This is a genomic window from Microcoleus sp. N9_A1, from assembly GCF_036701795.1.
Taxonomy (GTDB): domain Bacteria; phylum Cyanobacteriota; class Cyanobacteriia; order Cyanobacteriales; family Microcoleaceae; genus Microcoleus.
The window spans coordinates 1-57,671 of record NZ_JAUBRI010000033.1; the positions used below are offsets into that span (position 1 = coordinate 1).

At 45.6% G+C, this 57,671-nt stretch carries 45 protein-coding genes and 1 pseudogene (1 of these 46 running past the window's edge); 19 read left to right on the plus strand and 27 right to left on the minus strand.

Going from position 1 to position 57,671, the window contains the following annotated elements:
* A pseudogene (locus QUA58_RS16515) lies at positions 1-205 on the minus strand (IS630 transposase-related protein); the annotation flags it as partial.
* A gap of 151 nt (positions 206-356) precedes the next feature.
* Between QUA58_RS16515 and QUA58_RS16520 the strand changes: the two are divergent.
* Entirely contained in the window at positions 357-1,988 is a 1,632-nt protein-coding gene (locus tag QUA58_RS16520) for a sodium:proton antiporter (RefSeq protein WP_333394899.1), read from the plus strand.
* Here QUA58_RS16520 and QUA58_RS16525 read toward each other — a convergent pair.
* The 3 genes from QUA58_RS16525 to QUA58_RS16535 form a co-directional block, all read right to left on the minus strand.
* Positions 1,945-2,661, minus strand: a complete 717-nt coding sequence (locus QUA58_RS16525; RefSeq protein ID WP_333394901.1) for a TrkA family potassium uptake protein — start codon at positions 2,659-2,661, stop codon at positions 1,945-1,947. The two genes, QUA58_RS16520 and QUA58_RS16525, sit on opposite strands and share 44 nt — an antisense overlap.
* 207 nt (positions 2,662-2,868) lie before the next feature.
* Positions 2,869-3,150, minus strand: coding sequence for an Asp-tRNA(Asn)/Glu-tRNA(Gln) amidotransferase subunit GatC (gene gatC / locus QUA58_RS16530; protein ID WP_006635952.1), 282 nt, complete (start codon positions 3,148-3,150; stop codon positions 2,869-2,871).
* Between the two features lie 242 nt (positions 3,151-3,392).
* Positions 3,393-3,914, minus strand: a complete 522-nt coding sequence (locus QUA58_RS16535) for a photosystem I assembly protein Ycf3 (protein WP_333252500.1) — start codon at positions 3,912-3,914, stop codon at positions 3,393-3,395.
* Positions 3,915-4,302: 388 nt separating this feature from the next.
* On the opposite strand from QUA58_RS16535, the gene QUA58_RS16540 reads away from it, so the two are divergent.
* Positions 4,303-5,640, plus strand: a complete 1,338-nt coding sequence (locus QUA58_RS16540; protein WP_333394903.1) for a hypothetical protein — start codon at positions 4,303-4,305, stop codon at positions 5,638-5,640.
* A gap of 197 nt (positions 5,641-5,837) precedes the next feature.
* On the opposite strand, the gene QUA58_RS16545 is transcribed toward QUA58_RS16540, so the two are convergent.
* A complete protein-coding gene (locus QUA58_RS16545) occupies positions 5,838-6,062 on the minus strand; it encodes a hypothetical protein (RefSeq protein WP_015174403.1) in 225 nt (74 codons plus the stop codon).
* A gap of 212 nt (positions 6,063-6,274) precedes the next feature.
* Complete coding sequence (locus tag QUA58_RS16550) at positions 6,275-7,450, minus strand: SpoIID/LytB domain-containing protein (RefSeq protein ID WP_333394904.1); 1,176 nt, start codon at positions 7,448-7,450, stop codon at positions 6,275-6,277.
* Between the two features lie 270 nt (positions 7,451-7,720).
* Between QUA58_RS16550 and QUA58_RS16555 the strand changes: the two genes are divergently transcribed.
* The 5 genes from QUA58_RS16555 to secA all read left to right on the plus strand — a co-directional run bounded on the left by QUA58_RS16555 (position 7,721) and on the right by secA (position 13,543).
* Positions 7,721-8,653, plus strand: a complete 933-nt coding sequence (locus tag QUA58_RS16555) for a ribonuclease Z (protein WP_333394906.1) — start codon at positions 7,721-7,723, stop codon at positions 8,651-8,653.
* A gap of 162 nt (positions 8,654-8,815) precedes the next feature.
* The gene (locus QUA58_RS16560) at positions 8,816-9,034 is read left to right on the plus strand and encodes a hypothetical protein (protein ID WP_333394907.1); all 219 of its coding nucleotides are present in this window, start codon (positions 8,816-8,818) and stop codon (positions 9,032-9,034) included.
* A gap of 37 nt (positions 9,035-9,071) precedes the next feature.
* Positions 9,072-9,452, plus strand: a complete 381-nt coding sequence (locus QUA58_RS16565; RefSeq protein ID WP_333394908.1) for an aspartyl protease family protein — start codon at positions 9,072-9,074, stop codon at positions 9,450-9,452.
* 246 nt (positions 9,453-9,698) lie between these two features.
* Positions 9,699-10,472, plus strand: coding sequence for a competence protein CoiA family protein (locus tag QUA58_RS16570; RefSeq protein ID WP_333394909.1), 774 nt, complete (start codon positions 9,699-9,701; stop codon positions 10,470-10,472).
* Between the two features lie 254 nt (positions 10,473-10,726).
* Positions 10,727-13,543 carry a preprotein translocase subunit SecA gene (gene secA, locus QUA58_RS16575; protein WP_333394910.1) on the plus strand — a complete coding sequence of 939 codons (2,817 nt, stop codon included), beginning with the start codon at positions 10,727-10,729 and terminating at the stop codon, positions 13,541-13,543.
* 97 nt (positions 13,544-13,640) lie between these two features.
* On the opposite strand, the gene QUA58_RS16580 is transcribed toward secA, so the two are convergent.
* The 4 genes from QUA58_RS16580 to QUA58_RS16595 all read right to left on the minus strand — a co-directional run bounded on the left by QUA58_RS16580 (position 13,641) and on the right by QUA58_RS16595 (position 18,158).
* Complete coding sequence (locus QUA58_RS16580) at positions 13,641-13,934, minus strand: DUF3288 family protein (RefSeq protein WP_333394911.1); 294 nt, start codon at positions 13,932-13,934, stop codon at positions 13,641-13,643.
* 102 nt (positions 13,935-14,036) lie between these two features.
* Positions 14,037-14,972, minus strand: coding sequence for a hypothetical protein (locus QUA58_RS16585; RefSeq protein ID WP_333394912.1), 936 nt, complete (start codon positions 14,970-14,972; stop codon positions 14,037-14,039).
* Positions 14,973-15,027: 55 nt separating this feature from the next.
* Positions 15,028-15,597: a tetratricopeptide repeat protein gene (locus tag QUA58_RS16590; RefSeq protein ID WP_333394913.1), complete on the minus strand. Its 570-nt coding sequence runs from the start codon at positions 15,595-15,597 to the stop codon at positions 15,028-15,030.
* Positions 15,598-16,079: 482 nt separating this feature from the next.
* Positions 16,080-18,158, minus strand: a complete 2,079-nt coding sequence (locus QUA58_RS16595; protein WP_333394915.1) for a serine/threonine-protein kinase — start codon at positions 18,156-18,158, stop codon at positions 16,080-16,082.
* Between the two features lie 506 nt (positions 18,159-18,664).
* Between QUA58_RS16595 and msrP the strand changes: the two genes are divergently transcribed.
* From msrP to QUA58_RS16625, 6 genes are all read left to right on the plus strand, one after another.
* Positions 18,665-19,648: a protein-methionine-sulfoxide reductase catalytic subunit MsrP gene (gene msrP, locus QUA58_RS16600; RefSeq protein ID WP_333252516.1), complete on the plus strand. Its 984-nt coding sequence runs from the start codon at positions 18,665-18,667 to the stop codon at positions 19,646-19,648.
* 267 nt (positions 19,649-19,915) lie between these two features.
* Entirely contained in the window at positions 19,916-20,575 is a 660-nt protein-coding gene (locus tag QUA58_RS16605) for a Uma2 family endonuclease (RefSeq protein WP_333394917.1), read from the plus strand.
* Positions 20,576-20,627: 52 nt separating this feature from the next.
* Positions 20,628-21,467: a hypothetical protein gene (locus QUA58_RS16610; RefSeq protein ID WP_333394919.1), complete on the plus strand. Its 840-nt coding sequence runs from the start codon at positions 20,628-20,630 to the stop codon at positions 21,465-21,467.
* A gap of 2 nt (positions 21,468-21,469) precedes the next feature.
* Positions 21,470-22,723, plus strand: coding sequence for a BREX system ATP-binding domain-containing protein (locus tag QUA58_RS16615; protein ID WP_006634664.1), 1,254 nt, complete (start codon positions 21,470-21,472; stop codon positions 22,721-22,723).
* A 3-nt stretch (positions 22,724-22,726) separates the two neighbouring features.
* The gene (locus tag QUA58_RS16620; RefSeq protein WP_333394922.1) at positions 22,727-23,926 is read left to right on the plus strand and encodes a BREX system ATP-binding domain-containing protein; all 1,200 of its coding nucleotides are present in this window, start codon (positions 22,727-22,729) and stop codon (positions 23,924-23,926) included.
* Complete coding sequence (locus tag QUA58_RS16625; protein ID WP_333394924.1) at positions 23,923-26,037, plus strand: DEAD/DEAH box helicase; 2,115 nt, start codon at positions 23,923-23,925, stop codon at positions 26,035-26,037. The genes QUA58_RS16620 and QUA58_RS16625 overlap by 4 nt, the downstream gene beginning before the upstream one ends.
* A gap of 67 nt (positions 26,038-26,104) precedes the next feature.
* Here QUA58_RS16625 and miaA read toward each other — a convergent pair whose 3' ends face one another.
* Positions 26,105-27,028 (minus strand): tRNA (adenosine(37)-N6)-dimethylallyltransferase MiaA, encoded by a 924-nt coding sequence (miaA, locus tag QUA58_RS16630; RefSeq protein WP_333394926.1) that lies wholly within the window; start codon positions 27,026-27,028, stop codon positions 26,105-26,107.
* A gap of 263 nt (positions 27,029-27,291) precedes the next feature.
* On the opposite strand from miaA, the gene gyrB reads away from it, so the two are divergent.
* On the plus strand, positions 27,292-29,232 hold the full coding sequence (gene gyrB, locus QUA58_RS16635) for a DNA topoisomerase (ATP-hydrolyzing) subunit B (protein ID WP_333394928.1): 1,941 nt from the start codon (positions 27,292-27,294) through the stop codon (positions 29,230-29,232).
* 777 nt (positions 29,233-30,009) lie between these two features.
* A complete protein-coding gene (locus tag QUA58_RS16640) occupies positions 30,010-30,726 on the plus strand; it encodes a heme oxygenase (biliverdin-producing) (protein ID WP_333059514.1) in 717 nt (238 codons plus the stop codon).
* A 428-nt stretch (positions 30,727-31,154) separates the two neighbouring features.
* Here the strand turns inward: QUA58_RS16640 and QUA58_RS16645 are convergent, their stop codons facing one another.
* Positions 31,155-31,808, minus strand: a complete 654-nt coding sequence (locus QUA58_RS16645; RefSeq protein ID WP_333394930.1) for an S-layer homology domain-containing protein — start codon at positions 31,806-31,808, stop codon at positions 31,155-31,157.
* A 132-nt stretch (positions 31,809-31,940) separates the two neighbouring features.
* Positions 31,941-35,513 (minus strand): transcription-repair coupling factor, encoded by a 3,573-nt coding sequence (gene mfd / locus QUA58_RS16650; RefSeq protein ID WP_333394932.1) that lies wholly within the window; start codon positions 35,511-35,513, stop codon positions 31,941-31,943.
* Between the two features lie 344 nt (positions 35,514-35,857).
* Here mfd and QUA58_RS16655 point away from each other — a divergent pair, with 344 nt between their 5' ends.
* Positions 35,858-37,189, plus strand: coding sequence for a hemolysin family protein (locus QUA58_RS16655; RefSeq protein WP_333252525.1), 1,332 nt, complete (start codon positions 35,858-35,860; stop codon positions 37,187-37,189).
* 191 nt (positions 37,190-37,380) lie between these two features.
* Here QUA58_RS16655 and QUA58_RS16660 read toward each other — a convergent pair whose 3' ends face one another.
* The 7 genes from QUA58_RS16660 to QUA58_RS16690 form a co-directional block, all read right to left on the minus strand.
* Positions 37,381-38,715, minus strand: a complete 1,335-nt coding sequence (locus tag QUA58_RS16660) for a hypothetical protein (RefSeq protein ID WP_333394934.1) — start codon at positions 38,713-38,715, stop codon at positions 37,381-37,383.
* Positions 38,716-38,721: 6 nt separating this feature from the next.
* Entirely contained in the window at positions 38,722-40,047 is a 1,326-nt protein-coding gene (locus tag QUA58_RS16665) for a hypothetical protein (protein WP_333394936.1), read from the minus strand.
* A 13-nt stretch (positions 40,048-40,060) separates the two neighbouring features.
* Entirely contained in the window at positions 40,061-41,293 is a 1,233-nt protein-coding gene (locus QUA58_RS16670; RefSeq protein ID WP_333394938.1) for an SGNH/GDSL hydrolase family protein, read from the minus strand.
* Between the two features lie 4 nt (positions 41,294-41,297).
* Positions 41,298-41,462 (minus strand): DUF5989 family protein, encoded by a 165-nt coding sequence (locus tag QUA58_RS16675; protein ID WP_333252530.1) that lies wholly within the window; start codon positions 41,460-41,462, stop codon positions 41,298-41,300.
* Positions 41,463-41,870 (minus strand): SxtJ family membrane protein, encoded by a 408-nt coding sequence (locus QUA58_RS16680; RefSeq protein WP_333252531.1) that lies wholly within the window; start codon positions 41,868-41,870, stop codon positions 41,463-41,465.
* Positions 41,871-42,007: 137 nt separating this feature from the next.
* On the minus strand, positions 42,008-43,981 hold the full coding sequence (locus tag QUA58_RS16685) for a carbamoyltransferase (RefSeq protein WP_333252532.1): 1,974 nt from the start codon (positions 43,979-43,981) through the stop codon (positions 42,008-42,010).
* A gap of 172 nt (positions 43,982-44,153) precedes the next feature.
* The gene (locus tag QUA58_RS16690) at positions 44,154-44,639 is read right to left on the minus strand and encodes a hypothetical protein (protein ID WP_333252533.1); all 486 of its coding nucleotides are present in this window, start codon (positions 44,637-44,639) and stop codon (positions 44,154-44,156) included.
* Positions 44,640-45,000: 361 nt separating this feature from the next.
* On the opposite strand from QUA58_RS16690, the gene QUA58_RS16695 reads away from it, so the two are divergent.
* The gene (locus QUA58_RS16695) at positions 45,001-45,594 is read left to right on the plus strand and encodes a transposase (RefSeq protein ID WP_333252537.1); all 594 of its coding nucleotides are present in this window, start codon (positions 45,001-45,003) and stop codon (positions 45,592-45,594) included.
* Positions 45,595-46,043: 449 nt separating this feature from the next.
* Here QUA58_RS16695 and QUA58_RS16700 read toward each other — a convergent pair whose 3' ends face one another.
* The 6 genes from QUA58_RS16700 to QUA58_RS16725 form a co-directional block, all read right to left on the minus strand.
* A complete protein-coding gene (locus QUA58_RS16700; RefSeq protein ID WP_333252541.1) occupies positions 46,044-46,964 on the minus strand; it encodes an NAD(+) kinase in 921 nt (306 codons plus the stop codon).
* 305 nt (positions 46,965-47,269) lie between these two features.
* Positions 47,270-48,868, minus strand: coding sequence for a hypothetical protein (locus tag QUA58_RS16705; protein WP_333252542.1), 1,599 nt, complete (start codon positions 48,866-48,868; stop codon positions 47,270-47,272).
* 75 nt (positions 48,869-48,943) lie between these two features.
* Positions 48,944-52,831, minus strand: coding sequence for a cobaltochelatase subunit CobN (cobN, locus tag QUA58_RS16710; protein ID WP_333394940.1), 3,888 nt, complete (start codon positions 52,829-52,831; stop codon positions 48,944-48,946).
* Positions 52,832-53,022: 191 nt separating this feature from the next.
* A complete protein-coding gene (locus QUA58_RS16715; protein WP_333252545.1) occupies positions 53,023-53,883 on the minus strand; it encodes an EamA family transporter in 861 nt (286 codons plus the stop codon).
* Complete coding sequence (locus QUA58_RS16720; RefSeq protein ID WP_333252546.1) at positions 53,880-54,617, minus strand: ABC transporter ATP-binding protein; 738 nt, start codon at positions 54,615-54,617, stop codon at positions 53,880-53,882. The genes QUA58_RS16715 and QUA58_RS16720 overlap by 4 nt, the downstream gene beginning before the upstream one ends.
* A 161-nt stretch (positions 54,618-54,778) precedes the next feature.
* Positions 54,779-55,591 (minus strand): ABC transporter ATP-binding protein, encoded by an 813-nt coding sequence (locus tag QUA58_RS16725; RefSeq protein ID WP_333252547.1) that lies wholly within the window; start codon positions 55,589-55,591, stop codon positions 54,779-54,781.
* A gap of 211 nt (positions 55,592-55,802) precedes the next feature.
* Between QUA58_RS16725 and QUA58_RS16730 the strand changes: the two genes are divergently transcribed.
* Positions 55,803-56,669, plus strand: a complete 867-nt coding sequence (locus QUA58_RS16730; RefSeq protein ID WP_333252548.1) for a HEAT repeat domain-containing protein — start codon at positions 55,803-55,805, stop codon at positions 56,667-56,669.
* A gap of 151 nt (positions 56,670-56,820) precedes the next feature.
* The gene (locus QUA58_RS31565; RefSeq protein WP_445243676.1) at positions 56,821-56,937 is read left to right on the plus strand and encodes a hypothetical protein; all 117 of its coding nucleotides are present in this window, start codon (positions 56,821-56,823) and stop codon (positions 56,935-56,937) included.
* A gap of 411 nt (positions 56,938-57,348) precedes the next feature.
* Here the strand turns inward: QUA58_RS31565 and QUA58_RS16735 are convergent, their stop codons facing one another.
* Positions 57,349-57,671 carry the 3' portion of a hypothetical protein gene (locus tag QUA58_RS16735; protein ID WP_333252549.1) on the minus strand. It continues 601 nt past the right edge of the window, so only the last 323 of its 924 coding nucleotides appear in the window; the start codon falls outside the window, past its right edge; its stop codon occupies positions 57,349-57,351.

Below are 57,671 nucleotides of genomic sequence, written 5' to 3' on the forward strand. Positions count from 1 at the left end.
ATTTTTTTCAACATCTTTTTTGAGTGCTTCCCAATCTAGCTTTCGTTGACGGTGGTTGACCTGAGTTGGTCGAAGGTATTCCCTACCGGTTGCATCTATAAATTGTTGCTCTTCCTACCTTAAATATGGCGGCAGCTTTCGTTGTACTCCCTCCATTTTCCACATAATCGACTACTTTTTGTCTTAGGTCTAGACTGTAAGCCATTTTTCTAATTAACTCTTTTTATCGATTTTATCATGATCTTACCTCGGTCTCACATTTATTTGAAATGACTATACCTCTACACTAGAGTGAACCGTCTCCTGTAGACTAAAACGGTAGTTAATCTGTTAATTTCTTTGAGGAAAACGAGTTTATGGGAGGAGTATCGGTGATAGAGTCGATTGTAGCGCAACAAACTCCCTTGGGCAGCGAGCCTGCTACAAATAGCCAAACGGCAGGAGTCATTCCTGAATTGGTCATCATCTTGATCATTCTGCTGCTGATTGCAACTGTTGTTGCACTCGTAACCCAATGGTTGCGAATTCCCTATGTGACGGGCTTAGTGTTAGCAGGTCTGCCCATTACAGAGCTGTTGTCGCGTCGAATTGGTTTAGACCCCTCTTTAGTATTAAATCTTTTCCTACCAATTCTGATTTTTGAAGCAGCTATCAATACTGATATCAGCCGTCTCCGCAGCACCTTTAAGCCGATCGCCCTGCTGGCTGGTCCCGGCTCGATCTTTTCCTCAGCAATTATCGCTGTTCTAGTTAAATTTGGGCTAGGGCTAGACTGGATTCCGGCATTGCTGATCGCAGTGATTCTGGCAAATACGGATACCGTATCAACGATCGCGGTCTTTAAAGAGATCCGTGTACCTTCCCGGCTATCCACCATCGTGGAAGGAGAAACCCTGTTCAATGATGCGGCTGCCCTGGTTTCATTCAATTTGATTCTAGTCGTTTATGCTACAGGCTCTTTTACCGTCGTGGGAGGACTTAAGGAACTGCTCGTGGTTGCCTTGGGTGGGGGAGTCGTGGGTATCATCTTAGGTTACTTGAGTCTGCCGATATTTGTTCGATTACATGACCCGTTGAGCAGTCTCTTGCTGACCGTGGCGCTGGCGTTAGGAACATTCCAAATCGGGCAATTTTTGGGGGTATCCGGTGCGGTGGCTGTGGTTATCGCCGGACTCATTTTTGGCAATCTGGGGCTTTCTCGCAGTACGTCAGCCTCGGATCGAATTACGCTACTGAGCTTCTGGGAGTACGCTGGTTTTGGGGTCAATACATTTATTTTTCTGCTGATCGGCATTGAGATTAACCCCCTAGCGCTGTGGAGAATTTTGCCATCCATCCTGTTCGTCATTTTGGCATATCAACTGGGACGGATTCTCTCGGTGTATCTGTTGTTAGCGGGGCTGCGGTGGTTCGATCGTCCGATTCCCCTGCGCTGGCAGCACGTTCTGTTTGTGGGAAACATCAAAGGCTCACTCTCGATGGCACTGGCGCTGAGTATTCCTCTGGCATTGACAGGACGAGATAACATCATTGCGCTGGTATTCGGTGCAGTTTTATTCTCCTTGGTCGGACAGGGATTAAGTTTACCCTGGCTGGTAAAACGACTAAAAATTAGCCGTGTTTCTGATGTAATGCAGGAAGCTGGGCAGTTACAGATTCAGTTGATCGCTTCCAAAGCGGCTCAAGATGAGCTAGATAGTTTGCTGAAAGCAGGCGTGTTGCCGAAGGCAGTTTACGAGGAGTTATGGGCATCGTATCAAGCACGAGTAGCACACTCTGAGCGAGTGCTGCGCGATCTCTACAATCAACATAGAGCAGGGCAACTAGAGGGCGATCGCAGCGGGCTAGATACGATTCGACGGCGATTGCTTCTAGCAGAAAAAGGAGCAGTTAGCGATGCCCTCCGCAAGCGAATTGTCCCAGAGGATCTGGTTCATCCTTACATCAAAGATTTGGATGAGAAACTTCTAGCGTTGGCAGATGACTAGCGCGAATGCCGAGGTAATCAATCATCTGGTGAACTAGCTCTGGACGGGTGACGACCAAGATGGTAGAGCCTGCTTCAAGAACAGTATTGCCGTTCGGAATCTCCAGATTGGCGCAGGCATGGCATTGATAACCAATAATCAGCGAACCTTTTGGAAAACGGGGGTCTAGAGCAATTTGAGCAACGGTGCGGCCTGCCACATTGCAATCGCCTGGAACTGGCAGCTTTAATACCTCGACTTGCCCGTGTTCAAAGTGCATCATCGACTCGATTTGGGGATATTCAATCGCATTCGCCATTGATGCAACTGCCAAATCAATAGTGTTGATGATGTGACTGGCTCCGGCTAGTCGATAGGCTTCCAGGAATTCGCGATCGCGCATTCGCACCACAATATGGGAAATGCCATAGCTCCTCGATAGGGTAATCAGCGCTAAATTCAGTGCATCATCCCTGAGTGCTGCAACGACTGCGTTTGCTTGTTTAATTCCCGCTTCCAGAAGAACCGTTGTGCTCACCGCACTGCCTTCAAATGCCATCACTCCGATTTTTTCTCGAGCAAAGCGACAGGCCAGCGGGTCGGCATCGATGATTGCAACCGTATGACCGAGTTTTAATAACTGCTGGGCTAAACCCAGCCCCATCATTCCTGCTCCACCAATTAATATGTACATGACTATTTGTCACCCCAAGAATGAACGTTACAGATTTATCCCTATGAGTGAGATGGTTTTGGGTTTCTATCAGTTTAATCGGCTTGTGGGGTGGCTTTCGCCGGCTTACTTATTATCTGTTCCACACTTAGTTTAATCTGCTTTTGGGGTGGGCATAGGAGCCAACCCCTGAAAAGATTTCCCTCAGTTAGCTACGCAGTGCGAACCCTACATAATCTTAGGCACTTTAAAAAACTCCCCATCGCGATCGGGAGCTCCCTCCAAAATACTTTCTCCCTTAGCAAAAGGTTGCAAATCGTCCGATCGCATTACATTACTAACATCGATCGCCCGCGTTGTCGGCTGCACCTTACTCGTATCTAGTTCACTCAACTGCTCGAAATAATCCAAAATACCGTTAAGTTGACCAGTAAACTGCTCTTCTTCTTCCGGCGTTAATTCCAATCTCGCTAAATTCGCTACTTTCCGAACTTCTTCTCTGTCAATCATAAAAATCGGGAATTGGGAATTGGGAATTGGGCATGGAGAATAGGGCATGGGGAATTGGTTATTAGTTATTGGTTATTAGAGAAACGACTAAGCTGTCGCGCATTTAAATTGCATGGTCGAGGCGGGCGGGACGCCCACCCCACAAGAGTTTAATTGTTTTTTGACATCCAATTTAAATGCAGAACAGCTTAACTACTAACTATTAACTACTAACTCTGCCCGATGCCCCATTCCCATCATAGTTAGAAATACACATCAATCTGCGATCGGCCAGTCGTCTTCAGCCAATTTTGCACCTCAATGTAATTATTGGGCGCCAAGCGAATAGCCTCCTTCCAATAATCCGCAGCTTTATCAAAAAGCCCTTCCGCCCCTTCAACATTGCCAGCTTCCTTTTCCTTTTCCCCTTGATAGTGGTAAATTACAGCAATATTATTCAGCGCTTGTGGCATTCTCGGATTGAGATCCAGGGCCTCGCTGTAATATTCCAAAGCTTTATCGTGTTCGCCGTTGCTAGTATGGATCAGCCCCATATTGTACAAGACATAACTGCGATCGTAAGGATCTTCCTCCAACTTCAGCGCTTCAGTATAATTGTCCAGCGCTTCCGCATATTCGCCATCAGCTTGAGCCGACATACCATCCCGGTAATAAGCAAAAGCTTCCTTCGCCTGCTTTTTCGCCGGCATAATCTTCAGGATGATATCAGCCATTACCGTGAAACTTTTGTCAATAAAGTTATCGTTGCGTTGAGTTCTTGGCATATGCGATTCTTTGGTTAGTGGCTAATCAGAAAAATTAGCCTGTAAAGTTTTCCTATTAAGAGTTTTGCAACTGTTTGGGTTGAGAGTGGTGCCGAGGACACTAAAAAGGCTTGTGAGACACAACTGCAAACCTCAAAATACGGCTTTGCGTACCACGCCCGCGCAAGCCCTATCTATTTTAAATAACTCTTGCCGGACTTGCAAAAAAAACCACATTTCTTTAACCTATTTGCCGCATCCTACGGGCGATCGGTCAAAAGACTAGCAATATTTGGCTCCAAAGTCAAGCGCAGCATCAAAAAAAATCAAAAACCAGGGTCTCAAAACGCGATCGAATTTTCGCACTATATAATAAAAATAACCAGGTAATTTTCACAGAGAGAAACCTATGGCTCCGAATCCCACCATTATGCAAGCCGTCGAACAACTTGGCTACCGCGTTACGGTTGGAGACGTGGCGGCCAAAGCTGGATTAGATGTCAATTTTGCCCAGCGAGAACTCTTAACCCTCGCCTCCGAAGCAGGCGGCAACCTGCAAGTAGCAGAATCCGGCGACATTGCCTACCTATTTCCCAAGAACTTTCGAGATATTTTGCGAAACAAATTCTTGCGCTTGCAATTGCAGGAATGGTGGCAAAAAATCTGGAAAATTCTATTTTACCTGATTCGAGTATCTTTTGGCATAGTGCTGGTAGCTTCCATCCTCTTAATTTTTGTTGCTATCACTATTTTAGTCTCCAGTTTACTCTCCAGCAGCGACAGCAATAACGGGGGAGGAGGAGGAGGAGGAGACGGTGGCGGAAGCGGCGGCGGCAACAGAGGCGGGGGCTTTTTCTTTTTTCCCAACTTCTGGAACGACTTAATCTGGATATTTTACTGGAATCACGACGAACCTTACTACCAGCAGCAATCGCGCTTAAGCGGCCAAAAGCCCCAGATGAGTTTTCTGGAAGCAGTTTTCTCCTTTCTATTTGGAGACGGCAATCCCAATAACAATCTAGAAGAGCGCAAATGGAGCGATATTGCCGCCGCAATTCGCAACAACCGAGGTGCCGTCGCCGCCGAACAAATTGCCCCATATCTAGACAATCTCGGACAAGGATACGCCCGAGAATACGAACAATATATGTTACCAGCCCTCGCCCGTTTTGACGGCCGCCCCGAAGTCAGTCCCGAAGGGGAAATAGTGTACCACTTCCCGCAATTGCAAACCACAGCCACCGAGAGAAATTCTGAACCAGTAGCAGCTTATTTGCGAGAAATGCTGTGGCGTTTCAGCAACGCCAGTTCAGGACAAATCATGCTCGCAGCAGGGTTAGGAGCCGTCAATCTTGTCGGTGCGTTAGTTTTGGGGAATCTATTAACTAATAATTTGCTCGCCGGTGGATTTATCGGTTTCGTCAGCGCTGTTTATCCCATGCTCCTGATTTACGGCGTCGGATTTCTCGCAATTCCTTTAATTCGCTACTTCTGGATTCAGTGGAAAAATAGCCGGATAGAATCCCGCAATCAAGAGCGTCAGCAGCGAGCAATGTTATTAAACGAACCCGATGCCAACTTGCTCAAAAAACTGGCCTACGCCCAGGAATTTGCAGCAGAAAACGTTCTGACAGGAGAAGACTTAGCTTATACAACAGAAACCGAATTAACCCAACAAGAACTAGAACAGTCAGCCAAAATAGATGCCGAATGGCAGCGCAGGATCGATCGCTCGGACAACTTGTAATACTAATGAAAAAAACTGTTTTTTGTTGTTAAGTTAGGTTACACTAAAATCTTGCATCCTTTTCAAGAATAGGCAGTATGCCTGTTCCACAATAAAATATCTTTGTTGTGTGTGGAACGGGCTTCTAGCCCGTTGCTAAGAATTGTGGAAAATATCAATTTTTATTGATGTCAGAAGTTTTTATACTCCGAGTTTTATTAAATAAGCTTAGGGCGTTTAAAAATCAAACAATTTTGGTCATACTTCGAGTCGTGATCCAGAGCCACAAGTTCCCATCCCTCCTCGCCCAAATGATTGACAAATAGATGCAGCGAGCCTTGTTTCCAATCTCGCTGTTCTTCACCGTTTACATATAAACTAATCAGCTTGTTTCCAAAAGGATACATATTCGCATCCACAAATAAATACTCCCACTTTTGCATAGCAATCCTTAATGTAGTTAGTTGGCAATTGGCAGTTGGCAGTTGGCAGTAGTTAGTAGTTATTGGTTATTTGTTGTTGGCTCTAATAACCAATGCTTTTCGGCGAAGATGCTTTTCGCCCCACTTCCCAATTCCCAATTCCCAATGCTTTTCGACCCAATTCCCAATTCCCAATTCCCAATTCCCAATTCCCAATTCCCAATTCCCAGCAGTTACTGGACTGCAATTCTAGCCAAAGTAGCACCTCGGTAATAGTGCAACAAAATCTGCTGGTAGCCGTATCCTTGTTTGGCCAAATTGTATGCCCCCCACTGACTCATTCCTACAGCATGGCCGAAACCTTTGCCAGCAACCTGAAAACCGGTAGGAGCTTGGCCACTGTTCCTTGGGTTCCCACCGCCCCCATACTGAGGAATCACGGTAAACCGCGTACTCCTCAAATTTAAAACCCGGCGTAAATCTGCGCCAGTCATGACCCTAGAACCGCCATCTCCAACTACTTTCATCCTCAAAACGCTGCCGTAAGCGGTAGTGCGTTCTGGCTTCATCGAGATCACATTGCCCACGCCAGAAATCTTACTGCTGATTTGAGCCCGAGAAAAACTTTCTTTCCATTGGTAAACCGGCGCCCCTTGGTCAAAGTCAGGAACAGCACGCAGGTAAGGCAAGGGTTCCGTCCAAACATCCTCGACATTTTCAGTATGCCCCCCAGACGCAGAGTGGAAAACGGCTAAAATAATCTGACCGTTGTAAGCCAGAACTTGGCCGGCGGTTGCATCGACTGCGGAATAAGTCCCAGAAGATTCTGTTTGCAGTCCTTTGTAAACCTGCGAAGACTGAGTGTTGTCCACATCGTAAAGCTCGGTTTCGCTTTTCAGGCGCTGGTGGATAGCGTAGGAACGGGCGGCGACTGCTTGCGCTTTTAAAGCCTCTTGAGGCCAATTGCCACTCATTTCGGCGCCGAGAACGCTGTAGAGATACTGTTCGATATCGACGTAGTTGATGGCAGTCAAGCCTCCTTTTTGGGGAACTAGAAGCGTGCGTCCCCGATACCACCGATCGCCAATCCAAACATAACCGTTCCCCGTCGGCTCGATCCAAACTTGGTTGGCCGCCCAGCGACCAATTGCCACTGTTCCCGATCGAAATTGAGCCGACTGAGAACTGTTTGCGGCCAGTTCGCCCAAATTGCGCCCGCTACCGTCGCGGATTGCAGCCTTTGTAGAACTGCCGACTTTTATCTGACTTGTCCCGTCTTGTACCGCAACTCGCAAGATCAGCGCGGCCTGTGCTGGGGCTACCATTACCAGCCAAAACAACAGCCCCATCCAAAAGTAGCGTTTTTTTAATGTCGAAAGAACGGAACCAAAAAATACTCCTGACTGCATTTGAAAATTTTCCTCCTGTGCTGTATGAGTTTAAGAATTTTTAAGGGAAGGCAAGGCAAGGGAAAAAGGAAGGGGAACGGAAGAAACAAAACGTTAGAATTGGGTTGATCACTCTGTGCGATTGTCAAAAATGATTTTAAGCGAATAGATGTTCGCAGGAACAGCGATTTATCCCGGTTCCTGCCTGCGACTATTTCATATATGTCGGATTTGTCGCACTCTGGATATATGTAACATATTTTTTAAGATTTAATTGAGGTGATTTGAGTCTTGCAGATTACATTTCTCGGAACTAGCTCCGGTGTCCCCACGCGATCGCGCAACGTTTCCAGCATCGCCCTCCGCTTGCCCCAGCGAGCCGAACTCTGGCTGTTTGACTGCGGCGAAGGAACTCAGCACCAGTTTCTCCGCAGCGACCTCAAAGTCAGCCAACTGAGCCGCATTTTCATCACTCACCTGCACGGCGACCATATTTTCGGCTTAATGGGTTTGCTGGCTAGCTGCGGTTTGGCGGGGAATGTCAAGCGCATCGATCTTTACGGGCCTCCGGGACTTGAAGAATATTTGCAAGCTGGCGTTCGCTATTCTCAAACTCATTTTTCTTACCCGGTTAAGGTACACAAAAGTCACGAGGGAGTCATCTATGAAGATGACGAATATATTGTTAGCTGCGGCCTTTTGAAGCACCGAGTTACTGCTTTTGGTTATCGAGTAACTGAGAAAGACCGTGCGGGACATTTTGATGTAGAAAAAGCGAAAGCTGTGGGTATTCCTTCCGGGCCGCTTTACGGTCAATTAAAACAAGGAAAGACGGTAAAGTTATCGGACGGGCGACTGTTTAAAGGTACGGATTTTTGCGGCCCGGATCAAATCGGTCGCAAGTTTGTGTATTGTACGGACACGGTTTTTTGTGACGGGGCGGTGGAATTGGCGAAGGATGCTGACTTGTTGGTGCATGAAGCTACTTTTGCTCATCAAGATGCTCAAATGGCTTTTGATAGATTGCATTCAACTTCGACAATGGCGGCTCAAGTGGCTTCGATCGCTGGGGCGAAACAGCTAATTATGACGCATTTTAGCCCGCGTTACGCTCCGGGAAATGCGATCGTCCTGGATGATTTGCTCAAGGAAGCGCAGGCTATTTTTCCGAATACGAAAATGGCCTATGACTTTTTGACTTACGAAGTTCCCAGGCCTGTTTAAAACTAGGGTTAATCTGACCAGAGATGTGACAGCATTTTCAATAAGGGCGATCGGGGCGGGCTAGGAGGGCCCGTTCAAAACTTACGCATTGGCTGTGCTGTTTTGGAGTGGTTGAAATCTCAAGGTCATGATAAAATGTAAAAACTAATTCTATGGCGTTTTATGTCAAATCTTGAATTATTAGCCCAACTTCGGCAATTGCCTCGTGCTGAAAAGTTTCAAATGATGCTGTTTTTAATAGCAGAATTGGCGAAAGAAGAAGGAATTGTAATGGGTAATGAATCTGCGGAAATTTTATATTCAGTGCATACTTCTAATAGTGCAGCAGAGCAATTGACGCAGTTCCTAGAAATTGAGCAGAAACAAACTCAAAATGTTTAATAGTAGGCGATATCCTTTTCAACCTAAACGAGATGGAATGGGTGTTTTAGCTGATGTTCCGTATCTGCCTTTAACACTAACTTATCAAAATCGTTCTGTTGAGGTTATGGGTTTACTGGATACAGGAGCTAGTGTAAATGTTTTGCCCTATAATGTTGGGGTGCAATTAGGGGTAATTTGGGAAGAGCAAAGATTTTCTGTTACTTTAGCGGGGAATTTAGCGAGTGCTGAAACAAAAGGCTTATTAGTCTGGGCAAAAGTAGGGGACTTTGAGCCAGTTCAGTTAGCTTTTGCCTGGACGAGGGTGAATAATATTCCGATTCTTTTAGGGCGTACTAATTTTTTTACTGAGTTTGATGTTTGTTTTTATGGGTCACAATTAGCGTTTGAAGTGTGTCCTAAATTGAGGGATACATGAAAGTAAAAACAGTCCAAAATTAGTGCAAATAACTTGTCTCTGTGCTTTAGTTATTGTGTTTAAGATGAAGGATATGTCGGAAAATCATAGATACTGTAAAATATATATAATTTTATTCAGTAGAACTTGACAAGATACAAAATATGCCGTAGTTTGGGCTTAGATCAGGTATTTATCCGGCATTTGCGGGTTAACGCTTAGTTATTCCGGTGCGCGTATCTGGTAGAAACTTGCAATACTTCTGAGATGATTACTTCGATTCGATCTAGCGACGGGCAAAAAGTTGTGGCGCGAGATTCGCAAAAGCAGGATGGTTCCTTCTTCTGTCCCAAATGCCAGAGTGAAACTATTCTCCGCAAAGGTCTGGTCAAGGTGCATCATTTTGCTCACAAGCCTCCGGTGGTTTGTCAGTATGGGCAAGGTGAATCTGAGTTGCATCGGGTATGCAAGCAGACTATTTTCGACGGCTTGAATCAAGATAAAAGCGTGATTGCTTGCGAATTGGAAAAAGATTTAGGCAAGGTTGTTCCTGACATTTACTTTGAGAGCTACACGGTCAAGGTTGCTATCGAGGTTCAGGTTAGCAGCTTGACCATGAGCAAAATAATTGATCGGACGAAAGAATATAATCGCTTAGGCATCTATGTTCTTTGGCTGCCCGTTTTCGGCGACGCTCTCGAAGCTGAAAGGTATGCACCCAAGCAGTGGGAAAAATGGTTACATGCTGCGTATTATGGTCGGGTTTACTACTGGCTTCATGGTCTGAACGTAGCGGCTGTTCACTTGGGCGAGTATCAACTCTGGGTGGAGGAATCAGACTGGTATAGTTCAGATGGTGACGAAATGTCCGCAGGTGGTTACTTCAAAAGGTCAAAAAGGTATCGCACGCCTAATCATGGTCTTACTCTAAATATCTTGCAAGATTTTCAAGCAGTGAGCCGACAAGGTTGGGAAGGGGGAGATATTTCTGTCCCTAACTGCAAAATCTTGACTGATAAGCACGCTGCTTGGTGGAAATGATGATCCGGCAACTCCATAACACAGGCACATTGTCGCCTAAATGCTTCGCCCCTAGGAAAATCTAGGCTTAATCAGGAGGGGGCAAGAAGAATCGATTATTCAATCTAAAATCCAAAATCGGTCGATCGCCCCCAGCGACGGCCCAGGATAGCCAATGGTTGCTACAATCGGGGAGGGTATATGTTGTGGCTAACACTACAGCCCGTAACCCTGAAAGCTAATAGCTAAATTATTAAAAATCTGCCTCTCCTGCCATGTTTAAAAATCTGCTAGGCGATCCCAACGCGCGCAAACTGAGAAAATTTCAGCCTTGGGTAGCTGATATCAATATTTTGGAAGAAGACTTCCGCGCACTCTCAGACGACGGCCTCAGAGGGAAAACGGCCGAGTTTCAAGAACGTCTGGCAAAAGCTAAATCTCTCAACGAGGAGAAAGAGATCCTAGACGAAATCTTGCCGGAAGCTTTTGCAGTGGTGCGGGAAGCGGGACAGCGGGTTTTGGGACTGCGCCACTTTGATGTCCAACTCCTCGGCGGCATCATCCTCCACAAAGGCCAAATTGCGGAAATGAAAACCGGTGAAGGCAAAACTCTCGTGGCGACGCTGCCGGCTTACCTCAACGCCCTCAACGGTAAAGGCGTACACATCATCACCGTCAACGATTATCTCGCAAGGCGGGACGCGGAATGGATGGGGCAGGTGCACCGCTTCCTGGGATTGACTGTGGGACTGATTCAGCAGGGCATGGATCAGGTGGAACGAAAGAAAAATTATAACTGCGACATTACCTACGCCACGAACAGCGAAGTCGGCTTTGACTATTTGCGGGACAACATGGCTACTGTGATGGAAGATGTAGTGCAGCGTCCTTTTAATTTTTGCGTGATTGACGAAGTTGACTCGGTGCTGATTGATGAAGCACGGACGCCTTTAATTATTTCCGGCCAGGTGGAACGCCCCAGTGAAAAGTATATGCGGGCGGCTGAGGTAGCTGCTGCTCTGAGAAAGGAAAATGAAGAACATTACGAGGTTGACGAAAAGGCTCGGAATGTGCTATTGACCGATGAAGGGTTTGGTGAAGCTGAGAATTTGTTGGGTGTTACGGATTTGTACGACCCGGCTGACCCTTGGGCGCATTACATTTTTAATGCGATTAAGGCGAAGGAATTGTTTATTAAGGATATTAACTACATCGTCACTCCCGATCGCGAAGTGGTGATTGTGGATGAGTTTACCGGCCGCGTGATGCCGGGACGGCGCTGGAGTGACGGTTTGCACCAGGCGATAGAAGCCAAGGAACGGGCGGAAATTCAGCCGGAAACTCAGACGCTGGCGACGATTACTTATCAGAATTTCTTTTTGCTTTATCCGAAGCTGTCGGGGATGACAGGGACGGCGAAGACTGAGGAAACGGAGTTTGAGAAGATTTACAATCTGGAAGTGACGCTGATTCCCACTAACCGGATTACCAGCCGTACTGACCTTTCGGATATGGTTTACAAGGCGGAGGCTGGGAAGTGGAATGCGATCGCCCAAGAATGCGCGGAAATGCACGAGATGGGTCGGCCGGTGCTGGTGGGTACTACAAGCGTGGAAAAGTCGGAGTTGCTGTCGCGCCTGCTGCAGGAACGGAAAATTCCTCACAATTTGCTGAATGCTAAACCGGAAAATGTGGAGCGGGAATCAGAAATTATTGCTCAAGCCGGACGCAAAGGCGCTGTGACGATCGCCACAAACATGGCGGGACGCGGTACAGACATCATTTTGGGCGGTAATTCTGAGTACATGGGGCGGCTCAAATTGCGAGAATATTTGATGCCCCGGATCGTGCAACCCGAGGATGACGAAGGGTTTTCGGTGGTGCAAGTGCCTGGTATTAGTGGCCGCCCCGCACCTCAAGGTTTTGGTCAAACTGCGAAAAAGGTCAAGTCTTGGAAAGCTTCGGCGCAGATTTTCCCGACGGAGCTATCGAAAAATGCCAAACAAATGCTCGTGGAGGCGGTGGAATTGGCGGTGAAGGAGTACGGCGAGCGATCGCTCTCGGAATTGAAAGCCGATGACATTGTGGCTGTAGCCTCGGAAAAAGCCCCTACCAAAGACATCGTAATTCAAAAATTGCGGGAAGCTTACAATTTAACTCGCAGCGAGTACGATGCTTTTACCAGCAGCGAACATGATGAAGTTGTGCAGTTGGGAGGCCTCCACGTCATCGGTACCGAACGCCACGAGTCGCGCCGGATTGACAATCAGTTGCGGGGCCGGGCGGGACGGCAAGGAGATCCCGGTTCTACGCGGTTTTTCTTGAGTTTGGAAGACAATTTGCTCAGGATTTTCGGCGGTGAACGGGTGGCCGGTATGATGAAGATGTTCGGTGTTGAGGAAGATATGCCGATCGAATCTGGAATGTTGACTCGTTCCCTCGAAGGCGCTCAGAAAAAAGTCGAAACCTACTACTACGATATCCGCAAGCAGGTATTTGAATACGACGAAGTGATGAACAATCAGCGTCGAGCAATCTATGCGGAACGCCGCCGAGTATTGGAAGGTTTGGACTCCAAGGAACAGGTAATTAAATATGCCGAACAAACGATGGATGATATCGTGGGAGCATACATCAATCCCGATTTGCCTTCGGAAGAATGGGAAGTCGAAAAACTTGTGAGCAAGGTAAAGGAATTTGTTTATTTGCTGGCTGACATGACACCGGATCAGCTAGAAGATTTGTCGGTTGAGGAAATTAAAACTTTCTTGCACGAACAAGTACGCAACGCTTACGACATGAAAGAAGCGGAAGTTAATGCAATCCGAGCGGAATTGATGCGCGATGCTGAGCGGTTCTTTATTTTGCAGCAAATTGATACTTTGTGGCGGGAACACTTGCAACAAATGGATGCTTTGCGTGAGTCTGTAGGGCTGCGCGGTTACGGGCAGAAAGATCCGCTGATCGAGTACAAGACTGAAGGTTATGAGCTGTTTTTGGACATGATGACGGATATCCGCCGCAATGTGGTTTATTCGCTGTTCCAGTTCCAGCCCCAGCCGGCTATGCAAGTTTCGCCAGAGATGGTTTGAAAATAGTTAATGGTTGACAGTTGACAGTTAACGGTTGACTGTTGACTGTTGACTGTTGCTGGTTCCCAGGCTCTTCCTGGAAGTTGCAGATTTGAGATTAAAGCCAATCTTCTTGATCGCTTTTTTGTTTCCTGTAAACTTCACCTTTGGCGTGAATTTTACGGGTTTTTTCGTAAAGAGTTTCTTCGGTATGATTCCATTTTTGCAGAACTTTTTTTAAGTCGGATTGAATATCTCTAGCGCCGGGAAAGCCTCGGTAGCGAATTATTAATCTTGCTAATTCCGATAAATTGTAGTCGGTTGCTTCTCCTGCTAATAAAGTATCGACACTGGCTCGATCGCGCTTGTATTGCGGATGCTGCTGATCTTGAGTTTTTACTACTGAATCCATACTATTTATGTTTCCCAATCATCTGAAAAGGTTTCTACAAGCAACCGCCACCCAAAAGCGCGGACATAAATAACCTAATGAATAGACTCTTAAATCCGCGCCTCATAAACGGTTTGATTCGGGTATCATAACTGTCAACTGTTCAGTCATTCCCAGAAATTTTTGTGCTTGTTCAGTAATACCAAATAGTCGATCGCCGTGACAAAAGATTTCCCAAGCGCGAATTCCCATAAAACCAATACCTGCAACCGCCAAGGGCATCGCTGCGGCACCTAAAAGCGCGGCAATGGGGGGAAATATCATGCACAGTGTTAACAGAATACCAGTAATAACACCACCAGCAATGCCAGCTTTAGCGGTGGCAGTGGCGACTTGTTCGACTAACTCTGACTGCGTAATTTTGCCTTCCACGCACAGTAGCGAGTTTTCTAATATCGAAAATACTAACTCAATTACTGCGGCGGCGATCGCCCCTTTCATTGCAGCCCCAACGATTTCGGCAACTGCTGCTTTAAACGCTGCATCCGCTAAAACTTGCTTAGCGACTGCTAATTCTGCAGCAGTCATATCTACACCACCGCGAGCACGATTCACCCAAAAATGTTCAAAAATCCCGTTAGCAGCTTCGCTTCCGCCTCCATTGACGTGCGCTTGGATGTGACTCCAATCTTTATCTTGACAGAAGTTGCGAATTGCTTCTGGGCCTTGGGCACGAATTTGGGCGGGTATGGATTCAAATACTTTTGCTGCTTCTTGAACATCTCGGATGCCGTCACGTACCCCAGCCCTAGCAAATTTGGATTGCAGATTTCTTGGCAGGTTTTCAAAACGGATGTTATGTGCTATTTTAAAAGCTTCTTGAGTGGCGATCGCCCCGGCACTAACAATTGAACTTGGCGCTGATTGTACCCACGCCGTTAATACAGTTGCACTTTCATCAAATTTTGCATCAATTTGGTTGCCTAAGTTTTGGATATCGGCAAGAGTTTCTTGTACTTTAGCCGTTAGGAGTTCGAGCGGATTCTGGTTAATTTCCATGTTGATCCAGCTTGTATCGTTAATGATTTAATTATTCTGACTATAACATTCCTCTTCAGTAAGTGCTATTTTTTACTAAATTGCTTCTACCTTCTAACTCCGGCTGTAAATTTAGAGCTTTTTTTTGATAAAATAAACCTTCATTGATTCGACCTTGCTCTTCCAAACTTTTGCCTAAATTCCAATAAGCGACGGCTAAATCTGGTTGAAGAGCAATAGATTTTTGGTAGTAAGTTATAGCCTCATCGAGCTGGCCTTGTTTGTAAAACATACTGCCCAAGTTAACATAGGCTTCGACAAAATTAGGATCAAATTCGATCGCCTTGGAGTAGGCGCGAATCGCCGCGTCTATTTTGCCTTGGGCTTGCAGGATATTGCCTAGAGTTTTGTAGGCTGCGGCGAAATTCGGTTGGTGGCGAAGTGCTTGGTAACAGGAGGCGATCGCCTCTACATATTTCTGTTGCGTATAATAAATTTCTGCGATCTTGTTGAGTGCGATCGCATTATCTGCTGGAATGGCTAGTAATTTTTGATATTGAGCGATCGCCTCCTCAAGTTTTCCTGATTTCTGAAGGCTATCGCCCGTTGACAAATACTGCTCTGCTAACTCGGAATTTGCGGTCATAGATTTTACTTTAACAGCCGAAACTACTTTACCACAAGTGTTAGTTAACAACCGCGATTTCTAGGGATATTCTAACTATTTGATATTTTAAATTTGTTTTTGTAGCAACATAGGACTTACGCAATTATTCCAAGTATGGGGGCAACCACGGGGGGTTTGCCCCTATAAAACACTATATATTGAGGCTGTGCGTAAGTCCTGCAACAGTTCGGACAGTTTTTGATTACCAACAGCAGAATAGGGGTTTCAGAGAACTCCGCTCAAAGCAAGATAAAATCCAGCAAAGTCCTGGACGCACTCTTGACGATCTGAAACCCGGTTGCTGACTATATTTCTCGTTCCTGTTAGCAAAACTCCTAGGAACCGGGTTTCTAACACCCATGCGTCAGCATTGAAACTGTCGGAAGTGTTGATAGATCAATTAACTAAATGTTCGATCGCCCTAGCTGTTCAAAAATTAATTGAACGGGCGATCAAAAAAATCAAGGAGACAGCCGCCACACCTTAATCGTGTCGTCAAAACTGCCACTGATCAGAGTTTTGTCTTGAGGATTAAAAGCCAATTCCACCCAAGTAGAATGACCCTTCAGCGTGCCCACCGTGTCGGCGGGACTCATGCGCCACTGCTCACCGGGACTCATGCGCCACAGCTTGATAGTGCCGCTCAAATCGGCGCTGGCCAGCTTGTCTCCGTCGGGACTGAAAGCCAAGGACTTAACCTTGTCGGAATGGCCGATCAAAGTCCGCAGCAGAGAACCGTTGGACTGCCGGGACTGATTATTTGGGCTGATATCCCACAACTTCACCGTCTTGTCCCAACTGCCGCTGGCGAGAGTTTGACCGTCCGGGCTGATGGCCAGAGACCAAACCCCCTCGGAATGACCCCAAAGAGTTTCTTTCAATTCCCCAGTCTGCCAGTTCCACAGGTTGATCTTACCGTCGCTGCTGCCGATCGCCAAAGTTTGTCGATCGGGACTGAAAGCCACCGACTGCACCTCATCAAAAACCCGCTTAAGAGTTTCCAACTCGGCCCCGCCTTGGACTTCCCACATCTTCAAAGTTTTGTCCTTACCGACACTGGCCAGCTTGTCTCCGTCGGGACTGAAAACCACCGAGAACACGCCGTCTTGGTGTCCGTCCAAAGTCCGAATTAACCTGCCCGAATAGAAATTCCACAATTTAATCGTACCGTCAACGCCACCACTGGCGATCGTCCTGCCGTCGGGACTGACAGCTACCGACCACACCGGCCCCAAGTGTCCTGCTAAAACCTTGAGCAGCTTGCCATGACGCTTGTGCAGCAGGTGAATTGTGCCGTCGTTGTTCCCGCTGACAATCACGCGACCGTTGGGAGCGACTGCTACCGCCCAAACCGGGTTTTTGTCTTGATCCGCCAGAGTGCGTACTGCGGGCCCTGACTGCGATTCCTGACGGCTGAAATGGTGCATCGGGGGCGGATTGAACCGAATTTCGGGAATGGTAGAAACAGGCTCACCAGAAGTGAAAGCCTGCGGTGCAGGAGATGGCAAGCGAGAACCCAGCACTACGGACAGCAGGGCAACCGTACTTGCTCCCCAGATGGCCAAAGTCCACTTGGGTTTGCTGAGAATCACGTCTACCGGTGCCGGGCCGTATTTCATGTCTGTGAGAATTGCTTCGGTTGAGCGATAGCGTTTTGATGGTTCTCGCTGCACCATTTTATCCAGGATGCGGCCGAGTCGCGCCGAAACTGGTACTTTCAAATAATCTCTCCAAGTCCAACTGTCGGTTTTGATGTCAAACAAATCAAAGGGCGACATTCCCGTTAACAAGTGAATGCAAGTGACGCCCAAACTGTAGATGTCGCTGCTTTTAATCGCTTGGCCTTTAATTTGTTCCGGGGCCGCGTATTCGGCAGAACCTGTCACCGTTTCTGTTTTCAGCGGCCCGCTGTTTGCCGGAATTGTCGCGCCGAAATCGACTAAAACTAGCCCCGATGCACTTTCCTGAGACACTCCATGTAAATCATCTTTCCCTGCCAAAGCTGGGGATGCTTGGGGAGTTTTGCGGTGAATAATATTGGACGGTTTGATATCTCGGTGAATCAGTTGATTTTCGTGAACAAATTGCAGGACTGGCAACAATTCGCTCAGCAGATACCAAATTTGAATTTCTTTAACAACACCTTTTTCTGAAAGCCGATCGGCCAAATTGCGGCCTTCGATGTATTCTTGCACTAAATACTGGCCGCCTTCGACTTCAAAAGATGCCAGCAGTTTTGGTATTTGCGGATGTTTCCCCAACTTGTCGAGAACTGAGGCCGAGCCGCGAAATGTCCGGTTTTGCTGGGTGCGACCGTCGGCGACTGCTGCTGAGCCGCAGAATTGTTGAATGACGCAGCGGGGTTGGGAAGGTTGGTCTTCATCGACTGCTAAGAAGGTGCGGCAAGTGAGACTTTGACCGAGGGTGTGAAAGACTCGGTAGCGGCCTTTTAGCAGCAAGTTCGACTCGCAACTTTTGCATACTGTCGCGCGATCAAGATTTTGGGGATTCTGGCAATTGGGATTTGTGCAGTAACTCATTTGTCTTTCCGCTGGAGACCCCCGTCCGACATTATTGCTAGTGGGGGAGGAAAGCGGGGCGGTGCGTGCCGCTTCCTGTGGACAAATTAAATAATTGGAATCTTTGCTTGATCATAATTGTTTCCCAGATTTTCGCCACAATTGCTTGGGTCGATCGCGCGTAAATTATTGCTGACTTTCCTGCGAGCGAGGTTTAATAGGTCGATCATACGGGCGGGCAGGATGCCCACCCCACAATCAAATCATTCTTTGTGGAACAGGCATCTTGCCTGTTCTTGAGAATGGTGCAATATCTCAGTTGTTACCGAATTAAGCTATACTGTCATTGCGAATACTTTCAGTGCGATCGCAGCAAAGCAAAGCAATCGCGACGCCTTGCCAAATATCCGCGATTCTTTGTTCTATGGAGTCAATTTCAAACCTTTTTTCTCAAATCTCAAATCGACTAACAGATTAAAACTTAGGCAACTTCAGCCAAACTAACTACTAACTTTTAACTATTACTTATGCCCTTAATTCGCGTACCCAAGTCTTGGGAAATTCTCAACCCACAAATTACCCCAGAAACAGCCTTTCTCAACCGCCGCCGCTTCATGACAAATTTAATTGGCGCCGGCGTGACAGCTTCGCTGCTGCCGCTGACAGGTTGTCAAAGCAGTAATAGCTCAAAAACGGCTCTGGACAAAGGCTCAACCCAAGCATACGCGGGATTGAGCCGGAATTCCGCCTTTGCCAAAGTCGATCGAGCGATTACCGACGAAGCCTTAGCTACAAAATACAACAATTTTTACGAATACGGCGGCACCAAATCTATTTGGCAAGCTGCTCAAGCTTTGCCAACAGAAAACTGGAAAGTAGAAGTAGGGGGTTTAGTAAAAAATCCCCGCACTTATGATATTGACGACCTCTACAAAAAATTTCCTATCGAAGAACGAGTTTATCGATTTCGCTGTGTAGAAGCGTGGGCGATGGTAGTTCCTTGGGTCGGATTTCCCATGAAATTACTGATGGCTGATGTCGAACCGCAATCGAAAGCTAAATTCGTTCGCTTCACCTCATTTTACGACCCCAAAATAACTCCCGGCCCCGGTTTGATGTCCCAATTCTATCCTTGGCCTTACACCGAAGGTATGCGAATTGAAGAAATGGCCAACGATTTAGCATTTTTTGCCACAGGCTTGTACGGCCGAAGGCTACCAAAACAAAATGGTGCGCCGCTGCGGCAAGTGATTCCTTGGAAATACGGTTTTAAGGGCGCAAAGTCGATCGTCAAAATTGAATTTGTCGAAAAACAGCCCGCCACTTTTTGGAATACAATCGGCCCCAACGAATACGCTTTTGAAGCAAATGTCGAACCAGATAAGCCACACCCCAGATGGTCGCAGGCCAGCGAACGGATAGTCGGCCCCGGTAACAGTTGGTCGTGGGAAACTCGCCCAACTTTGCCTTATAACGGTTACGGCGAATATGTAGCTAGTTTGTACAGTTAATTAACTACGCGAGATGTAATTTGAGGAACAGGCTTTTCGGCTTGTTCCTCAAATTATTAATTTCTCTCTTTTCTCTTTCTCTGCGCCCTCTGCGTTCTCTGCGGTTAATTAAAAAAAATCTTTTTTCTTCGCTTCCGGAAAATGAAATACAGGACACGGGAGTGCCGTGTCCGTACCCGATACCTGCACTATGTTTGTAAATTTTACCTTAAATTTGCAGTCTATCGACTACAATAAAAATTGATGAAGCTACCAAGGAATTGTTAAATGGTAACAACAACATCAACTCCCGTCGAGCAGCAAACTACCCCAGAAAACCGAGTTGTTTTAAAAGGTGTCAGTTGGTCAACTTTTAAAGCATTGCTGGCAGATGTTGGGGACGATAGAGCTTGGAGAATTGCTTACGATGGAGGAGTATTAGAAATCAGGATGCCACTGGAAGAACACGAAGAACCCAAACGACTGATAGAAAGCTTTGTGGAAGCCATTGTAGATGAGCTGGAAATTGAACTTAGGAGTCTGGGTTCGCTGACTCTTGAACGAGAAGATTTAACTTGTGCTGTCGAACCTGATTCCTGTTTCTACATTCAAAATGAATCTTTAGTTAGAGGCAGAAATATCAATTTGCCAAATGACCCGCCGCCGGATTTAGCAATAGAGTCAGATTACACAAATTATTCTGTGAATAAGTTTACAATTTATGCTGCTATTGGCGTGCCCGAACTGTGGAGGTATCGCCGGGAATCTCTGCAAGTTTATCAACTTGTAGAAGGGAAATATGAAATGTGCGATCGCAGTTTAGCTTTTCCCTTTTTACCTGTTGCAGAAATTCCCGGTTTCATCGAACAAAGCAGAACAGTCGGCCAGCGTGCGGCGGTGCGTTTGTTTCGGAAAAGAATTAGAGAGATTTTGCCGAGTCAAAGTTAGCCTCAAGTTATATAATACAGCATATTGCACGTCTATTTTGTAAAATTTACCTATGGTTGAAATAAATCCTTTCCCTGAAAAAATTTTAGACCAAGCCAGAGAACAAGCAGCCTCCACCACCCAGAAAGAAAAAGACATCAAAGCGCAGGCTGAGGAAGTAGAACGCCTTTGCAAGCTCTGGGACAACCTTAACAGGTTCCTCCACAAACAGTGGCCGCTGCACTGCCTGGATTTATTGGATAAGCATAAGCACCTTATAGAGAAGATGAGGGTTGATCAGTCCTCGGAAGTTTCCCTAATGGATGATATTTATCGGGTAGCCAAAGAGCGGGCTGAAGAGCTTAAGCCACATCGGTTTCCAGCCTATTTAGAAAAAGCTTGTCAGGCGACTAGCTTACAGTTAGATCAAGACAGTCGTCATCCCCGCTACAAGTTTGAGAAAGGATTCTTTCAGCTTGATATAGATGACCATAAAAAAATAGCAAGCTTGTCTAACTATGAATCATCAAAGATGGTTGAATTCCCTGCTGACATAGGAGCTATAGTTGAGGTTGTACAACGAGAACACAAGAGGATTTTTGAGCGAACTTTTGATGGCAAAAAGTTTATTAAAAAGCTCCTATCCCAATATTTGGCAATACTAAAGAAAGATAAACTATCAGATGGCTCAACCATTCCTATTCGCAATATCACGCAACGTCTGGGAAAGAACGAAAGTGGATTTCGTACAGATGAATTCCTCATCGACCTTTCACGGCTGGTTGAGCAAGGGCCAATAGAGATTGATGGCTGCCGTCTGGAATTACAACAGACGAAAGAAACTAATCAAGGAATGCTTCTTCACATAGAGCAAAAACGCTATATCGGTTTCATGTTCTTTAAAAAGGTGTAATTATGGCTCAGCGCATTGCTACTCAGGTTGTTGAGTCACTTCGCAAAGGTACTCCACCCCAGCGTGGTGTTGATTTATATTCCGTAGGAAATGAAAAATTAATCGCAGGGATTAAAAAATTTCATTTAAGCGGTATAGAAGAAAAGGGAATCATCCGTTTTATCAGCGGTTCGTGGGGAGCCGGAAAAACCCATTTCTTTAGGTTGCTTCGGGAAGTCGCATTTCAAAATAACTGCCTAGTCTCTAATGTACAGTTGGATAAAGCAGCAGCTTTAAATAAGTTTGAGAGCGTTTTTTATTCTATTTTGCGGAATATTTCAACGAGATCTTACTTAACTGAAAACGAAGCAGCACCCTTTGGGCAAGTTTTAAAAGAATCTTTAGCTTATTTATCTACAGGCAATTGTAAAGTTAGTAACGAAGTTTCCTACGAGGATTACGTTAAAGCTAGAGAAGCTCTGATTCTCGATAGGAGCATTGATATTGATTTTAAAAAGATGATTCAAAAATACTGGGAAACTTTTCTGCCTGAATCCCCCGATCTAGCTCTTCAAGAACAAAATAGAGCTGAAATTCTCCAATGGTTCAGTGGAGAAGGTAGCGTAGCCATGTACCGGAAGCGATTTGAAGTTAACAAAATTGTTAATAAAGACAATGCGAAACTAATGCTACAATCCCTTGCTGGATTTGTGAGACTTTCCGGCTACAAAGGATTACTCATCCTGTTTGATGAGGCTGAACAGGCTTACTCTATTATGCGTAAATCCTCTCTACGAGATGCTCACAACAATTTGTTATCTCTGATCAATAATATTGAAGCCCTGAAGGGTCTGTTTCTCATCTATGCAACCACACCTGACTTTTTCACAGACCCCAAACACGGAATCATAACCTATGGAGCTTTAGAAGGACGAATCGGCAAGCCAGAGCAACAACGTCAACCGAGAGCATTAGATACTATCTGGAATTTTGATCAGGTAGTAACAGAGCTATCAGACTATCAGAGCGCGGCTAAGAAAATCCTGAGTATTTATGCAACTGCTTATCCAGAAGCGACACGAGAATTACCTTCTGAAGTAAAAGTTGAATTTTTTGTAAAAGAACTTTATGAAATTCATCCTGCCCTCAGTGGTGTTCGCTTTTGGCGCGTCCTAGTAACAGCTTTGATTACACATTTTGATGACCATCTTGAAGGAGAAACCAGGTCAGCGGAAACTATATACGACGACGTAATGGATCATCTTAGGGAGGAATAATCGGTGAATGTAGAAGTGCAGCGAGTCATTGAATCTCTTCGTCTTGGAATTCCCCCTGATGGTCAAGTACGCTACTTCACAGTAGGTAGACTGTCAGAGATTACGGAGCTGACCGCTAGGCTTCAACAAGGAAAAACGGATGCGCTATTGCTAAAAGCTAACTACGGTTCTGGCAAAAGTCACTTGTTGCGATTTATCCGTGAAACCGCTTTAAAAGCAAATTTTGCTGTTAGTTCCGTAACCCTGGATGCTAAATCTGCTGTCCGTTTCAATCGCATGGATCAGATGTTGGGTGCAGTCTGGCGTGGTTTAGAAATTCCAAACAACTCTGAAGATAGAGGTGTCCGCCCTTTCTTCGACTGGGTTTGCGAACAAGCACGTGAGAGTAAAGGAACAGCAGGTAAGCAATGGCAAAAAATAACGAATAACGGCCAATGGGATTTTTCTCAATCCCTTGAATCTCCAGCTATTTTTATTGCCTTGCGCGGTTGGATGAGCGGAAGAGTTAATAAAGATTTAGTAGAGGATTTGCTGTTTCAAAAAAGTAATTATAAGACACAGGATCTTTATCAGGAGTTGATACATAAAAGCCGGATGTGCTACCGAAAAGAACTAGAATTAACTAGAACAATTAAGTGGCAAAACTATACAACAAAGGCACTTTTGTTTGACTTTAAATCTCAAGGTTACGCTCAGTCTTGGGCTGCAATTAGAGATATTCATACCCTGGCCTGTGCTTCGGGAATGAGGGGGATCATCATACTTTTCGATGAATTTGAGGATGTTTTATCTAATATTACAAATATAGCCCATCAAGAAATGGCATTTCAAAATCTCTTCCAGTTTTTTGCAGGTCAGCAATTTCAGGGCCTGAGTTTTTTTGCTGTGACACCAGAATTTGTCAGCAAGTGCAGGAATCGTCTGATTAGTAAGGGTCGGTGGGATTATGACTATGCTCAATTGGATGCGCTTTCTACCTTTGAAATGAGTCCCCTAGAGCTCAGTCAGCTACAAGAGTTAACCATAAAAATTAAGGACTTTCATGGAATTGCTTATGGATGGGATACTAATTCATCGGCTATTGAACTAGGTCTGACGGCAATTGTCAAAAAAACTGGCATTATTGCAGTTCAAGACCGTACTCGTCAAACGATTAAGGAAGTTGTGAAGTTTTTAGACCGACAGCTTGAGGAAATAGAATGAGTAGCATTGAATTGTTGGAGCGCCGTGTTTCTTCAGCATTTTATGGAAGTTTTACAGCTTTGCGTCCGGTACAAGAAGCTGCTATTGAACCGCTAGTAAAGGGTCAAAATATTGTCCTATCTTCTGGTACAGGTTCTGGGAAAACTGAGGCTGTTTTGGCTCCCTTGCTAAGTCGTTATTGGCGAAAAGCTGTCACAACTGAAGCCTTGACTCTGATTTATATTGCGCCTACTAAGGCACTGGTTAATGATTTAGAAAAGCGGCTGTATCCGCCATTGGCTCAATTGGGACTTCGTGTTGGCATACGTCATGGCGATCGCGATGATTTAGTATCTGGGCAAACACCCCATGTTCTAGTAACAACGCCAGAATCGCTGGAAGTGCTACTTTTCCGCAAAGATGCAACTTTACAAACAGTTTGCGCTGTAGTTATTGACGAGGTGCATCTTCTCTACAACACGCAGAGAGGATTGCAACTATCTATCCTATTTCAAAGACTCCAAAAAAGCTTAGGACAAGAGTTGCAATGGGCTGCCTTATCTGCAACAGTGGGGAGACTTTCAGACGTGCGTGATTTCTTGTTTGGATCAGCAGCTAGTGCTGAATTCCTTCAATTTCCTGCTCATCGTTCTATTGATGCCCATGTCCGGCATATTGCTGATGAAGCCAGCTTTCTGAAGCTCATTCGCAAGTTGACAGAAGGGAGGCAGACTAAACTATTGATTTTTACTAATTCTCGCCGAGAATGTGAACGGTTAGCAGGAATTTTGCAGCATGAAAAAAGCTTAAATCCCCTCATTTTTACTCATTACTCATCTCTCTCGCCAGAAGTTAGAGCGGAAACTGAGCAAAAATTTACTGCTGCAATAACTGCGATCTGTATTGCTACCAGTACATTAGAACTTGGTATTGACATCGGTGATATTGATGCTGTAATTCTTTGGGGATTACCCAGCGGGGTTGAATCATTCCTACAGCGAATTGGTCGCAGTAATCGACGCGCCAATAAAACAAATGTTATCTGCCTAGTACCGGATAATTCTGATAATGTAATCTTTGACTCGTTGCGTTTTATTGCTCTTGTCGATGCAGCAAAAAAAGGTGAGTTACCTATTCGCTCTCCCTATGAATTATTTGGAGCGATTGGGCAACAGTGTCTCAGCGTCATTGCATCGGAGGGTGGTCGCTTCACTCGAATTGCAGAATTGTGCAAGCTATTCGATCACCAAGACTATCTAGATCGCTCATCTATCGAAACAATACTTGGTGAATTAGCTAATAATAGTTATCTTCAGCGTCATGGTTTCAAAAATCAATATGGTGCTGATGCAAACCTGCACAAACTTGTCGATTATCGAATGATATACGGTAACTTTGGCCGGAGTTCCCAAACCATAGAATTACGTTACACATCTAAAGTTTTAGGTGAAGTTCCTGCTGAGAACTTACTCAGAGTTAGACCAGGAATTCTGGTACGTTTTGCCGGCAAAATTTGGCGGGTACGCAAGGCTTCGATGGCAGGTATCCTTGTTGAACCATCATCTGAAAAAGGTAGTGCCATTGATTTTACCTATGGGGGTAGAGGAATTAGCACAGATGCTTTTGTTTGCGATCGTGTCTGGCAAATCATCCACAAGGAGGAATTGCCGAGTGAGGTTTTAACCCGGAGCCTACACGAAAGTTTAGAAAAAGCAAGAGATAACCTGCGGAGGATTTGTCGGATTGACCAAATTCCCTATATTCGTTCATCTAAAGGTATCCGCTATTTTACATTTGGAGGCTACTTGGTAAATAAGGCTGTAGCTCTGATTAATAAGCAACTAGATTACAAAGCTGATGATGTTTCGCTGCTGGTAATATCACCCATTAACTGGGCATCAATTCCCACAGAAGCACAAGCCTACGAATCAGTTTTTCATCGGCTGTTAGAGACATCTTCTGAACGCTCTATTTACCAAACATTGCTACCTGCTGAGCTTCAATTGCGCGAATTCCTGCAAGATTGGTTAAGAAATGAGACATTCTGCAGAGTATTGGTGAGATTGGCTCATTCTGATCCGGTGCTCGCCTCTCCTCAAATAGAAGTTTTATTTCCTGCTACTTATCGCTGAAAGGTTCAATATGATCTCACAGCTTTCTTAGATCATGGTCGTCCTTACTACGAACTTATTAACATGATTATTTGCGAGCCCCAAAATCTTCGTTGACAAATTCTTGCACTTTCTGCCAAACTCGCTCCAATAAATCTGGCGTGCTAACATCAAACCATTCAATTTCAGGATAAGCTCGAAACCAGGTGCGCTGTCTTTTCGCAAATTGCCGCGTGTGCAAAATTGTTAATTCTTTGGCGTCTTCTAGCTTAATGTCGCCCGCCAAATATTGTTTCATTTCCTGATAACCCAGCGTGTTCAACAGTGGCAAGTCGCAGCCGTATTTTTTACACAAATATTCTACTTCAGCCATCCAACCGCGTTCTAGCATTTGTTCGGTGCGCTGTTTGATACGATCGACCAAAACATCGATCGCGCAATCCAACCCAATTTGTAAAATAGGATAATTGGGAGGATTTTCGCCCTGCTGTTCGGAAATAGGGCGACCGGTGACATAAAATACTTCCAGTGCTCTTAAAGTTCTTACTGGGTCATTCAGGTGAATTTTCTCGGCGGCAGAGCGATCGACCTGCTGCAACATCGCGTAACATTGAGATTGTCCGAGTTCCGCAAGTTGCGATCGCAATTCGGGCATCGGTGCTACCCTCGGAATTTTTAAACCCTTGACAATCGATTTAATATATAACCCCGTCCCTCCAACCAACAACAGGGGGGGAGAAACAGGAAAATCGACAGCAGCAATTAATTTTTGAGCTTGCTGCTGGTACTCTGCTAGTGTCATTGTTTCTGTCGGATCGCAGATGTCAATTAAGTGATGCGGTACAGAAGTGCGATCGACCGCCGTCGGTTTTGCGGTTCCGATGTCAAATTCGCGGTACACTTGACGGGAGTCCGCACTCAGAATCGAGGATTGCAGTCGCGAAGCTAAAGCCACAGCCACTCCCGACTTCCCCGTCGCCGTCGCCCCACAAATCGTAATTAATCTAAACATAAGCCGCCGCACATTTAAAAATCATCTTTCATTTCCCCATAAAAACCGTCAAATCCCCTTCTCCTCTCTCCCTCCGCTGATTGACGGCGCTACACCTGGCAAATCCCGAAGCCATCTCAAAACTACTCCCCTCCCTACCCCCGATAAATTTCCCTTCAGAAAGCCCTAGCATCGCCTTTAACGGTTTTATGCTATAATTTTAGAAGTTTTCCCATTTTAGAAGCTTTTGGGGCTTTAGACCTCATTATTGGAGCTATTTTTGTATGACCAGCAGCTACAGCGCCGACCAGATTCAAGTTCTCGAAGGTCTCGAAGCAGTCCGTAAACGGCCGGGGATGTACATCGGTACCACCGGCCCGCGAGGACTCCACCATCTAGTTTACGAGGTTGTGGACAATTCCATTGATGAGGCGCTGGCTGGCCACTGCACTCACATCGAGATTGACATCAACGCCGACGGTTCCGTCACCGTGACAGACGACGGCCGGGGTATTCCGACCGGCATCGTTGCCAAGACTGGCAAATCGGGAATAGAAACAGTAATGACTGTACTCCACGCCGGCGGTAAATTTGGCGGTGGTGGCTACAAGGTTTCTGGAGGATTGCACGGTGTAGGTATTTCTGTTGTTAACGCCCTGTCCGAGTGGGTAGAAGTGACAGTTTGGCGCGACCAAAAAGAACATTTACAGCGCTACGAAAGAGGCAATCCAGTTACTGAACTTAATGCCAAGCCCAACAAAGGCAATCGCACCGGCACTTCAGTTTCTTTCTTGCCAGATACTCAAATATTTAGCACTGGTATTGAATTTGATTACACTATACTCGCTGGGCGCTTGCGAGAATTGGGTTATTTGAATGCTGGCGTTAGAATTACATTTAGCGACCACCGTTTGGAACTGCTCAAAAGTAGCGAACCTCGCATCGAAACTTACTGTTATGAGGGCGGAATCAAGGAATACATCGCCTACATGAACCGTGAAAAGCAGCCTCTGCACGAAGAAGTGATTTACGTGCAAGGCGAACGCAATAACGTGCAGATAGAAGTGGCTTTGCAGTGGTGCGTTGATGCTTTTAGCGACAATGTTCTCGGTTTTGCTAACAACATTCGGACGATCGACGGAGGGACGCACTTAGAAGGTTTGAAGGCTGTTTTGACGCGGACGATGAATTCGATCGCCCGCAAGCGCAACAAAATCAAAGAGAACGAACCCAACCTAGCCGGCGAAAACGTGCGCGAAGGTTTGACAGCCGTGATTTCGGTCAAAGTCCCAGACCCAGAATTTGAAGGTCAAACTAAAACGAAGCTAGGAAATACAGAAGTTCGGGGAATTGTCGATTCCTTGGTAGGCGAAGTATTAACAGAATATTTGGAGTTTCGCCCCCAGGTAGCTGACGCTATTTTGGAAAAAGCAATTCAGGCATTTAAGGCCGCTGAAGCAGCCCGCCGCGCCCGCGATTTAGTGCGCCGAAAATCCGTCTTAGAATCGTCTCCTTTGCCTGGAAAATTAGCGGACTGTAGCTCCAGAGACCCCGCCCTGTCTGAGATATACCTGGTTGAAGGGGATTCTGCGGGCGGATCTGCCAAACAAGGGCGCGATCGCCAATTCCAAGCAATCCTGCCTTTGCGCGGTAAAATTCTCAACATTGAGAAAACCGACGACGCCAAAATCTACAAAAATAACGAAATTCAATCGTTAATTACAGCCCTGGGTTTGGGCATCAAAGGCGAAGAATTCGATCCGGGTCAATTGCGGTATCACCACATCGTAATTATGACTGACGCTGACGTAGATGGTGCTCACATCCGCACGCTGTTGCTGACTTTTTTCTACCGCTATCAGCGCGCACTTGTAGAACAAGGTTACATCTATATTGCTTGTCCTCCTCTCTATAAAGTGGAACGGGGACGCAATCATTACTACTGTTACAGCGAACGCGAAAGGAATGCTCTCATCCGCAATGAATTTCCGGCGAATGCTAACTATACCGTCCAGCGGTTCAAAGGTTTAGGTGAAATGATGCCGACACAGTTGTGGGATACGACGATGAACCCAGCAACTCGGACGCTGAAACGGGTGGAGATTGAGGATGCTGCTGAAGCCGATCGCATCTTTACGATCTTAATGGGCGATCGTGTCGCCCCCCGCCGCGAATTCATCGAAACCTACGGCCCCAAACTCAATATGCTCGACTTGGACATCTAAGTTAGTTGACAGTTGACAGTTGACAGTTGACAGTTGGCAGTTGGCAGTTGGCAGTTGGCAGTTGACAGTTGACAGTTGGCAGTTGGCAGTTGACATTTGACAGTTGTTTGCTGGTAAAGATGAGTCATTAGTCATTAGTTAGTGGCTGATGACTGATGACTACCGCCAACTGACTACCGCCAACTGACTACTGCAACTTTTGTTATAAAAATTAATACAATCTCTCATCAAATCGATCTAAGGTAAACACTTAGGTAATTTTTAGATTTTTGGCGCATCCATCAACTACCACAAAAATAGAAGGTTGGACAATATAGCGTCAACGACCCAGGTCTAAAGAGATTGGGCTTCTAGCCTAAGACTTAAACCACAGTTGACCAGACTCAGTACCTTGGTACTACGTTAACGGTAAGAGTTAAAGACCTACCAGGGAATGCGAAGCTAGTTCCTTGCTCTAGAAATTTAGGATTAAACAGACTTATTGGGTTAAATCATTGTCCTAGATATAGTACCGGCCGTTAACTTTGTCGAAGCTAACATTACCCCGAAAGGGAGGCTCGAAAGAGCAAACATTATGTAATCGCGGGTTGCAAAATTTGAGAGGGTAATTTCGATGCACGCTCGCGTAGCCGAAGTGTCCCATCGAAAGTACATTAGATTCATTACACCGAATCTAGCAATCCTCGTGTAATGCAAAGATTCACGGCGGTTGAAACCGCCGAGCCGTTTCCCTCTCAGGTCTAAAGACGCTGAGTTTCCCACTTACCGAATTTTTTTATGAGCATCAATTTAGCGACCAAATTGCGTGAGGGAACCAAAAAGTCCCACACAATGGCAGAAAACGTCGGTTTTGTCAAGTGTTTTTTAAAAGGCGTTGTAGAAAAAACTTCTTACCGGAAGTTAGTAGGAAACCTCTACTTTGTCTACTCGGCAATCGAAGAGGAAATGGAACGCCAAAAGCAGCATCCGGTTGTTTCAAAAATTTACTTTTCTGAGTTGAATCGCAAACAAAGCTTAGAGCAAGATTTGTTCTACTACTACGGTGCGAATTGGCGCGAACAAGTAGCTCCGTCAGCCGCAGCTAAAGCTTATGTGCAGCGGATTCACGAGATTTCGGCGACCGCACCAGAACTGTTAGTAGCTCACTCTTACACTCGCTACTTGGGCGATTTATCCGGCGGACAAATCCTGAAGGGAATTGCCCAGCGCGGGATGAATCTTTCCGAGGGAGAAGGCACTGCTTTCTATGAATTCCAGGATATTCCTGATGAAAAAGAATTCAAGGCTAACTACCGTCAGGCAATGAATGAACTGCCGATTGACGAAGCAACAGCAGAGCGAATTGTTGACGAAGCTAATGCAGCTTTTGGTATGAACATGAAGATGTTCATGGAGTTAGAAGGTAATTTGATTAAAGCTGTCGGTCAGATGCTTTTCAATACCCTGACACGGAAGCGCGGTGGCGCCAGTACCGAATTGGCTACTGCTGATTGAGTTAAAGCTCAGTCGGGATAATTTGAACCTCGTTTAAGAGGAAAACCTTAAATCCTGGGGGTTTGATGGCTGCTTTTACAGTCACCAAAGCTCCGGGATTTTGCATGGTATTTGAATTGCGGGCGATCGACTTTTTATAGAAGAAGGAAGAAGGAAGAAGGAAGAAGGAAGAAGGAAGAGGGAAGAGGGAAGAGGGAAGAAGGAAGAGGGAAGAAGTAAGAAGGAAGAGGGAAGAAGTAAGAAGGAAGAGGGAAGAAGTAAGAAGGAAGAGGGAAAAATGAATTAAGAACGTCCTAACCGTCTTGACGGTTCCCACAACTCACAAGTAAGCTGGTGTGCATTTAATTTTCATAATCCTGTTTATTGAAACTCTTGTGGGGTGGGCATCCTGCCCGCCCAAAAAATTAAATTTAAATGCAGAACAACTATCACCGACCCACGCCGCGATTAGGAGGCTCCTCGTCCCGGACAGGCAAAGAAGTTGGCCTTACTTGTCGCTCCAAATACTTGCTCAAAGCGTAAGCAATATCCCCACGAGTCATGGGCTTCAAAGGATTAATCTTATTAGTTACGATATCAACATTAACAAACCCTTCATAAAGTGCAGTAGCGATAGACTTTCTAGCCCAATTAGGAATTTCGCCTGCATCGGGATACTTAGCTAAAATCTCGGAAATGCTGGGATCTGGAAACTGAAAAACCCCGTAAGCTTGAGCAAAAATCGCCAAAGCTTCAGCGCGAGTCACCCTTTGATTGGGAAAAAACATTCCGTCGCGATATCCACTCATCGTTCCCGTTTTCAAAGCAGTTTGAATCGCACTGTAAGCCCAGTAACTCTTCGGTACGTCCGGCAATTCCCGATCGGGTTTCTGAGCGGTTTTCCGCCGTTCCAAACCAAAAGTTTTCACTAAAATCATCGCCAAATCTGCCCGACTGACAAGGCCCTCAGCATTAAAATTGCCACTAGCATCTTTATTCATCAACCCTGCACTCACAACCCGGTCGATCGGGTCAATTATGTCTTGAGATTGAACCGCCATAGGCACTCCTTGCAGTAGGGCGATCGCCAAAAAAATACTCACTAACTTTTTCACGATTTTAATCCTTTCTGTCGCTAAAACCATCATGAAAACAGCAGTAATATTTTTTATGGTTCCATCGGTATTATTCTGTGGTTTCGGCGGTGCGCGAGATTTGGGGATTATGTATTAAAATCAAAGATTTGCTTCCGGCAAAGCGCCCTGCATTTTACCCAGCCAATCAATCAAATTATCCAATTGCTTTTGGGCCGTCAAAACCGCCATACCCCGAATAGTAACCTTCCCCTTGCTGTAGACAAAACGAGAGCGCAAATGTTCCGGCAAATTAGCCTTGAGCAAATTCCAAGCAGGCTCTTCCATCGATGTTTCCAAAACTATGTTCTGCTTATTCTCCGGTTTAATGCGAGAAAAACCGATTTTTTTAGCGATTTGTTTGAGTTCGACCACACGGATAAGTTGCTGGGCTGGCAGAGGAATTGGCCCATAACGATCGCACCAATCAGCCTGAATCTGCTGTAACTCTTCTGAGGTATTAGCAGAAGCCACAGACCGGTAAGCGCTCATCTTTTGATCCAAATCTGCGATGTAGTCAGCAGGAATAAACGCCGTCAAAGTGAGGTCGATTTGCGCGTCCTCCACTTTCGGAATTTCCTGACCCTTAATTTCCCGAATAGCCTCCTCTAACATTTCAGCATACAAATCAAAACCGATCGCCTCCATTTGACCAGACTGTTCATTACCCAAAACATCACCCGAACCGCGAATTTCCATATCTCGGACGGCCAACTGATAGCCCGAACCCAACTGGGCAAACTCTTGAATTGCCCGCAGCCGCTGCCTTGCAGCATCAGACAGTTGGTTCTGCTTCGGATAAAACAGCCAAGCATGAGCTTGAATCCCCGCGCGTCCCACCCGTCCCCGCAACTGGTAAAGCTGACCCAAACCAAAGCGCTGCGCGTCTTCAATTAAAATAGTATTGACTCGCGGAATATCCAAACCCGACTCAATAATTGTCGTGCACACCAAAATATCGAAATCTGCCGCACTGAAAGTCAGCATGACCGATTCTAATTCCGAAGCATCCATTTGACCGTGGGCGATCGCAATTCTGGCAGACGGAACCATCTCCTGCAACTGAGCGGCCAACTCATCAATCCCCTCAATCCGCGGCACTACGTAAAAAACCTGACCGCCCCTGTCCAATTCTTGACGAATTGCCGATCGCACCACTTCCGGGTTATAGGGAGCCAAATGCGTCTGAATCGGGCGCCGGCTGGGAGGCGGAGTCGAAATCAAACTCATCTCGCGAATCCCCGACAGCGACATATACAAAGTCCGGGGAATCGGCGTTGCTGTCAAAGTCAGAACATCTACCTCTGTTTTGAGAGCTTTAATCGCTTCCTTTTGCTTAACTCCAAACCGCTGTTCTTCATCCACCACCAACAAGCCCAAATCCCGAAATTTAATCGCTTTGCTCAAAACAGATTGAGTACCAACAATCACGTCTAATTCCCCAGTCGCCAAACGCTTGTGAATCTCCCGGCGCTCGGTTTCAGTGCGAAAGCGATTGAGCAAACCAACTTCGATCGGATAAGGGGAAAAACGCTCAGAGAGCGTGTGATAGTGCTGTTGGGTCAAAATTGTCGTCGGCGCGAGCAAAGCCACCTGCTTGCCCGCTGTAATTGCCTTAAAAATAGCTCTGAGAGCAACTTCTGTCTTACCAAAACCGACATCGCCACAGACTAAGCGATCCATTGGTCGATCGCCCTCCATGTCGCGTTTCACATCCTGAGTTGCCTTCAACTGATCCGGCGTTGGCTGGTAAGGAAAAGAATCCTCTAATTCTTGCTGCCAAGGCATATCAGGAGGAAAAGCGTAACCTGTTTGTTTAGCTCTTTTAGCATAAAGATTCAGCAAATCCACTGCCAATTTTTTAACAGCTTTGCGAACCTTTGTTTTAGTTTTTTCCCAAGTTTGGCCTGTCAGCTTGTTGAGATCCGGTACTTGATCGCCGACAGTCCGAAACCTCGACAACGCGCCCAATTGATCTGCCGCCACCCTGAGAGTACCGTCAGCGTATTGCAGCACTAAATATTCGCGAGTTTCCCGATCGATCGTCAAACGTTCCAACTTGATAAATTTACCCACTCCGTGCTGGCGGTGAACCACATAATCACCAGGGCTTAATTTATTCGGGTCTACTTGCTTAGAAGCAGCGCGGCGGCGCTTGCGGACGTAGCTAAAAGTAGCAAGAGAATGCTGACCGTAAAATTCCCGATCGGTAATTAAAACAATCCGAAAAGTCGGCAGAATAAACCCTTCCAATTCTGCCAGCCCGCTGTACTTCAAAGCAACCGGAACGTGCTGCAGTTGCAGCTTGTCGATCGCCAAAAAATCGCGCGGATTCACCACAAACTGGGCAGGACAGTCGTGTTCCGACAGCAGAGAAACCGATCGGCTGGGTTGAGCAGAAACCAGAAAAATGGTAAAACCCCGATCGCGCTCTTCCCTGAGCATTTGAGACAGCTTCGCAAATTGGTGAGGCATCACCGGCACAGGCCGAGAAGCCAAATTAATCGCAGGCGCTAGCTGGTCACTCTCCGCAGAGCTTTGAAATTTTTTAGCAGTAGAATCTTCTGCCAATTCTGAAAGTTCTAGCCTGTCGAAAGCTGCGACATCTGCCATAGATTCAGCAAAAGTGCGGTGAATTTTCGGAACTTTCAAATTAGCAATTGCCAATTTTTCTGTTCCCGCCTCAGCAACTTCCGATTCTCGATTGCAATTATTCCACTGTTCCTGTGCATTCTCAAACCAGCGGTCGCTGTGAGCTTCGCACCCTTGGGGTTCGTCAATAACAACTAAAGTATTTTCTGTCAAATAATCCAACAAAGATGCAGGTTGCTCGAACGCTAAACCCAACAGCCTGCGGACAAATTTTTCCCCTTCATTTTCCGCTTCAGTTTCGGGGTCGAAAGAGCCTAGGTGGTTGATTGCGTCAAGCTTTTTTTCAGATAAAACTGCTTTAATAATTGTGTTAAAATTAGTAGGAGTTAAAACTAATCGCTCGACCTTATCGAGCGATCGCTGCGAAGACGGATCGAACTCCCGAATTTGCTCCAAATCATCCCCAAACCACTCCAGCCGCACCGGCAACTCAGCCGCCACCGGAAACACATCGACAATATCACCGCGACGGCTCCACTGACCCTCCATTTCCACCAGAGCCACCCGATCGTACCCCATCGACACGAGTTGGCGGTCAAGTATCTTCGAGTCTTGAACCGCACCTCGCTTCAGCGTCAGACAGTAGGGTTCAAAATCACTTCGAGGTGGCAAATGAGGCTGCAGGGCTCTTTCTGTGGCGACAATGGCGATCGGCTTGGACTGATTGGCGGTTTTTTCTTGCTTGTCCACCAAATCCGCCAGCACCTGCATTTGTCCCCAGGTCATTTCGTTCTCGTCGGAGTAAGATAGCTCGTAGGGCGAAGCCTCCGAAGTTGGGTAAAAATGTACGGTTTGCCAGCCCATTGCCTCTAGAGAGGCCACCCAGCGGCCTGCTTCTTCCAGAGTTGCTGTCACTACCAGTAAACTCCGTCCTTCTTGCTGTGCGAGGGCGGAAGCTACTAAACCTTTGGGCAAGCGGGCTATGCCTGCGAGTTGCAAGCAGTGATGCCGTTTGAGCTTGTTGAGGAGTTCTGTTGCTAGGGGCGATCGCCCCAAAGTACGAATTATCGAAGAGAAAGTCATGAGCTGTTAATTTTAATCCCCGATCGGCCTTGGGAGGTCTTTCCCTCTGGCTAGTAAGGAAGATTGTACGACAAACATCTATCATTGTGGCGATCGGATGTTGGCAGTGCCACTCAACTACAGGTAGATTTCTGCTAGAGGCCTTCTATAAATATCTCGAACTTGCGATCGCAGCAAGCCAGTTCCGTTAATCTAGGGACAGGTCGATCGCCAAATCGAGATTGTCGGTCGAGATTGACAGATCCCCAGATTATAGATTCAATTGAGTCTAAAATCTAGAATCTCAAATCTCAAATCGACTAACCGGGAAACGCGCTTCGTCTTTACCATCGATAATTTGAGAAATGTCCCCAAGTACCGATATTCTGATTGTTCTCCTGCTGGTTTTCCTCAATGGCGTGTTTGTGATGTCAGAGATGGCCATCATCTCAGTACGGAAGGTGAGACTGCAACAGATGGCAAACCAGGGTTCGATCAATGCCCGTGTAGCTTTGGATCTGGCTAATGCCCCGAATCAGTTCTTGCCCACTGTTCAAATCGGGATTACGCTACTGGCTATCCTGTCCGGCGCTTTCGGAGAAACGACGATTGCTAAAAGGGTAGAGCCTCTGTTGCGCTTGATTCCGGCCTTGGAACCCTACTCTAAGCCGATCGCCTCAGTCGTCGCAATTTTAATCATAACTTACCTCACCATAATTATCGGCGAACTCGTGCCGAAGCGGCTGGCCCTCAACAACCCCGAACCGATCGCCTCTAGTGTCGCTATTCCCATGCGAATGCTCTCAAAAATTGGCGCGCCAGCAGTGTATGTTTTAAGTTATTCCACTGACTTAATCTTGCGGATTATGGGGATTGTGCCTTCAACAGAACCGCAAGTTACAGAAGAAGAAATCAAAGTTTTAATCGAGCAAGGAACCGAGGCGGGAACCTTTGAAGAAGCCGAACAAGACATGGTAGAAAGAGTCTTTCGTTTGGGCGATCGGCGAGTCAGCGCCTTAATGACTCCGCGACCAGACCTTACCTGGCTCGACCTCGACGACTCAGTAGAAGAAAACCGCCAAAAAATGCTCGGCAGCGGTCATTCTCGGTTTCCAGTTTGTCAGGGCGGACTCGATAACGTTGTCGGTTTAGTACACGTTACCGATATGTTATCTCGCAATTTAACAGGTCAACCCCTCGATTTAAGTGCTTCTTTGCGGAGGCCTTTATTTGTGCCGGAAAGCACGCGCGGTTTGAAAGTATTAGAGCTTTTTAAGCAATCTAGCAATCAAATTGCCTTAGTGGTTGACGAATATGGAGTCATTCAAGGATTGGTGACAGTTAACGACATTTTAGTCGAACTCGTTGGCGACTTTCCTTCAATAGAAGATGCCGACGAGCCGCAAGCCGTGCAGCGCGAAGACGGTTCTTGGTTGTTAGACGGAATGTTGCCGGTCGATGATTTCTTTGAACTGTTTGGAATTGATGAAATATCGTCAGAAAATAGGGGAAGTTACCACACAATGGGCGGTTTTGTGATTACAAATTTGGGCAAGATTCCGACAGCAGCCGAGCATTTTGAGTGGAACGGTTTGCGAGTCGAAGTCGTGGATATGGACGGCAACCGTGTTGATAAGATATTGGTAATGCCGATCGACTCTGTGGGCGATCGAGCTAAAATCGAAGCAAAAAGCTAAAAACCGCCCAAAAGATCAGACGGCGGTTGAAACCGCGTCTACACAAAGGAAGTCCGCCTCTGCGGACTGAAGAAAAAAACGTAATTTTCACGGCTCTGTCTTCAACCCGCGGAGGTGTTCGGCGAGCGAAGTCGAGTCGCGGGTTTTGTCTGTATAGACGCGGTTTCAACCGCCCGGTCTTCTATATCTCATTATTTTTTATTACTCCTAGCCCGATCCTTCCGCAAAGCTTCCAGAATAGAACGGCCCACATAATCACTAAAAACCACCTCTCCAGTTTGATTGTAATGACAGCAGCTATCTACATAAACAGCCTCTTTAGTCCGATCAAATACATTTACAGCATTCAATATATTAATATTATTTTTTTGTAAATTCGGAAACTTTTTTAAAAGAGCCGGATATCCAATTTGTACAGATTTAGCATAAGGAGTCTCCTTGTTAAAAGCAATCTGCTTTTCAGCTTTACCAAACACCCTTTTCGTCTGATAATATTGATTAGGCTGAAGAACATGAAAATAAGGCACATTACTAGCTGACAGCACTTTGTGCATAAAGATTGAACTTTTTGCCCAATTCCAGGCCATTTTGTCAAAAGCTACTGAATCCGGTAAAACCGACTTATTAGTATTTATATAAATAACGTTGCTACTGTCATCTTTTTGTTGTTTAGTCCGTTCTTTTTCAAACTTAATGACATCTCTTTTATAGTTATTTACTAGATTTTGAACGTAAACAGAAGTCAAAGCATCGCACGCAGCTAAAGAGCAGTTTTGCAAACTTGACAAACCCTGATTAATCCTAGTTTTATTTTCTTGAATTCTGAGAGTTGCTTCCATAGCCTTAGTAGAAAGGCTATTATTCGCGAAGTTAGCGAGCGGCAAAATATGCTGAATGCTTGGCATCGCTAAATCGACTTGATTTTTATTGTTTAAATTAGAAAGTGCTACTTCATTAAAACCATCTATATTGACAACCATATCTAATTCTTGACCTAAAGCCAAAAAGTAGTTTAAAATTAATAATTGCTGCGGCTGTTTGTAGCCTCCCGTCGCAAAAGACAAAATTACAAATTCTTTATCTTTTAAACCGGGCAACTGTTTGAGGTATTTAGGTAAAATTTGATTCTGAACTTGAAATATTGCATAATCGGAAGCCACAGAACCGCCAAAAACTCCGATAAAAAACTGATTATTTTTAGTTTTTTTGAGAGGGTAATCGTAAGGAGAAATAAACCCATAATTATTGACTTTAAAACCAGGTCTAAAATCGGGGCTGGGTTTTTGAATAAACCCAAAAAAAGGATGAAATCTTTCAACAACAGACTTGTTCAGCCGTACTCCTTCTAAATTAATTCCTAAATCCGACTTATTTTGCACCTTTTCTCTAGTATAGAAAAATTGCTTGTGCTTGACAAAATACCATCCCAAGGAGCCGAGTTCGAGGAAAACAAGTAAAAGCACTAAGTTAACTAGAGCGAGCTTGAAAACTTCTTGCCCTGTTTTGAAAAACTTTAAATCTTTCATAAATATCTATTTCGACTTTCTTACTACTTTAATAATCGAACTGGAAACATAGTTTGCCAATACTTCCTCTCCCACTGAATTATAGTGGCAGCACGCATCTTTGTAAACCGTCTCTTTTGTATTGTCCAAAATATTCACGGCGTTAAAAATATTGACCCCAGCTTTTTGCAAATCATCGACTTTGGACAACAATACGGGATAACCTTTTTTCACTCCTTCAATGTAAGGACTCTTCTGGTCGATCGCAATTTCGTTTTCCTTGGCGGTAAAGGCTCGCTTAGTGGGATAATACTGGTTGGGCTGGATCAAGTGAAAATACTTAATCTGTCTACTTGATAAAATTTGATTCATCCCAATCGACGATTCGTACCACATCGATGCCATTTTGTCAAAAGCAGCGGCATCCTGCAAAACAAAGTCAGCTTTGGGAATGTATACTATACCGCTATTTGCCGTGTCTGGGTTGGATTGTTTGACTTGCGCGTCGTACTTGACAACGGCTTGCTGGTAATTGTTGAGTAATTGTTTCACCTGTAGCGAGGTGACAGCGTGACACAAAGCAAGTTGACAAGTTTGCAATTTGTCAATACCTGCTTTCAATTGTTTTTTGTTTTCGTTAATTTGCACGATCGAACTCATCGCTTCCGGCGACAAGTTGTTGTTGGCTAAACTCGTCAGCGGCTGTATGTGCTGAACGCTGGGCATACCTATTTCTAGCTGGGCTTTGTTGTTTAAATTTGACAGTGCTACTTCGTTAAAACCGTCAATATTAATGACTAAATCTAACTCTTGACCCAAAGTCAGAAAGTAATTTAAAATTAGTAATTGTTGGGGCTGTTTGTAGCCGCCGTTACCGAAATTTAAAACAATAATTTCCTGGTTGGCAAATTCTGGATAAGTCTTCAATTTGTTAGACAATCTACGATGTACGTATTCATTTACTGCAAAGTTATTCGCAACTGAACCGCCAAAAATTCCGATAATAAATTGATTTTTATTAGTTTTAATAAACGGATATTCGTAGAGGGAATAAAAGCCTTCTTTGTTGACTTTTAATTTTAAGTTTTCATTAGGAAAAGCACCTTGTTTGAGCACGTATCCAAAAAACGGGTGCAGTCTTTCTACGATAGATTCATCTAGTCTAATTCCAATCCTTTCAATATCTTCTACTGCTTTTTCTTTGCCTTTCGTTCTGGTATAAAAAAACTGTTTTTGATTGATAAAATAAAAAGCTAGCGACAAGGCTTCCAGACAAATAAAGGCGATCGCCAAATTAACCGCAATTATAATTAATATATTTTTGCTTTTTTTGAATACCGTTGAATCTTTCATGAAATTTGACGGCTTAGGGTTGTTTTTTGGGTACTTGAGACTGCTTCAAATTTTCGCACAAATTTCGGTTAATCAGGATACTAGCCAGTCGGTGTCCGAGTTCATTCCAGTGACCCCCACAGGGTACAGAATTCTCAAAACCGTGGGCGCAGACTTGATATTTTTCAGTGTAACCTTGGATCTGTTCGGATAAATTTAGTACCCGAAAACCCTCGCGCGCGCCCAATTTTTCCAGCCGCCTATCGGGATAAAACAAATCCTGAATGTTGTTCTTTTTCATAAAATTTTTTCGCCGCTGGGCCTCCGGTCTAACTTGCATCGGATCGCCGATTGTCACAACCAAGAAATCAGCATTTTTCTGCACAACTTCATTCCGCATCGTCACAATCAAACCCTCTGTCACTCTCCAAGCTTCTTGCCAAGCTGCATCTTGAGGTTCCTTGAGGTTCAGGGTACTTAAAGTGGTAAAGTGTCCCGATAACTCCCGCTTTTTCCGCTCTAAGTCTACTTTTTTAATGACCTGCAAAATGCGCGAATTGTTGACGATCAAACTGGGCATTAGGTCTACGAAGGAAACTGCTCTTTCGTTGCGATCGATCGGCGCCAGATTGCGAAAAGACATATCCGGTACTAACTTGCCGCTAGCATCATAAGCAAAAAATGGTCGGTAGCGATCGTATTCTAGTTTCGGCGAATTATTAATCACATCATTGCCCACAAAAAAGGCAAGAATTACAATATCAGGACTGTAATCCCACACTTTTTTTCGCAGCATTATCAATTCTTGAGCAGTACCGTAGCCCTGCACCCCGAAATTCATGACCTCAACATTTTTGCGTCCCTTAACAGCTTCGCAGTTGCCTAACTTTCGTTCCAATTTCGACCAGAAAGTTTGTTCGACAGGTACGTGAATTGCTTCGGTGAAAGAATCGCCCAAAACTGCGATTCTGAGAGTGTTGGGAGGTTTGGCTTTTGTGTGTTCGCGATCGCGCAAACCCTCACTATTCACCTGCACAAAACTCTCACCTTCGCCGTTCCACTCCCCCGACACACCGGGTTTGAGCTTCCAGCCCAAATCGGGATCGGCAGTGTGGAAACCTGTGGGTGCAGAGTCTGCGACATCAGGAATTTTTGGGTAGCCCTCAACTCTAGCAACTCGCAATCCAACTTCACTAATTACCACCCCCATCAATAAACTGCCGAGTATCAAACCTAAGTTGATACCCAAATTTTTCAACTTGCTCATTCTTTCAAAACAGGGTGTAAATAAACGGAGCAATCACAGAACCCTGACTCAATACAATCAAAGCTCCCAAAAATACTAAAGTTACAATTAAGGGTATCAGCCAATACTTTTGGCGTTCTTGCATAAACGCCCACAAATCTTTGATAAAGTCTAAAGTTGCTTCAAACACTTAGAAAGGACGCTCCATACTAACTTTTGTTCTTGTTTTGCTTGGGATGCGGTAGGTATCCATTTTGGGATTGAGTTTGCGCCGCATTGCATCTTCGCCAAACAGGCCTTTGATAACTCCCATCGGCCAAACTATCAGGTAAAAAACTATCCCAAGGACGATCGGCGTTTCGATCTTGTTGAGGGTAAGTCCAAACCACATCCATGCGTGATAAACGGGATTCAGCGATTTCGGCGCAACTAATGCTAGCACAACTAGGACTGCGCCGATTGCCCAAGGCCACCAAGGTATAGAACCGCGTCGCAGTAAAGGTACTGCTAAACCGAACAGCACTGCAATTAAGCCGCCAATTAGCAGCCCGAAATCGCGCAAGCCTTTTTTATCGAGTTTTTTTATTTCGTCGCTCATTGTGAAGGAAGTTCGGCAGCGGATTGTGTAACGGATGTAACGGATGTAACGGATGAAAAAAGAAGGTAGGTAGTTTTTAGGGGGTTTTAGGCGGAATTTTTTCTCTTATAAAAAAACTCGAAAACCCGCTCTTTTTGCTAATCTAGTTCAAATTCATTTTTCCAAGCATCATCTTGTTTCCAAGGAATTTGTTCTGATTTAGGAATCAAGTAATTCTCTAAAACCAGATAGTCCATTTCGGTTCGCATGAAACAGCGGTAAGCATCTTCGGGAGTACAAACAATGGGTTCGCCTCGGACGTTGAAGGAAGTATTTACCAGAATCGAACAGCCCGATCGCTCTTCAAAATGACTGATTAAGTCATAGTACCGAGGATTGGTTTCTTTGTGAACTGTTTGGATGCGAGCCGAGTAATCGACGTGGGTGACAGACGGAATTTCTGATCGCGGAATGTTGAGCTTTTCAATGCCAAACAACTGCTCTTGTTCGGGAGTCATCGGAATACGGAGACTGGACTTGACAGGTGCTACCAATAGCATATAAGGGCTAGAATGGTCAATCTCGAAATAATCCGCAACTCGTTCGGCTAAAATTGACGGTGCAAAAGGTCGAAATGATTCCCGATATTTAATTTTTAGGTTCATCACAGACTGCATTTTAGCATTGCGTGGATCGCCAATAATCGATCGCCCGCCCAGAGCCCGCGGCCCAAATTCCATCCGCCCTTGGAACCATCCGACGACATTTCCCTGTGCCAAAATTTCCGCCAACTGCGGCATCAATTCGGCATCGTCCAATCGGTGATAGCTAGCTTTGACAGCATCCAAATATTCGAGAATTTCTGCGTCTGTAAACCTTGGCCCCAAATAGGAACCGCGCATTTTGTCGTGACAAGTTAAATGAGCCACCGACTTCGCCACTGTTGCGACAGCTTGGCTTGTAGTAAGGACTTCAGTCCTCTCCTCCCCGCTCGGAGTAAGGACTTCACTCCTCTCTTGTTTGAGATTATTTGCGACAGGTAACTCGTCGCCCACAGTGCGAGTTTGTTCGCAATACTGATACCAAATCGCCAAAGCCGCGCCCAAAGCACCGCCAGCATCTCCCGCTGCCGGTTGAATCCAAATATCTTTGAAAATATTTTCCCGCAAAAGTCTGCCGTTAGCAACGCAGTTGAGAGCAACGCCGCCCGCGAGACAAAGATAATCGACATCCAATTCTTTTTTAACTGTTCTGCAAAGCCGCAAAACAACTTCTTCAGTAACAACTTGAATGGAAGCTGCAATGTCCATTTCCCGCTGAGTCAGTTGTCCTTCACCTTGACGCGGCGGCCCTTCAAACAGTTCGTCAAACTTCTTATTTGTCATGGTTAAGCCAACTGTGTAGTTGAAATAATCCATGTTTAAACGGAAAGTTCCGTCATCTTTGAGATCCATCAAATGGGTGAGAATTTTGTCTACATACTTGGGTTCGCCGTAGGGCGCTAAACCCATGAGTTTGTATTCACCAGAGTTGACTTTGAAGCCTGTGTAGTAGGTGAAAGCTGAATAAAGCAAACCTAGGGAGTGGGGAAAATCGATTTCCCACTGAGGTGTTAGTTGGTTGCCGTCTCCCAGCCAAACGGAGGTTGTGGCCCACTCGCCTACGCCGTCGAGGCACAAAACGGCGGCTTTTTGGAATGGGCTGGGGAAAAATGCTGAGGCTGCGTGGGATTGGTGGTGCTCGGTAAATAGCAGAGGTGGCAGTTTATTGGTTTTGCAGTTGGCTATTTCTGCGAGATCTCTTTTGAGCATGGTTTTGAGGTAAAGCTTTTCTTTCAGCCATATGGGCATGGCGGCTAGGAAAGAGCGAAAACCTTGGGGTGCGTAGGCTAAGTAGGTTTCGAGAAGGCGCTCGAATTTGACTAATGGTTTGTCGTAAAAGACTATGCGATCGACTTCCCGTAATTCTATGTTCGCTTCTTTTAGGCAATAGGCGATCGCATTCTTGGGAAATCTGGCGTCGTGCTTTTTGCGGGAAAATCTTTCTTCCTGCGCTGCGGCGATAATTTCTCCATCGCAAATTAAGGCTGCGGCGCTGTCATGGTAGTACGCCGAGATTCCAAGTATGTTCATCGCTCTCCTTACAAATCGCTATGCGCTCGTATCTGAGTATTTAGAATAGCTAATGATTATAGCTTTAGTAATGCTGATTTGGAATTGACTTTTGCGATCGCCTCCAATTTTACTTAAATTTTACCGAAATAAATCTCGGTGCGCGGCCCCTCAACCGTCTGACACCAGCCAGCTAGCGCCTGCGAATCCTGCGCCCCCAAGCTCTCAAGTAAGTGGCCGCGGGGAATTGATAAAATTCGCCTACCAACCACAGCACTATGCCTAAATGGGACAAAAAGGCTAAACCAGTCCAAGCTGCGGGCAGCCACGACAACCGGCTGCCGGGAACCGGGGGAAAGTAGTAAGCTGAAAGTCCGAGCAAGGTGGTAGGAAGGAAGATTAGCCCGATCGCTGCGGCAAAATAAGGCCATCCGAATTCTACGCCTTCGAGGTGTGCTCCTATCCATTTTTTGCCATTCCAGTGCCAAGTTACCGGCGGCTGGCGATCGGCCATTTGGAGCGATTGCCTTTCTTCGCTGGCGGTAAAAATGTGCTGGCAGAAGTTGCAAGCTAGAGCTTCCATCATCGGCATCGTAGCAATTTCACCGGTGCGACAGACGGGACAGGGATATGTATCTTGAGAGTTGAAAGGTCTGGTTGATTTTTTGAAAGTTTGCATGGATCGGGCGGTTTGTCAAGATATTGAGCGATCTTAACAGAGTTGGGTGAGGGCGGGTTTTTGTAAGTCGCAGAATATTTGATAATTGGGTGGGGGGGGGTTGATCTATTCCTATGGTTCTAAGTAAAATAATATTGGTAGGGGCGGGTTTAGCCCAAAAAACTGTAAAATCACGAACAATCTACAGGCTAAACCCGCCCCGGCCCAACGCAAAATCCACAGACTTGGTGCAATATATCAAGGAGAAGAGAGAGGGCGGGTTTTGAATGAAATTATTGGTTGGGATGTTATGGATTGTGACTAAACCCGCCCCTACGAGTGCCAAAATATATGTTAATCAGAAAAACGTCTGTAGCTGATTATGAAATACGATCCAGACAAACATCACCGTCGATCGATTCGTCTCAAAGGATACGATTATACACAAAACGGAGCATATTTTGTCACTATTTGTACGTGGAAGCGCCAAAATTTATTTGGCGATATTGTCAGTGGCAAAATGCAGTTAAGTCGTTATGGTGAAATCATTGAGTTATATTGGGATAATTTGATTAAACATCATCGCCATGTTGAATTAGATCAATTTGTTATTATGCCGAATCACGTTCATGGCATTATTTTATTAACGGATAACCAAGTGATTGCGAATAATGATTTGTCGGCTAGACTAAATCAATTCCGCCCCCAGCGTCACGGGATTCCAGAAATTATTCGTGGTTTCAAAACATTTTCAGCCCGCAGTATTAATAGACATCGCAAACTGACTGGTGTTTCTGTATGGCAGCGCGGTTATTATGAACATATTATTCGCAGTCAAGAATCATTGCAGAGAATTCGTGAATACATTATAAACAATCCTATGAATTGGGAAGACCGGGATGAATTGCATCCTAATAATATCTGTAAATGGGATGGAAAAATTAGAGATTTGGGATGGCAATTGGATTTAAAGTAGGGGCGGGTTTAGCCACAATCTCTAACATCCCAACCAATAATTTTATTCAAAACCCGCCCTCTCCTCCTCCTCCTTGATCTATTGCACCAAGTCTGTGGATTTTGCGTTGGGCCGGGGCGGGTTTTGCCTGTAGATTGTTTGTGATTTCACAAGTATTTTCGCTAAACCCGCCCCTACCGTTTAATGGTGGAAAAAAGCGGGTTTTGCCTGTAGATTGTTTGTGATTTCACAAGTATTTTCGCTAAACCCGCCCCTACCGTTTAATGGTGGAAAAAAGGCGGGTTTTGCCTGTAGATTGTTTGTGATTTCACAATTTGAGGGCTAAACCCGCCCCTACCGTTTAATGGTGGAAAAAAGCGGGTTTTGCCTGTAGATTGTTTGTGATTTCACAATTTGAGGGCTAAACCCGCCCCTACCGTTTAATGATTTATAATGGTGGATGATTTGGATTAATTGCGGTGATTGTTGCTGTACCGAATTCTGGCTCCTGCCCAGTGAAGTTTTTCCCTCAAAGTGTTGTAATAAGAATAGTTTTCCCGCAAAATGATAAACTTGGCTTCGCAGTCTGCCCTCCGCACGTCTACGCGCTGTCCTGGCCAAATTGCAGTACCTAAAATGCCGTCTGTCCAGAGTTTGGTACTGAGTTCGTAATCTGCTAAAGGCCAAATGCTGACAACTGAACCGGGCGGCAGGACGATCGCTCGACTGGATAAACTCAAAGGGCAAATCGGAGTAACTGCGATCGCGTCCATTCCCGAGTGCATAATCGGCCCATTGGCAGATGCAGTGTAACAAGTCGAACCGGTGGGAGTTGCCACAATTAAACCATCGCCTTGATATTGATCGACTACTTCGCCGTCAACTTCCATTTCTAGAATACAGCTCGGCATTCGATCGGCAGAAGCAGGTTTGACACACATTTCATTTAGTGCCAAAAATCGATCGCTTTGGGGTTCCAGATTGGTTCTGTTTCCCTCAAAAACCGTCGCCTGCAACATCATCCGCTTCTGCACAGCATACCTATCTTCCGAAAGTCTGTCCCAAATCTCCTCAGTATTTTGGAAATCCTCAAAAGACTCGGTTAAAAAACCCAGATGTCCCCCCACATTCGCCGCCAAAATCGGGATGCCGTCAGCAGCTAAATTCCGGGCCGCAGCCAGGGCCGTACCGTCGCCCCCCAGAACCACTGCTAAATCAATTGGACTGTTACTAGAAGCTAAAAACACCGGATACGGATTATCTTTCGCGCCACTGGGGCCCATCAAAACTTGACACCCGCGACTTTCTAACTGGCGGGCACACTGTTCTGCCCACCGTTGGCTGAGGGTATCTCTGGCTTTGTGGGCGATAATTACTTGTTTTAGTTGCACAATGAATCAATCAATTTTAGATTTTAGATTTTGGATTTTAGATTATTAGATTATTAGATTATTAGATTTTAGACTAGACTAGATTGCAAAACTCGCAAAGTATCTTGAAATTATCTGCGTTTATCTGCGTTTATCTGCGGTTTCCCTATCCATCAAAGATTTATGCAATAAGTCTAATTGATATCTTGCAGCATTTTTCACAATTTCGAGGCAGAGCCTCCGGATCTGCGTTACCAGGTTCTGCCTGGTAACGAGGAAACGAGAAATGAGAAAAAGAATTCTCTCCCTCTCTCCCACTCCCTCCATTACCCCTCGCTGCGGCTGGATTTGGGCCGCGGCCAGATAATGCTCGAATCGGCCGCGAGTAGGCGAGAAACTGCGATCGCCCCAAAGCGGTTGAGGTGGCTGGGGTCAACAAAATAGTCGTTACGGCCCGGCCACCGCTGCGACAAGTCGCGGAAAGCGAAGCCTTTTTGCCGCGAGAGTTGCTGCATTCGCTGCCGGAACTGCTGTTCTGCCCACAGGCGAGTTCCGTCTAAGTAGTCGTTGGTGAGAGGCAAATTAACGAAAATTAGGGGAATTTTGCGAGCTTTGGTAAATGCTACAACTGAATTAAAGGCTGTTGCTTGTTTGCCTCCGAGGTTGAAGTTTTCGTAGTCGCGATCGTACTGGCCTGAAACGTAAGCGCGTTCTCGATAATAAGTGTTGGGATTGTACTTGCCCGACATAGCCATGAATCCGTTGGAGTCGATCGAATCTGCCAATTGGTTGACTTGTCTGAGGGCTACTGTTGTTGGTGGCGCTGCATTATTAGCAACAGGCAAGATGCCTGTTCCACTAGACATAAATTTGACTGTGGGGTGGGCATCTTGCCCGCCCCTAAAAGCAACAGGCAAGATGCCTGTTCCACTAGACATAAATTTGACTGTGGGGTGGGCATCTTGCCCGCCCCTGAAAAGTCGATCGACAGAGGTAAATGCTTTACCGAAAGTGTTTTTAGCGCAGGGCTGCGGGAATCTGTAACACAGCGGAATCACGTTGGGCTCGTCGGACTCCAGTTGGGGGCGAATGCCTGCTGCTAAAAGTTGACTGCCTTCGGAATCGACGATCGAATTAAAAGTGCGATCGTCCCGGCCGCTGTTAAATCCCCGCACACCGTCTGCCCAGACAATCATTTGAGGCAAATGACCGGGCTTCAAAAGCCGCCGTAGTTGAAAGTCAACTACTTGTGCAGTTGCGCCGTTGACTGAAAAGTTAAATACTTTTAAGCCCGGACGGCCGCTGGCGGCCAAAGATTGTTTTAGCTGTTTGGGATCTACGCCCTGCAATGCCCGGGAACTGCCGACAATCAAAACATCTGGCGGCCCGACAGTCGCAACGTAGGATAGGTAAAGTTCTAGTTGTTCGTTGAGTAAATCGCTGCTGAAACTGACTGTACTGGCTTGCGATCGGGTTGCGCTCGCTTGCTGTTGGGAATAAACCAGGTTTCTCATGTACTCGATTACTTTTTTCTCAGCAAACGCCCGTCTGGGACTGCCGGGGGGAACCGCTTGCATCCAGGCGACGGCCTGCACCCACAGGGCTGCTACTTCGTCCCAGTCTTGTTTTGAATTGGCTGATTGAGCCAAATTAGAAGCTTCGGTGGCAAAGTTAACTGACTCCGCAAATGGGTCGTTTCGGGTGCAGGAGGCAACGCTGACGGATTTTTGGGCTTGGTTGGCGTTTTTAGCTAACACAGAGGTTGGTGGCTCCGCTAGGGCTGCAGGTTCGATGGTGTTAGATGCCCCAGGGCTGTTGGGCTGGTTGGGTTGCGAACATCCGGCTGTTAGGGCGATCGCGGTTGCGGCGCCGCAGGTAAGTTTTAAGATGTTAATGGTCAGGCTAGCAATATAGCGGCGAATCATACAGCTTTCACCGTTGGCGAAACATTAGTAGATATTACCGCAAACGGCCAGATGTGTCTGGCGGCGATCGCGGCCTTAATTGCGTATTTCTGTGTGGGATTCGATGACTGCTTCGGCTTGCAGGGCGATCGATCGCAATTTATCAAGCGTATCCTGACTCGCACTCTGCCACAACCCCCGTTGACGAGCTTCTAACAATCTTTCCGCCATATCACGCAGCGCCCAAGGATTATTTTCCTGGATAAATCCCTGCACTTTTTCATCAAAAATGTAAGCCTGTGCGATTCCCTCATACATAAAATCTTCAACACAATTTGCCGTAGCATCGTAAGCAAACAAAAAATCCACCGTTGCGGCAATTTCAAAAGCACCTTTATAACCGTGACGCATCGCCCCTTCAATCCATTTCGGATTTACCGCCCTGCTGCGATAAACCCGCGCAATTTCTTCTTTCAGTTGTCGCACTTTCGGATTTTCGGGAATCGAGTTATCGCCGAAATAAGTTTCAGGATTTTTGCCTTGCAAATTGCGAATTGCCGCCGTCATTCCACCTTGGAATTGATAATAATCGTCGGAGTCGAGGATATCATGTTCGCGATTGTCTTGGTTTTGCAGAACTATTTGCATTTGGCCGAGGCGTTGTGTAAATGCTTCGGGCGCGGAACATCCCCATTCACTCTGTTTAATTCCTGCTACATCTCCCGGCAAATTTGAGGAACTAGAGGAAGTATAGGCGTAACTGCTCCAATTAATGTAAGCTTTTGCTAAATCAGAATCGTCTCTCCAGTTTTGAGCTTCAATTATGCCCTGAAGTCCCGCACCGTAAGCCCCCGGCTTTGAACCAAAGACTCGAAATTGCGATCGCACTTCGGCCTCTTCTCGACTCAAACCCGCCGATTCCCAATCCAAAATCTCTTGTTTAACTTGTGCTGCTAAAGGATTATCTTCCGCTGGTTCGTCTAAGTTTGCTACAGCTTTCACCGCACTGTCAAACAAATCAATTAAATTAAAAAAAGCATCGCGAAAAAAGCCAGAAATCCGCAAAGTCACATCAACGCGCGGCCGCCCCAAAACAGCAACAGGCAAGATTTCAAAATCTACAACCCGGCGCGAAGGCCCATCCCATATCGGTTGAACTCCGATTAATGCTAAGGCTTCGGCGATGTCGTCTCCCCCTGTCCGCATTGTCGATGTTCCCCACACTGACAAACCCAAAGTTTTGGGATATTCGCCATTTTCTTGAGTGTATCTTTCGATTAAAGTTTCGGCCGCAACTCTGCCAACTCTCCAAGCGGTTTCTGTGGGAATGGCGCGGATATCTACTGAGTAAAAATTGCGGCCGGTGGGCAATACATCGGCTCTGCCGCGGGTGGGCGCGCCGGATGCGCCGCTGGGGATGTGTCGCCCATCTAGTCCGCGCAACAGGTTAGTAATTTCTTGGTTTGTTTGCAGCAGTGAGGGTAAAAGATAGTTGGCAATCCAATCTAATTCTTGTTGAGTTGCTTCTCCTATTTGGAAATTTGTAACCGCAGATGGACGCTGATGAACGCGGATATTTTCGATTAAATTGTCTACTAATTCAGCGGCTTTTTCTTCTAATTCGGCTGTTAAGTCGCCTGCTATAGTTAAGGGATCGAAATCTAGGTTTAAGTCTTTGGCGAGGGAGCGGGTTAAGCCTGCGCGATTTGTGCTAGGATGGCGGGCGATCGCAATTATCAAATCTCGCAACTGTCTACCTTCAGGACATTGACCGAAAATGTGCAATCCGTCGCGAATTTGGGACTCTTTGAGTTCGCAAAGATAGCCGTCGGTGCGAGTGATGAATTCGGTAAATTCCGATTTATTGAGTTGGATACCTAAGTCTTTATCTAGATTTTCCTGGTTGGTGAGGGCTACAATGCGATCGCGAATCATCGGTAATCTGGACGGATCTAAGCTTTGGGCTTCGCAATATTCGTCGATTAAGGCTTCCAATTGCTGCAACGGCCCATAAAGTTCGGCGCGAGTCATCGGCGGGGTCAGGTGGTCGATAATCACGGCTTGCGATCGTCTTTTTGCCTGGGAACCTTCCCCCGGATCGTTGACAATGAAGGGATAAAAATTCGGCATCGCGCCTAATGCTACTTCGGGATAACATTTGTTAGACAAGGCGATACTTTTACCGGGAAGCCATTCTAAATTCCCATGTTTTCCCGCATGAATTATCGCATCAATTCCTAATTTTTCTCGCAGCCAGTAATAGTAAGCTAGATAATTGTGAGTTGGTTCTAAATCTGGGGCGTGATAGTTTAAGGCTGGGTCTAGTTCGTATCCCCGCGATGGTTGAATTCCCACAAATACATTGCCGAATTGAATTCCTGGAATCGGAAAAGAGGTATTGTTAGCGATTAAATCCTGTGCGTGGATTCTGGGAATTCCCCATCTTTTAGAAATACCATCTTGTACTTCCTGCGGCAAAGTAGCAAAATATTTCTGATATTCTGCTAAATCCAAAGATTGATTAACAGGCCGCAATTCGCGTCCTTCCGGGTCATTTGTCACGCCCGAAGTCAGCAGTTCAATTAACTCATTACCGTTAGCCGGGATATTTTCAACTTGATAACCGGCTTGCTGCATAGCTTTGAGGATTTCCACACAGCTAGCGGGCGTATCCAAGCCGACACCGTTGGCTAAGCGGGCGTTGCGAGTGGGATAGTTGGCGAGAATTATGGCGATGCGTCTGTTGGCGGCTGGGGTTTGTTTCATTTTCACCCAGTTCGCCGTTAAATCTGCTACGAATGAAATGCGATCGCCCGCTGCGACATATCCTACCACATCTGTTTCTAATTCATCGTTCCAAGTCTGTACGGCTTTAAAAGAAACAGCCCTAGTAATGATTTTTCCGTCTACTTCGGGTAATGCTACATTCATCGCCACATCGCGGGGCGAAAGTCCTTGTAATTCAGTTTCCCACTGTTCCAAACCGCCGCCGCTGAAGATTGCTTGCAAGATAGGAACATCTAAGGAGTTTAAGCTGTTTTGTTCCGGCTCTTGACTGCTGAAACCGGAGACTGCAAAACTTGTGGTGTTGAGCAATAATTGAACGGGTTCAGATTCTTTTGGTTGAAAATATTCCAGCAATTCTATTTGCAAATCTGGTTCCCGCAGAGAAGACACAAAGACGGGAACCGGTACTAAGTTTCGCTCTGCTAGAGCTTGACAAAGTGCATCAATCGGTGCTAAGTTTCCTGATAAATAATGAGCGCGATAAAATAAAATTCCCACTTTAGCTATAGTGGGTAAACCCGGAGATCCCCCCCAGCCCCCCTTAATAAGGGGGGAGCAAGAAGTTGTCAAAGTCCCCCTTCTTAAGGGGGATTTAGGGGGATATGAATCTGATTGAAAAGTTTCAAAACACGCCTCCCCGCGCCCGATCCAATCATAAATTCCGACGCGGGAAACTGTTTGAGGTAGCGGTGGATTGTAAGCAGTTTTCAGGCAAGTATCGGCGGCAAATTTTAGTGCATTAACAAAATTTTGGACTCCACCTTCTGTGAAATAGCGCCACAGTTTATTGACTGCTGACAGCGATACATTGGAATGGCTGATTAAATCGGGATCGGGACTGTCTTCTCCCGGCATTACAATCAGTGAGGCGTTAGTTTTCTGCACAGTTTCCCGCAGAATTTCTAACCCGTAAGACCAATAAGAACGCCCTCCTAAAAGTCTTAAGATTATGACCTCTGCGCGTTCTAAAACTTCCTCAGCATAAGTATCAATTGTTAATTGTTGCTGCAACTGAAGCAGGTTTACTGCCCGCACTTTGGGAAATTTTGCCGGCATTTTGGATGCGGCGGCTGCGAGAGTTTGAATGTCGGTGTCAGCAGCACTAATAAATACTATTGGCGCTGGGGTTTGCTGAATAAAAATTACTCCTTCTGCTTGAGGGTTCCAACCTCCGGGTGTGGCAGCTATTTTGTGCATTATTTTTTTTTATGTTAATAAATAGTGAGAGAAGGTGCGATCGCCTTGAGTATAACATGACTTATACATCAATAGAGGCTAGGGCTTGTTTCCAACCCGGACATCCCCGGCAAACCGAGAGAGGGCGAGCACGGGGGCATCGCCCCTACATTTGGGGGGAGAATGGGCGTCAAAGTCCCGGAAATCTCAACCTATAAACTGATAAATAAAACTCCCAAAATCATAATTCCGGCCCCTAATAATCTTTGTTGAATATCTTTTTCCTTAAAAATGAAATGACCGAACAATACACCCATTAACACGCTAGTACGCTTAATTGCGATCACTTGCACTACCAAAGTTAATGTCAAAGCTTGCATTTGAAAAATTATTCCAATAGCATTGAAAAACCCCATAGCCGCTAGCATTGGTAATTGTTTGAAAATTTGTCGCCCTGGATTTGGGGTTTTGTGCAATAAAACTGGCAGTAGCAAAACACTCATGGTACCAAACAAAGAGAATACCCAAAAAATAGGGTGGGAATTTGTAACTCCTATTTTGTCAAAATTTCCGGCAATACTCCATAGAAATGCGACGATTAACATCAATTTTGATCCTGGTTCATCCAGCAGTGCTTTAAATGGGGCTAAATATCCTTTAGATTTATCTTTGATATTTAATAAATAAGAGCCTGCTACGATTAGTAAAATGCCAATATAATCAAAAAATTGGGGATATTCACCGACAATTAACGGTGAAGTTACCAACATGAATAATGGTGTCAAAGCTAGCAGCGGTACTGTCAGGGATAAATCTGATACTTTGAGGGCTTTGATGTAGAGGAGGGCTGTGACAGCGTTGATGCTACCTCCGATTAGTAGGGCGAGCCAAAATTGAGAGTTTAATGCTGGAATTTCTGTAGAGAATACCCAGGGAATCAAAAAAATGACTGAAAAAAATGAGAGAGACCAAGCGACAACATATTCGTCACTTTTTTTGAGATTTTGTTTGCCAAAAACATCTTTGACGGCTTCAAAGAAAGCGGTCAAAATTCCAAAAATTAACCAAGTCAACCTAAATATGCGCTCCTGACTCGCTCGTCGTTTAGCAAATCTGCTCCTATACCTGTGAGAGTAATATTACCAGCTTCTAGTACGTAACCCCGATCGGCAATTTGGAGTGCTAAGTTGGCGTTTTGTTCTACCAACAGAATTGTAACGCCCGTAGAGCGCAGGTTTTGAATAATTGTGAAAATTTCTTTGACGATCGCAGGTGCTAAGCCTAAACTCGGTTCGTCTAATAATAGCAGTTTCGGGCGGCTCATGAGCGCGCGGGCGATCGCCAGCATTTGCTGTTCCCCACCGCTAAGGGTTCCAGCTAGTTGAGTGCGCCTTTCTGCTAGGCGCGGAAATAGCTCGAATTGGCGGGCTAAATCAACTTTGACGGCCGCAAAGTCCGATCGCACGTAAGCCCCCAATTCCAAGTTTGTCAACACCGTCTGCTGCGCCAAAACCCTGCGCCCTTCGGGACTGTGGGCGATGCCCAATTTTACCACTTCGTGAGCTTGGCGGCGCGTAATATCGCGCCCGCTATAAATAATTTGTCCTTGTTGCAAATTAACTATTTTAGAAATTGCTCTCAGCGTCGTACTTTTCCCCGCACCGTTAGCGCCGATGAGACTGACAACTTCGCCCGCATTAATTGTCAGATTAATATTTTGTATGGCTCGAATGCCACCATAATTTACACAAAGGTTTTTTAGTTCTAAGAGGATGTTTTCTTTGGCTTGGATTGGGCTGTGTTGCATTTATTGTAACTTTTAATTTGAGGTATATTCTGATTTGCGGTTGGGCGGGGGCGGGTTTATGATATCGTGGATTTTAGGCAATTATTGTCGGTGAACCCGCCCCTACAGAATGGGTGAAATTGGTACCCAATGTGAAGGAATTTTATCTAATTTTAATTTATTTAATTTTCATCTCCCAAATAAGCCTCAATCACTGCCGGGTCATTCCTAACAACAGCAGGTTCTCCCAAGGCAATAAGCTGACCGAAATGCAGCACCGCAATTCGATCGCACAATCCCATAACTAGCGGTACGTGATGCTCGATCAATATTACAGTTAAATTGAATTGTGCGCGCACTTCGCGGATAAATTCACTTAACTTGTGCTTTTCGCTGGGATTCATCCCCGCCGCTGGTTCATCTAACAGCAATATTGTCGGTTCTAGGGCTAGGGCGCGGGCGATTTCTAAGCGCCTCTGGTCGCCGTAGGGCAGGTTTTTGGCTTGTTCGCCCGCGCGATCGCCCAATCCGACTAAATCCAACAATTCCCGCGCTTTCCGCTGGGTTTTGCGTTCCATTGCGTTAGACGCTGGTAAGCCGAAAATCCCCGATAGTAGCGATAATACCGGATTTCCAGAGCGACTGTGGATGTGTCGGGCGATCGCCACATTCTCCAAAACAGAAAGTTCGCCAAACAACCGAATATTTTGAAATGTTCTGGCCATACCTTTATTCGCAATTTGATAAGGCCGCAATTTAGAAATATTTTCGTTTTGATAAATCAGATTGCCACTAGAGGCAGGTATCAGTCCAGTCATTACATTAAATAGAGTTGTCTTGCCCGCGCCGTTAGGGCCGATCAATCCAAAGATTTCGTGTTTTTCAACTGTAAAAGATACGTCATTCACGGCAATTAAACCACCAAACCGGCGAGTTAATCCTTTGGCTGCTAAAACAGGATTGCTTGTTGAGAGGGTAAGGGGTTCGGAAATCATAAAGAAATCATAGAATATAAGATATCTAATTATGCCTTAGACTGCGGAATCTTCTTAAAGTGGCGCTTTTTAAGCAGTATTTAGGGCGATCGATTTCACCACGGACAAGCACAAATTTAGATCGCCCAGAGTCCTGAAACAGTTTGATGAGAATGTATACACAATTATTCTAATGGCTGAGACGGCTCATCAAACACAAGGATTCTAGCCCATGACGAAGCACTGCCGACAAAGATTAGCTGCCGTAATTGCTCTCTCGTTTCTATCTTTCACATCGCCTTTGCTGTTGACTCGCAATGCTGCGGCTGGAATTGGGGACGAACCCACAGCTAATCCCAAACAGATTGCCTCCCTTACCGAGAAGTCAAACATTAACGATGAAACGGCACTTGATCCAGCTATTAAGCTCTTACAAAAAATAGGTCAACCAGCCATCCCTGATTGGATGGAAGCTTTGCAGGATCAGAATTTGTCAGTCTGCCAGAGTGCTGCTGAGGTTCTAAGACAAATTCGTCCTCCTGCTATTCCTGCCTTTGTCAAAACCTTGAAAGACTCAGATGTGTCGGTTAGTGCAGAAGCTAAAACTTCACTGCCACACCTAATTCTCTTGCTGAAAGACTCCGATGCAAATGTGCGTAGCCGTGCAGGCTATGCTTTGGGAAGGATTGGTGCAGAAGCTAAAACTGCTGTCCCGCACCTAATTCTCTTGCTGAAAGACTCCGATGCAACCGTGCGTAGCCGTGCAGCCAATGCTTTGGGAAGTATGGGTGCAGAAGCTAAAACTGTTGTGCCGCAGCTAATTCTCTTGCTGAAAGACTCCGATGCAAATGTGCGTAGCCGTGCAGACTATGCTTTGGCAAGGATGCGTGCAGAAGTTAAAACTGCACTGCCACAGCTAATTTCCCTACTTCAAGACTCAGATGTAACTGTGCGTAGTAGTGCAGCCTCTGCTTTGGGAAGTTTCGGTGCAGAAGCTAAAACTGCACTGCCGCAGCTAATTGTCTTGCTGAAAGACTCCAATCCAAATGTGCGTAATAGTACAGCCTCTGCTTTGAATAAAATCCGTGCAAAAGCTTAAACTGCACTGCCGCAGCTAATTCTCTTGCTGAAAGACTCTGCTTTGGGGATGATTGGTGCAGAAGCTAAAACTGCACTGCTGCAGCTACTGGCTGTTGACAAGGTGGAATTTAGATTTAAATACTGACAGAATCGGCGCTAATTATAGCAATATGTACATTAGCAAACCAGACCCGGATCTTTGCAAACAAATCCGTGCGTTTGATCAACAATGTCAGGCTTTTACTTACGTGCGGCCGGGATTGGATGGCGCTTGGTGTTATTTCTAGAATGGTGTGCCGTCGCCAAGTCTGAGAGAAGGCAGGATTTCTAGTGTAAAACCAAGGCGTTAAAGAAAAACGGAAGCAGAATGTTCTTAAAGTTTCCCTTTTTAAGCTCAACTTCCCCCCACGGGGAAGTTAAACTCAACTTCCGAAGCGATTACCACAAAGAATTGGTTTAAAGCCTCTCCCTGATCGGGAGAAATTAAAAGAAAACTATTCATTACTCCAATCCTCTTGCTTCTAGGTAGAGGTCGCACTCATCTGTCAACTGTCAACTGTCAACTGAATGAAAGAATTTCATCGACTAGAACACCACGGATGTAACCGTTCACGGGGTTTAAACCCAGACTTGAGAAAATCGCAGAGTCCGATTAAGGTAAGCCAGTTACATAATTCCTAAGCAACTCCGGTTACAGCTTAGTTCTGTGGACTGGGAATCTTGCTGAGAAATAATTCCTTAGTCCGAGAATCGCGATCGTACATATGTATAACAGGAACAAGCCGATCGTCAACCATCACTTTGTCATCCTGAATCTCCCAATCTCCCTCATGATCTCCACACAGTGTGAGGACGGCACCACTCTTCAAATTATGTTTCACCGTTTGGTTACTGGGAAATTCATAGTTAATCACCTTATTGAACATTGCTTGATCTAGAGGCTTACGACGATGGCGTTGAGCCTCCAACACCATTAATTCAATTAATTGCATCATGAGATGGTTTCCTCCTAATACTGTCC

Excerpts from the sequence above, each read along its gene's own strand:
- QUA58_RS16520 (WP_333394899.1), top strand. The coding sequence starts at position 357 with ATGGGAGGAGTATCGGTGATAGAGTCGATTGTAGCGCAACAAACTCCC.
- QUA58_RS16525 (WP_333394901.1), bottom strand. The coding sequence starts at position 2,661 with ATGTACATATTAATTGGTGGAGCAGGAATGATGGGGCTGGGTTTAGCC.
- gatC (WP_006635952.1), bottom strand. The coding sequence starts at position 3,150 with ATGATTGACAGAGAAGAAGTTCGGAAAGTAGCGAATTTAGCGAGATTG.
- QUA58_RS16535 (WP_333252500.1), bottom strand. The coding sequence starts at position 3,914 with ATGCCAAGAACTCAACGCAACGATAACTTTATTGACAAAAGTTTCACG.
- QUA58_RS16540 (WP_333394903.1), top strand. The coding sequence starts at position 4,303 with ATGGCTCCGAATCCCACCATTATGCAAGCCGTCGAACAACTTGGCTAC.
- QUA58_RS16545 (WP_015174403.1), bottom strand. The coding sequence starts at position 6,062 with ATGCAAAAGTGGGAGTATTTATTTGTGGATGCGAATATGTATCCTTTT.
- QUA58_RS16550 (WP_333394904.1), bottom strand. The coding sequence starts at position 7,450 with ATGCAGTCAGGAGTATTTTTTGGTTCCGTTCTTTCGACATTAAAAAAA.
- QUA58_RS16560 (WP_333394907.1), top strand. The coding sequence starts at position 8,816 with ATGTCAAATCTTGAATTATTAGCCCAACTTCGGCAATTGCCTCGTGCT.
- QUA58_RS16565 (WP_333394908.1), top strand. The coding sequence starts at position 9,072 with ATGGGTGTTTTAGCTGATGTTCCGTATCTGCCTTTAACACTAACTTAT.
- QUA58_RS16570 (WP_333394909.1), top strand. The coding sequence starts at position 9,699 with ATGATTACTTCGATTCGATCTAGCGACGGGCAAAAAGTTGTGGCGCGA.
- secA (WP_333394910.1), top strand. The coding sequence starts at position 10,727 with ATGTTTAAAAATCTGCTAGGCGATCCCAACGCGCGCAAACTGAGAAAA.
- QUA58_RS16580 (WP_333394911.1), bottom strand. The coding sequence starts at position 13,934 with ATGGATTCAGTAGTAAAAACTCAAGATCAGCAGCATCCGCAATACAAG.
- QUA58_RS16585 (WP_333394912.1), bottom strand. The coding sequence starts at position 14,972 with ATGGAAATTAACCAGAATCCGCTCGAACTCCTAACGGCTAAAGTACAA.
- QUA58_RS16590 (WP_333394913.1), bottom strand. The coding sequence starts at position 15,597 with ATGACCGCAAATTCCGAGTTAGCAGAGCAGTATTTGTCAACGGGCGAT.
- QUA58_RS16595 (WP_333394915.1), bottom strand. The coding sequence starts at position 18,158 with ATGAGTTACTGCACAAATCCCAATTGCCAGAATCCCCAAAATCTTGAT.
- msrP (WP_333252516.1), top strand. The coding sequence starts at position 18,665 with ATGCCCTTAATTCGCGTACCCAAGTCTTGGGAAATTCTCAACCCACAA.
- QUA58_RS16605 (WP_333394917.1), top strand. The coding sequence starts at position 19,916 with ATGGTAACAACAACATCAACTCCCGTCGAGCAGCAAACTACCCCAGAA.
- QUA58_RS16610 (WP_333394919.1), top strand. The coding sequence starts at position 20,628 with ATGGTTGAAATAAATCCTTTCCCTGAAAAAATTTTAGACCAAGCCAGA.
- QUA58_RS16615 (WP_006634664.1), top strand. The coding sequence starts at position 21,470 with ATGGCTCAGCGCATTGCTACTCAGGTTGTTGAGTCACTTCGCAAAGGT.
- QUA58_RS16625 (WP_333394924.1), top strand. The coding sequence starts at position 23,923 with ATGAGTAGCATTGAATTGTTGGAGCGCCGTGTTTCTTCAGCATTTTAT.
- miaA (WP_333394926.1), bottom strand. The coding sequence starts at position 27,028 with ATGTTTAGATTAATTACGATTTGTGGGGCGACGGCGACGGGGAAGTCG.
- gyrB (WP_333394928.1), top strand. The coding sequence starts at position 27,292 with ATGACCAGCAGCTACAGCGCCGACCAGATTCAAGTTCTCGAAGGTCTC.
- QUA58_RS16640 (WP_333059514.1), top strand. The coding sequence starts at position 30,010 with ATGAGCATCAATTTAGCGACCAAATTGCGTGAGGGAACCAAAAAGTCC.
- mfd (WP_333394932.1), bottom strand. The coding sequence starts at position 35,513 with ATGACTTTCTCTTCGATAATTCGTACTTTGGGGCGATCGCCCCTAGCA.
- QUA58_RS16655 (WP_333252525.1), top strand. The coding sequence starts at position 35,858 with ATGTCCCCAAGTACCGATATTCTGATTGTTCTCCTGCTGGTTTTCCTC.
- QUA58_RS16660 (WP_333394934.1), bottom strand. The coding sequence starts at position 38,715 with ATGAAAGATTTAAAGTTTTTCAAAACAGGGCAAGAAGTTTTCAAGCTC.
- QUA58_RS16665 (WP_333394936.1), bottom strand. The coding sequence starts at position 40,047 with ATGAAAGATTCAACGGTATTCAAAAAAAGCAAAAATATATTAATTATA.
- QUA58_RS16670 (WP_333394938.1), bottom strand. The coding sequence starts at position 41,293 with ATGAGCAAGTTGAAAAATTTGGGTATCAACTTAGGTTTGATACTCGGC.
- QUA58_RS16680 (WP_333252531.1), bottom strand. The coding sequence starts at position 41,870 with ATGAGCGACGAAATAAAAAAACTCGATAAAAAAGGCTTGCGCGATTTC.
- QUA58_RS16685 (WP_333252532.1), bottom strand. The coding sequence starts at position 43,981 with ATGAACATACTTGGAATCTCGGCGTACTACCATGACAGCGCCGCAGCC.
- QUA58_RS16690 (WP_333252533.1), bottom strand. The coding sequence starts at position 44,639 with ATGCAAACTTTCAAAAAATCAACCAGACCTTTCAACTCTCAAGATACA.
- QUA58_RS16695 (WP_333252537.1), top strand. The coding sequence starts at position 45,001 with ATGAAATACGATCCAGACAAACATCACCGTCGATCGATTCGTCTCAAA.
- QUA58_RS16705 (WP_333252542.1), bottom strand. The coding sequence starts at position 48,868 with ATGATTCGCCGCTATATTGCTAGCCTGACCATTAACATCTTAAAACTT.
- cobN (WP_333394940.1), bottom strand. The coding sequence starts at position 52,831 with ATGCACAAAATAGCTGCCACACCCGGAGGTTGGAACCCTCAAGCAGAA.
- QUA58_RS16720 (WP_333252546.1), bottom strand. The coding sequence starts at position 54,617 with ATGCAACACAGCCCAATCCAAGCCAAAGAAAACATCCTCTTAGAACTA.
- QUA58_RS16725 (WP_333252547.1), bottom strand. The coding sequence starts at position 55,591 with ATGATTTCCGAACCCCTTACCCTCTCAACAAGCAATCCTGTTTTAGCA.
- QUA58_RS16730 (WP_333252548.1), top strand. The coding sequence starts at position 55,803 with ATGACGAAGCACTGCCGACAAAGATTAGCTGCCGTAATTGCTCTCTCG.
- QUA58_RS31565 (WP_445243676.1), top strand. The coding sequence starts at position 56,821 with ATGTACATTAGCAAACCAGACCCGGATCTTTGCAAACAAATCCGTGCG.